Genomic DNA, 45,178 nt, shown 5'->3' with positions numbered 1-45,178 from the left:
GCCGGGGGGGGGTGGTGGGCCCCCTCCCCCCCGTGGGGGGGGCCCGGGCGGGGCGGCCCCGGGGGGGGGGGGGCGGCGGGGGGGGGGGGCCGGGGGGGGGGCCCCCCCCCCCCGGGGGGGGGCCCCCACCGCGTTCCCCACGGTCACGGGCCGGTGGGGCCGGGCCCTGAAGGCATAGGCTCACTGTCATGTCTCCGGTCAAGAAGCGTGCTCGGTCCCGGACCTACGATCCCGGCAGGACCCGTGGTGCCGTGCTGGCGCAGTCCGGGCATGTGCGGGAGGCCGTGAGCGGGCTGAGTGCCGAGCAGCTCGCGCTGCCCACGCGGCTCGGGGACTGGAGCGTGCGGGATCTGGTCGCCCATGTCGGCATGGCCCTGACGGCCGTCGGCCGGCTGCTCGAGGAGCCCGAACCTGCCCGGCAGGACGGCGCCCTGCTCGACTGGCCGTCGGCCATCGGCGCCGACGCCCCAGCCATCGCCGCCCACGCCCGCGAGCTCGCCGAGCGGAACCCCGACCTGGGCGCGTACCTCGACGCCGCCGAGCGGGACTTCACGGCCGCTCTCGCCGCGCACCCCGGCACCCGGCTGCTCGGCACCAGCGCGGGCGCCCTGCCGCTGGCCGACTACGTGGTCACCCGCACCGTCGAGCTCGTCGTCCACACCGACGACCTGAACGCCGCCGTGCCGGGCCTGGACATCCCCTACGACCGCCAGGCGCTGGCCGCCGCCACCCGGCTGCTCGCCGACGCGCTCGCCGCCCGGGCGCCCGGCGGATCGACCGAGGTGCGCATCCCGCCGTTCGCCGTCGTGCAGTGCGTGGAAGGCCCCCGGCACACCCGCGGAACCCCGCCCAACGTCGTCGAGACCGACCCGCTGACCTGGGTCCGGCTGGCCGCCGGCCGGCTGTCCTGGGGGGACGCCGTGGCGGCCGCCCGGGTCAGCGCGAGCGGGGAGCGGGCCGATCTCGGCGGGCTGCTGCCGCTCCTGGCCTGAACGCGCTCACCGCGGCATCCACGGTCCGAATGATGTGCGACACCTCACTCACGTCCGCCCGGGAAAAGTCCGCAGCCCCGTTCCCGCAGTGCCCGGGCCGACGGATGGATCATCGACACACCCCTCTGACCTGCTGAAACGCCGATGGCGCGCAAGAAGCGGCGGGAAAGTGGTCCCGGACCGGCGCGCATCCCCCAATTCGGACCAGTGGTCGACCTCGCCTACACTCGGACGCGTGCCACGTGGTGACGGACGACTCAACCACGACCTGCTCCCCGGCGAGAAGGGCCCCCAGGACGCGTGCGGCGTCTTCGGAGTCTGGGCTCCGGGTGAAGAGGTCGCGAAACTCACGTACTTCGGGCTGTACGCCCTCCAGCATCGGGGCCAGGAATCCGCGGGCATCGCGGTCAGCAACGGCTCCCAGATCCTCGTCTTCAAGGACATGGGACTGGTCTCCCAGGTCTTCGACGAGACCTCCCTCGGCTCCCTCCAGGGTCACATCGCGGTCGGACACGCCCGCTACTCGACCACCGGCGCCTCCGTGTGGGAGAACGCCCAGCCGACGTTCCGCGCCACCGCGCACGGATCGATCGCCCTCGGACACAACGGCAACCTGGTCAACACGGCCCGGCTCGCCGAGCTGGTCGCCGACCTGCCGAAGGACACCAACGGGCGCTCCACCCGTGTCGCGGCCACCAACGACACCGACCTGCTCACGGCCCTGCTGGCCGCCCAGGTCGACGCCGACGGCAAGCCGCTGACCATCGAGGAGGCGGCCCACGCCGTCCTGCCGCAGGTCAAGGGCGCCTTCAGTCTCGTCTTCATGGACGAGCACACCCTCTACGCCGCCCGTGACCCGCAGGGCATCCGCCCGCTGGTCCTGGGCCGCCTGGAGCGCGGCTGGGTCGTCGCCTCGGAGACCGCCGCGCTGGACATCACCGGCGCCAGCTTCGTCCGCGAGATCGAGCCCGGCGAGTTCGTCGCCATCGACGAGAACGGCCTGCGCTCCTCCCGATTCGCGGAAGCGAAGCCCAAGGGTTGTGTCTTCGAGTACGTGTACCTGGCCCGCCCGGACACCGACATCGCGGGCCGGAACGTCTACCTCTCCCGGGTCGAGATGGGCCGCCGCCTGGCGAAGGAGGCCCCTGCCGAGGCCGACCTCGTCATAGCGACCCCGGAGTCCGGCACCCCCGCCGCCATCGGCTACGCGGAGGCCTCCGGCATCCCCTTCGGCAGCGGCCTGGTGAAGAACGCCTACGTCGGCCGGACCTTCATCCAGCCCTCGCAGACCATCCGCCAGCTCGGTATCCGCCTGAAGCTGAACCCGCTGAAGGAAGTCATCAAGGGCAAGCGCCTGGTCGTCGTCGACGACTCGATCGTACGCGGCAACACCCAGCGGGCCCTGGTGCGGATGCTGCGGGAGGCCGGCGCCGCCGAGGTGCACATCCGCATCTCCTCGCCGCCGGTGAAATGGCCCTGCTTCTTCGGCATCGACTTCGCCACCCGGGCCGAGCTCATCGCCAACGGCATGAGCATCGACGAGATCGGCACCTCCCTGGGCGCCGACTCGCTGGCGTACATCTCCATCGACGGCATGATCGAGGCGACCACCATCGCCAAGCCGAACCTGTGCCGTGCCTGCTTCGACGGCGAGTACCCGATGGAACTGCCCGACCCCGAGCTGCTCGGCAAGCAGCTTCTGGAGTCCGAGCTGGCCGCAGGCCCGGCCGCCACGGCCGCGGCCGACGCGATCCGCCGCCCGTAAGCACGCAAGACGACACGAAGGTTCCCAAGGTCATGTCTTCCGAGACCACTGGCGCCAGCTACGCGAGCGCCGGCGTCGACATCGAGGCGGGCGACCGCGCCGTAGAACTCATGAAGGAGTGGGTGAAGAAGACCCGCCGCCCCGAGGTGCTCGGTGGCCTCGGCGGCTTCGCCGGCCTCTTCGACGCCTCCGCCCTCAAGCGCTACGAGCGCCCGCTGCTCGCCTCCGCCACGGACGGCGTCGGCACCAAGGTCGACATCGCCCGCCGGCTCGGCGTGTACGACACCATCGGCCACGACCTGGTCGCCATGGTCATGGACGACATCGTGGTGTGCGGCGCCGAGCCGCTGTTCATGACCGACTACATCTGCGTCGGCAAGGTCCACCCCGAGCGGGTCGCCGCCATCGTCAAGGGCATCGCCGAGGGCTGCGTCCTGGCCGGCTGCGCGCTGATCGGCGGCGAGACCGCCGAGCACCCGGGTCTGCTCGGCGAGGACGACTTCGACGTCGCCGGCGCGGGCACCGGCGTCGTGGAGGCGGACCGGCTGCTCGGCCAAGATCGCATCCGTAAGGGTGACGCGGTGATCGCCATGGCGTCCTCCGGGCTTCACTCCAACGGGTACTCCCTGGTCAGGCATGTGCTGCTGGACCAGGCCGGGCTGCCGCTTGAGGCGCACGTCGAGGACCTCGGCCGCACCCTCGGCGAGGAACTGCTGGAGCCGACCAGGATCTACTCCCTGGACTGCCTGGCCCTGATCCGCACCACCGAGGTGCACGCCTTCAGCCACGTCACCGGCGGCGGACTCGCCGCCAACCTGGCCCGGGTGATCCCGGACGGTCTGCACGCCGTGGTCGACCGCGCCACCTGGACCCCGGCCCCCGTCTTCGACCTGGTCGCGAAGACCGGCGACGTCGAGCGGCTGGAGCTGGAGAAGACCCTCAACATGGGCGTGGGCATGATCGCGATCGTGCCCGAGGAGTCGGTCGACGTGGCCCTCGCCACCCTGGCCGACCGAGGCGTCGACGCCTGGGTGGCCGGCGAGATCACCGACCGCGGCGCGCACCCCACGGGCGCGGCCCTGGTGGGGGACCACGCGTGAGGCGCACCGTGACCGGCACGCTCCGGCCGCCGATGCCCGGTGGGCGTCGGCGGGCGCACGAAACCCGGTCCGGTGCGTGAGCCCCGGACCGGGTGAGGTGCGATGCCTACGGCACGCCGGAGACGGCTGAGCCGCCGCGGGCGCTATGCGCCGCGACGGTGCTGCCGCGAGGAGTTGTCGTCCTCGTCCTCGTCGTCGTCCTCGTACAACTCGGCGTACCGTGAGTACAGGTCGTCGTCGTGCTCATCGTCCTCGAAACGGTCGCCGTTCGGTGACTGATTCGACGTTGATGCGCCCAGCTCCTCGGCCAGGCGTGAGAGGTCCGTCCCACCGCTGTTGTACTTCAGCTGGCGGGCGACCTTCGTCTGCTTGGCCTTGGCCCGGCCGCGCCCCATGGCTCGACCCCCTCAACGACGGGGCTCAACGGCCCCAGAGTCTGACACGCGTTCATGATCCGGAACGGGCTCTCCATGGAGAGACCGGTCCGTAGGGCTTCCACGGTACCTGAGCCCGCGCCCATACGGTACGTCGCCCACCGGACGCGCGTGTGCACAGAACCGTAGAGGAAGCCTGTCCTTGCTGGTCAGTGGCGATTTTAACCACTTATCCGCAGACGACCCGCCGGTGGAAGTGAGAGTTCTCTCCAACCGTCCACCGGCAGGTACCGCACGGACGTGCGATGTCCGCCGTGCCGTCAGCGGGCGTTCCGGGCGTTCCGGGCCTCCGACATCCGCTGCTCGGCGATCCGGTCGGCCGCGGCAGCCGGCGGAATCCCGTCCTCCTTCGCACGTGCGAATATGGCGAGCGTGGTGTCGAAGATCTCCGACGCCTTCGCCTTGCACCGGTCGAAGTCGAAGCCGTTCAGCTCGTCGGCGACCTGGATCACACCGCCGGCGTTCACGACGTAGTCCGGCGCGTAGAGGATCGAGCGGTCGGCGAGGTCCTTCTCGACGCCCGGGTGGGCGAGCTGGTTGTTGGCCGCGCCGCACACCACCTTGGCGGTCAGCACCGGCACGGTGTCGTCGTTCAGGGCGCCGCCGAGGGCGCAGGGGGCGTAGACGTCCAGACCCTCGGTGCGGATCAGCGCGTCGGTGTCGGCCGCCACCTGAACGGCGGGGTGCGTGTCGACGATGCGCTGCACGGCGTCCTGCCGGACGTCCGTGATCACGACCTGGGCGCCCTCCTTGAGCAGGTGCTCGACGAGGTGGTGCCCGACCTTGCCGACGCCCGCGATGCCGACCTTGCGGTCGCGCAGCGACGGATCGCCCCACAGGTGCTGGGCGGAGGCGCGCATGCCCTGGTAGACGCCGAAGGAGGTCAGCACCGAGGAGTCGCCGGCGCCGCCGTTCTCGGGCGAGCGGCCGGTGGTCCACCGGCATTCGCGCGCCACGACGTCCATGTCGGCCACGTACGTGCCGACGTCGCAGGCGGTGACGTAGCGGCCGCCGAGCGAGGCGACGAACCGCCCGTAGGCGAGCAGCAGCTCCTCGGTCTTGATCTGCTCCGGGTCACCGATGATCACGGCCTTGCCGCCGCCGTGGCCCAGGCCGGCCATGGCGTTCTTGTACGACATGCCGCGCGCGAGGTTCAGCGCGTCGGCGACGGCCTGCTCCTCGTTCGCGTACGGGTAGAAGCGCGTGCCGCCGAGCGCGGGGCCCAGGGCGGTGGAGTGGATGGCGATGACGGCCTTGAGGCCGCTGGCGCGGTCCTGACAGAGCACGACTTGCTCATGACCCCCCTGCTCCGAGTGGAACAGGGTGTGCAGGACGCCGTTGGTCACGTCGGTCACGGTGGTGACTCCCGGGTAAGTAGCGGCGAGCGGGGACTGACCCTCCGAGGACCCCCGCGCGTTGTGGTGGCGGGGGCGGCAGGAGGGGTGGTGGGCGGCGGCCGGTGGGCCGCTCAGCAGGAGATTAGACCCTGACCCCGGCTTCCATGACCCTGGTGGTCGGGATCACCCTCCCCCGGAGTACGCCGCCACCCGGGCGTGGGACGATTTGCAGTGGTTTTCCGTCCACCCGGGTGCGGGCCGGGCGGGTTTCGGGTCCGGTCCGGTGGGGAGGGAGCAGGCGTGCCCAAGGTGTCCTCCGTGGTCGTTCCGTACGCGACCTACTTGCGCGTCTACGAGCCGCTGGCCGCCTTCCCGGAGCCGGAGCGCAGCCACTGGGCGCGCTATGCCCGCCGCCCCGACCGCCCCTCCTACCAGGACGAACTGCGCCGTTCCCTGGCCGACCTGCTGCCCACCCCGCCGATGCCGGTTCCGGTGCACGAGAGCCCGGACGCGTTCGTGCTCGACGTCGACGGGGTGGTCTGCGTCTGCCCCTGGCGCACCCGGCTGCGCGGCTGGCAGGCCCTGGGCGACCTCGCCGAGGAGTTCCCGGCCGTCGTGCTGGACGCGGTGCTGCCGCCGCTGGTGCGCCACCAGGCCACCCAGGACTACGAGCGCTGGCTGGCCGACAACCCCGACGCCCGCCCCTGGATCCGCACCGCGACCTGGCAGGTGCCGCTCAACTGGTTCGTGCTGGTCTCCGACGAGGAGCGGGAGTACGTCAAGGGCTCCGGGGACTCCGGCGCCCCCGCCGGCTTCGGGGACGACGTGCCGGTGCTGCGCTACCGGACGCCGATGGTGCAGGCGCGGCGGCGGGTGGCGCGCGGGCTGCGGGCCCTCAAGGACGCCATCGACGAGGGGCCGATGATCGACGGCCTGGTGGACGTCGGACGCTGGCTGGAGGAGTTCCACCCGCGTTCGCTGGTGGAACTCGACTACGGCGGTCTGGTGCACGCGCTGCCGGCCGGTGAGCTGGAGGGCGACCACTCGGCCGCCGATGTGGCCGAGGGGATCGAGGCGCTGCGGCAGGGCGACGGGGCGGTCGCCGGGGAGGCGTACGGACGGCTGGTGGAACGCTGGCGGGCGGTCCGCGACCGGCGGTCCGCGAACTGACGCCCCGCCAGGACCGGCATGAGAAGTGATGCAGATCACGGTCGGACGGGGGCGTGAACCGCGTACCGTCGAGGGCGTTTCCGGGAGCTGACGGGACGTAGGTTCCGATCCGGGCGTTTGCATCAAGGGTGACGGACAGCACTTACCCGACCCTTGCGCCGCTTGCCACTCCTCGTGCCAAAATAGGACAAGGAGTCCGGGGAGGACTCCATCCGTCCAACTGTGCTCCACTGTGGGCGGAATCTCCGCATTGCACTCTTTGGGGGGTCTGGTGACTCCTGTTCGCGCTGTGACTGATCGTCACAGTGGCGTGACTGTCCGCTATGGCATGGTCCATCGGCTTCCGTCGCTGATGAACACCTGGGAGGGCAATTCCATCGGTTTGGCCGACGCGGCTGGACAGATGGTGTAGTTGTAGTGCCGAGGACAAGCCGTTCGTCCTATAACCGACTCGACTCGCGTCCGCCATTTCGGGCAACGCGGGTCAAGGTGCAGAATTTAGAGGAAAGAACCGAGAAGGTTCGGTTCTCCCGAGGAGGCCGCTCATGACCGCTCGCACCCCTGATGCCGAGCCGCTGCTGACCCCGGCTGAGGTCGCCACCATGTTCCGCGTCGACCCGAAGACGGTCACGCGCTGGGCGAAGGCCGGCAAGCTCACGTCGATCCGCACGCTCGGCGGGCACCGCCGCTACCGCGAGGCCGAGGTCCGCGCACTGCTCGCGGGCATTCCGCAGCAGCGCAGCGAGGCCTGAACAACCGAATAACCGGACGAACCGGCTGGTCCCCCTACTGGCCGAGGCGCCCGGAACCACAGCTCCAAGCGACGCGGGTCCTGCCCCAACAGGCCCCACGCCCAAGCCGTCAGAGCTTCGCAGGCAAGTGAACAAGGGTGCGTCGTCGATCGCGCTGGACTCCGCCGGGTCCAGCGCGATCTTTTTTGTGTGCCTTCCGGGGCCCGTGGGGTGGCTCTGTGAGCGGGCTTGTCGGAGTCTGGGGAGGCTCGGCGGATCATCTGTGGAGCAACGTGCAGGGCGGTGCAATTGCACATATTAAATTGACCCTGTGTAGGGCGGGAGTAAATACCGCACTTTCAGAAACTCATTCAGTGACACCCGTCACACGCCGAGGCGCTTGTTGCCGACCCGGTCTCTGCGCTAGTGGAAGCTCCGGTTCCATCGCCCCACGCCCGCAAGGGAGTTCGGGATCCGAGGCGCGTCCCGGCCCGGCTCACGCCGTCGGGGCGCCGCCGTCCTCCACCGGCCCCTCCTGGGCGCCTGAAGCCGTCCGAGGGGCGCCGGCCATCTCCAGGCGCAGCAGGTGCCGACAGACGGCGCAGCGACCGGTGAGATGGCGGTACGACGAGGCCGCCGCGAGATGTGCGCGCAGCAGCGCCCGCGTCTCGTGCCTGGCCGATGCCGCCATACGCCACCTCCGGTGAACCGCGGGGGAGCGGAGCCTGTTCCCTGGGTACCGAGGGAATGTGACGCCGTCAAGACACGGCGGCGGGCCACAGGGCGCCCCAGGGTCCCTCCGGCGTTCCGGAACAGGCCGCGCCGGCGGGGCGTGTGAGCGCACGAGAAGAGGGCCCGCACCCCCTCGGGGGTACGAGCCCTCTTGACAAAGCGGTCCTGACGGGATTTGAACCCGCGGCCTCCACCTTGACAGGGTGGCGAGCACTCCAAACTGCTCCACAGGACCTGGTTTCGCGGCGCCATTCGTGCGTTGCGCCGCGAGAAGAGACTGTACAGGAGCAGGGCCCCGGGGTCGAACTCACTTAGCGTGCAGGAGCCGTCACGGGGCGGCCGCGTCGATCGCCTTCACGATCCGCTTGTCGGAGACCGGGTACGCCGTGCCCAGCGCGTGCGCGAAGTAGCTCACCCGGAGCTCCTCGATCATCCAGCGGATGTCCAGGACCGAGGACGGCACCGGCCGGCCCCGCGGCATCTGCTCCAGCAGCCACGCGTACTCGTCCTGCATCTCATGGACCTTCTCCATGCGCGTGGTGTCCCGCTGGACGCTCGTCGGCATCTGCTGGAGACGACGGTCGGCGGCCACCAGATAGCGCATCAGATCCGGCAGACGCCGTACCCCGGACGCCGTCACGAAACCGGGCTTCACCAGGCCGTCCAGCTGAGCCCGCAGGTCCGCCAGGTTCGGCAGCAGCGCGGGGCTGCGTACCGCCTTCAGGCGACGCTCACAGGCCTGCCAGGCGGCCAGCACCTGCTGCACCTGGCCCACCGTCCGCACGGTCGTGTCCACGATCTCGGCACGCACCTTGTCGTACAGCTTCCGATACGACTCCTCGTCCCAGACCGGCCCGCCGAAGTCCGCGATCAGCCGGTCCGCCGCCGCCGTCGCACAGTCGTCGAACAGCGCCTGGATCGAGCCGTGCGGATTCGCCGAGAGGCCGAGCTTCTGCTGGTTGCTCAGCTTTTCGGACGCGAACTTCGCCGGGTTGACCGGGATGTTGCGCAGGATCAGCCGCCGCGTGCCCCGCCACATCGCCTCGGCCTGCTCGGCCTCGGTGTCGAAGAGCCGCACGGACACCGTGTCGCCGTCGTCGACGAGCGCCGGATAGGCCTTCACCGGCTGGCCGGCCCGGCGCGTCTCGAAGACCCGGGGCAGCGTGCCGATGGACCAGTCGGTCAGGCCCTTGCGCTCCAGGGACTCCCCGCCCTGCCGCTCCGCGGTCGCCGCGGCGGCCTGGGACAACGCCTTGCGCGCCCTCGGCTTCAGCTGCAGCTTCAGCGCCTGGAGGTCCTTGTCCTCCGCCAGCTTGCGGCGCCGCTCGTCGACGATCCGGAACGTGACCTTCAAATGGTCGGGGACCCGGGACCAGTCGAAGTCCTCGGCCTCGAAGGGCACACCGACCATGCGCTTCAGCTCGCGTGCCATCGTGGTCGTCAGCGGCTCCTGCAAGGGCACCGCCGACTCCAGGAACGCCTTCGCGTAGTTCGGCGCCGGCACGTAGTTGCGGCGGATCGGCTTGGGCAGGGAGCGGATCAGCTCGGTGACGACCTCCTCGCGCAGCCCCGGGATCTGCCAGTCGAACCCCTCGTCCGTCACCTGGTTCAGCACCTGCAACGGGATGTGGACGGTGACGCCGTCCGCGTCCGCGCCCGGCTCGAACTGGTACGTCACCCGGAACTTGAGATTCCGCTGCCGCCAGGAGTCCGGATAGTCGGCCTTGGTGACCGCCTCCGCCGACTCCCGGATGAGCATCTCCCGCTCGAAGTCCAGGAAGTCCGGCTGCTCGTGCCGCTTCTGCTTCCACCACGAGTCGAAGTGCGCCCCGGACACCACGTGTTCCGGCACCCGCGTGTCGTAGAAGTCGAACAGCGTCTCGTCGTCCACGACGATGTCCCGGCGCCGGGCCCGGTGCTCCAGCTCCTCCACCTCGCTGAGGAGCTTGCGGTTGTCGGCGAAGAACTTGTGGTGCGTACGCCAGTCGCCCTCGACGAGCGCGTTACGGATGAACAGCTCCCGGCTGAGCTCCGCGTCGATCCGCCCGTAGTTCACCTTCCGCTGGGCGACGATCGGAACGCCGTACAGCGTCACCTTCTCGTACGCCATCACCGCCGCCTGGTCCTTCTCCCAGTGCGGTTCGCTGTATGTTCGCTTCAGCAGATGCCCCGCGAGCGGCTCGACCCACTCCGGCTCGATCCTCGCGTTGACCCGGGCCCACAGCCGGGACGTCTCCACGAGCTCCGCGGACATCACGAAGCGCGGCGGCTTCTTGAACAGCGCCGAGCCGGGGAAGATCGCGAACTTGGCGTTGCGGGCGCCCAGGTACTCGTTCCGGCCGCCGTCCTTGCGCGCGCCGGGCCCGGAGTCCTTGGACTCCTTCACATCCTTCATGCCGATGTGCGACAGCAGACCGGCCAGCAGCGAGACGTGGATCCGGTCGGCGGGCGCGTCCTGGTCGTTGAGCTCGATCCCCATCTGCTTGGCGACCGTGCGCAACTGACTGTAGATGTCCTGCCATTCACGAATACGCAGGAAGTTCAGGAACTCCTGCTTGCACATCCGCCGGAACGACGAGGAGCCCCGCTCCCGCTGCTGCTCGCGGAGATAGCGCCACAGATTGAGGTAGGCGACGAAGTCACTGGTCTCGTCGCGGAAACGGGCGTGCTGCTGATCGGCCTGCGTCTGCTTCTCGACGGGACGCTCACGCGGGTCCTGGATGGACAGCGCGGCCGCGATCACCATGACCTCGCGGACGCAGCCGTTGCGGTCCGCCTCCAGCACCATACGGGCCAGGCGCGGGTCCACCGGCAACTGGGCGAGCTTGCGGCCGGTGTCCGTGAGCCGCTTGCGGGGGTCCTTCTGCGCCGCATCCAGCGCGCCCAGCTCCTGGAGCAGTTGCACGCCGTCACGGATGTTGCGGTGGTCCGGCGGGTCGATGAACGGGAACTTCTCGATGTCACCGAGACCCGCCGCCGTCATCTGGAGGATGACCGAGGCGAGGTTGGTCCGCAGGATCTCCGCGTCCGTGAACTCCGGGCGGGCGACGAAGTCGTCCTCGCTGTAGAGCCGGATGCAGATGCCGTCGGACGTACGCCCGCAGCGGCCCTTGCGCTGGTTGGCGCTCGCCTGCGAGACCGGCTCGATCGGCAGCCGCTGCACCTTGGTGCGGTGGCTGTACCGGGAGATCCGGGCGAAGCCGGGGTCGATGACGTACTTGATGCCGGGAACGGTCAGCGAGGTCTCGGCGACGTTGGTCGCCAGGACGATCCTGCGGCCGGAGTGCGGCTGGAAGACCCGGTGCTGCTCGGCGTGCGAAAGCCGCGCGTACAGCGGCAGCACCTCCGTGCTCCGCCAACCAGCGCCTCCGGCGCGGGCGTCATTCTTCTTGTTGAGCGCGTCGGCGGTGTCGCGGATCTCCCGCTCCCCGGAGAGGAAGACGAGGATGTCCCCCGGCCCCTCGGCCATCAGCTCCTCCACCGCGTCCGTGATCGCGGTGATCTGGTCCCGGTCGGCGTCGTCGGAATCCTCCTCGAGCAACGGCCGGTAGCGCACCTCCACGGGATACGTCCGCCCGCTCACCTCGACGATCGGGGCGTCCCCGAAGTGCCGCGAGAAACGCTCGGGATCGATGGTGGCCGAGGTGATGACGACCTTGAGGTCCGGCCGCCGCGGCAGCAACTGCGCGAGATAGCCCAGCAGGAAGTCGATATTCAGGGACCGCTCGTGCGCCTCGTCGATGATGATCGTGTCGTAGGCCCGCAGCTCACGGTCGGTCTGGATCTCAGCGAGCAGGATGCCGTCCGTCATCAGCTTGACGAACGTGGCACCGGGATCCACCTGGTCGGTGAACCGCACCTTCCAGCCGACGGCCTCACCGAGCGGGGTGTCCAGCTCCTCCGCCACACGCTCGGCGACGGTACGGGCGGCGATCCGGCGCGGCTGGGTGTGCCCGATCATGCCGCGCACACCCCGGCCGAGCTCCATGCAGATCTTCGGGATCTGCGTGGTCTTCCCGGACCCCGTCTCACCGGCGACGATGACGACCTGATGAGCACGGATCGCGTCGGCGATCTCATCCTTCTTCTGGCTGACCGGCAGCTGCTCGGGATAGCTGATCGCCGGCACCCGGGAACGCCGGGCGGACATGCGCTCCTCCGCCTTCCCGACCTCGCCCTCGATCTCGGCGAGAACGGCGGCACGCGCCTCCGGCTTGCGAATCTTGCGCGCACCTTCGAGCCTGCGGCCGAGCCGGTGCGCGTCACGCAGCGACAACTCGTTCAGCCGGGAGGCGAGGGCGCCGAGGGCGGGGGCGGGATGCGTAGACATACGGGACCCAGGATCTCATCCTCAGGAAAATCCTGGCGAACGCTTTTGCCCGCGGCCGCCGGCGGTGACCACATGCACGTGTTCACCCAGAGTGATGAATCACATGCGTTTCCCGGAGCGAACGCCTGTGGCCGCCTAGCGTCTTTGTTCGTGAAACTCGTCGTGCGCGTCAAACTGCTGCCGTCGGCCGAACAAGCCGCCGCGTTGCAGGCGACCCTGGAGGCCTGCAACCAAGCAGCCAACCACGTCTCGGGCATCGCCCACCACACAGGCGTGCGACGCAACCGTGAACTACGAGCCCTCGTATACACCGACGTGAAGAACGGCTGGGGACTCGGCGCCCAAGCCGCACAACACGTGGTGAAGAAGGTCGCGGACGCGTACACCGCCCTCCGGGCCCGGCGGAGGAAGACCACCGCACGTCGCCCCCACGGGACCATCAGCAAACCGATCGGCTTCCGCAACGACGCAGCCCAGACCTACGACGACCGCATGCTCTCCTGGCAACTGGACCAGCGCACCGTCTCCATCTGGACCACGACCGGACGAATGAAACGCCTCGCCTACACAGGCGGCGAAGAACAACTCCAGTTGCTCCAGCACTACCGCCAAGGCGAAACCGACCTGCTCCTCCGCGCCGGCCAGTGGTACCTGGACGCCACGATCGACGTACCCGAAACCCCACAGAACCCGCAACCCCAAGGCTTCATCGGAGTCGACCTCGGCGTCGCCAACATCGCCACCACCTCGACCGGCCACCGACACAGCGGCCGACGTCTCAACCGCACCCGGCACAACGACCGCACGCTACGCACCCGACTCCAGCGGAAAGGCACTCGGTCCGCGAAACGCCGCGCCAAACGACACGCAGGCAAGGAAGCCCGGCGCGCGCGAGACATCAACCACAAGATCAGCAAGCACATCGTGGCGGAGGCGCAACGCACCGGCCGCGGAATCGCCCTGGAAGACCTCGGCGGCATCCGCGAACGGGTACGGCTGAGGAAGCCCCAACGCGTCACGATGAACTCCTGGGCCTTCGGCCAGTTGCACGCTTTCATCACGTACAAGGCACGCCGACTCGGCGTCCCCGTGGTCTGCGTGAACCCGAGCTACACCAGCCAGGAGTGCGCCCGCTGCCACCACATCGACCAACGCAACCGGCCCAGTCAGGCCGTGTTCGCGTGCAGGTCCTGCGGCTTCGTTGAGCACGCGGACCTCAATGCGTCCCACGTCATCGGCCAACGCGGCTGGTGGGTGTGGGTCTGCGGGGCCGAGTCACAGGTCCCTGCCCTCACGCTGATCGCGTAGGGCTGGATGCGCCGTTTCCGTCGAAGCCATCGGCGGGAGCGAGCTGCAAGCCGGGGAGCTCAGCTTCCGGGCAGCGGACGCGGACGCTCGTACGGGCGTGTCGGACGCAGGCCGGGGAGCGTGCTTCGGGCAGCGGACGCGCGCGCTCGTACTTGGCAGGGTGCTTGTACGACGAGTGGGATTCATGACACATACAACAAGGCCCCGATCCATGGATCGGGGCCTTCGCTGTGGCTGGGGCCGGGGTCGAACCGGCGACCTATCGCTTTTCAGGCGATCGCTCGTACCAACTGAGCTACCCAGCCATTGAGGTTTCATGTGAAACCTCAGCGGTCCTGACGGGATTTGAACCCGCGGCCTCCACCTTGACAGGGTGGCGAGCACTCCAAACTGCTCCACAGGACCATGGATGTGTGCGAACCGACGAACGTAAGTGTCGCACACCGTACTGCGTGCCCCCAACGGGATTCGAACCCGTGCTACCGCCTTGAAAGGGCGGCGTCCTAGGCCGCTAGACGATGAGGGCTATCGGCCCGCCTGGGCGCTTCTCAGCGCGTCGGGGACGTGAAAAGCATAGGGGATGGCCGGGGGTATCGCCAAAACCGTTTACGAGCCGGTGGGGGAGGGGGTGGAGGCGGACGGGCCGGACGGGGTGGCGGTGGCGCCCGGCTTGTTCTCCTCGGGCAGGTGGCGGCTGACCTCAGCCGTCGTCTGCCCGAGGCCGCCCAGCTTGATCGCGTCCCAGGCCTGGAGACGGCGGCTGTCCCGGTCGAGGTAGAGGATCGACGCCTCGATCGGGGCCGGGTACTTCCCCTCGACCGCGCGCAGTCCGCTGCCGCCGGTGGACCCCTCCATGCGCAGCCGCGTGCCGTACCTGAGGACTTCCGTTCCCTCGTGGTGGAGGTGGCCGCAGAGCACCAGTGGCACGGTGCCGTCCGTCTCGCGGGCGGCGGAGGGTTCGTGGGCGATGGCGATGTCGGCGGGGGTGCCCTTGGCCCGCTGGTCGCGCAGGGCGGAGGCCAGCCGGGCGCCGGCCAGTTCCTCGGACGCGTCGGCGCCCTGCGCGCCGGAGCGGTCGGGGGTGAACTGGGGGTCGCCGATGCCGGCGAAGCGCAGACCGGCGACGGTCTCGGCGCGCCCGTCGTCGAGGACGTGCACGTTCTTCATCCGCTCCAGGTAGCGCTGGGTGATCTTCGAGTCGTGGTTGCCGCGCACCCAGACGTAGGGGACGCCGAGGTCTTCGATCGGGTCCAGGAAGCCGTTCTCCGCCGCGGAGCCGTGGTCCATCGTGTCGCCCGAGTCGACGATCACGTCCACCTTGTACTGCTCCACCAGCGAGGCGACGATCTTCCAGCTCGCCGGGTTGAGGTGGATGTCGGAGACGTGCAGGACTCGGATGGTCGTCGGGTCCGGCTGGTAGGCGGGGAGCGTGGAGGTGACGTCGTAGAGCTTGGTCACGTTCGTCACCAGGCGCGCCAGTTCCTGCTGGTAGACGTCGAACTCGGTGACGATGCTGCGTGCGTTGCCGACCACGGAGGGCGCCGAGGACAGCAGTCCGGAGAATTTCGGCTCCAGTACGGACTTGGGGTTCCAGGTGGCGTACGCCGTCGCTCCGGACGCGGCGAGCAGGGTCAGGGCGAGACCGCCGGCCGCCAGGGCGCGGCGCGGGCGGCGGTAGACCGCCAGGCCGAGCGCGGTGGCGCCGGCGACGACGGCGACGCAGGACCGCAGGGCCAGGTCGAGGGTGCCGTGTTCGACGTCGTGCGCCACTTCGTGCTGGATGCCGGAGAGGCGTTCCGGGTGGTCGACGAGGGCCTGGGAGCGGGCCGGGTCGAGTTGGTCGACGTTGACGTCGAGGCGGACCGGGGCGATGTGGCTGGCCAGTTCCAGGGAGCCGAGGGGGGAGATGTTGATCTTCGTGCCGCCGCTCAGGGAGGGGCGCAGGGCCATCGTGGTGTTCATGGGGCCGACAGGGGCCCGTACGTTGCCGACGACGAGCAGCCCCAGCCAGGCGCCGACCAGGACGACGGCCACCAGTGCGGCGGCGCGTGCCCAGGGGCGCGGTTCGTGAGCCAGTGACAGGTCGGCGCGCGGGTGCGGCGAGCGGCGGCGGAGGGCGGCGGGCGCGGCCTTCCGTACGGCGGCGTGCGCCGCTTTCCGTGTGGCGTGCGCCGCCCTCCGTATGCCGCGGAGGGAGTGCGGGCGGTTCGGGTCTGCGACGGGGACGCGGGGCATTGGGCGCGTATGCCCATGCCCGACACCCGATATGCCCGTGGGCGGCACGGTCGCGTGGGTGGTACCGGACAATGACCGTGTGCTGGAGATGACGCGCGAGGAGTTCGAGGAACTGGTCGCCGAGGCCCTCGACCGGATTCCGCCGGAGCTGATGCGGCTGATGGACAACGTCGCGGTGTTCGTCGAGGACGAGCCGCCCGCCGACGATCCGGAGTTGCTGGGGTTGTACGAGGGGACCCCGTTGACGGAGCGCGGCGAGTGGTACGCGGGGGTGCTGCCCGACCGCATCACGATCTACCGCGGGCCGACGCTGCGTATGTGCGAGACACGGGAGGACGTGGTCGCGGAGACGGAGGTGACGGTGGTTCACGAGATCGCCCACCACTTCGGGATCGACGACGAACGTCTGCACGCGCTGGGCTACGGCTGACCCTCGCCGGGTGCCGTCGCGTGTCCTCCCGCGGGTGAAGGGAGTTGGGCACGGCGACTTCTTCCTCCCGGAGGTGGCCCGTGCGCCCCTTGTACGTATCCGTCCGTCTCGCCGCGACGGTCGCCGTCGTCACCGCCGCCGCGGGTTGCATGAGCGTGGGGGAGGACGCCGGCGGCGCGGTCAGGCCGTCGCACTCCGCCGGAGCGAAGGGTGGCCGCGTTCCGGGTGGTGGGGACGCGTTCTCCGATGGTGGCGCGGGTCACGCCGGTGGCGGCGGGGACGGCAGGCGTGACCACGGGGGGAAGGGGAAGCCGGGCGCGTCACCGGCCGCGTCGGACTCGCCGTCAGCCGAGCCGGGCGCGTCGGTGGCGCCGGGTGAGGGCGGGGTGCCGCCGAGGGCGGGCGAGCCGACGCCGGTCGAGGTGGTGCCGGTGCCTCCGCAGACGTCCGCCGCGCCCGAGCAGCCGCCTGCCTCGCCGCCTGCTCCGCCGGCCCAGTCGGACCCGCCGGTGACCGAGCCCTCGCCGTCGGCGCACGACGGCACGGGGTCGCAGCTGGAGCAGCGGGAGCGTCCGTACAAGCCGGGTCGGCGGCCGCACTGGCAGAGGGGGTGAGCTGACCTGCGGTGACGCCGCCGGTTCGCCTTCGCCGCGCCGCCGGTTTGCGTTCGGGGGTGCAGGGTGCGTATGGTGGTAGATCGTTTGATCCCATTTGCCCGGCGCCTACGCAGAGCGCGCCGTGTGGCGCGTACTCTCCTTTGCCGTGGCGGACCGCATCGAGGCGGTCGTGGCGCGAAATCACGGAGTTGACGGGCGCGTGCCGACGAGACTCCGGAAGGTTTCGCATTCGCATGTCCATTTCCACCGATCACGTCGTCGTGCCCGAGAACGCCGACGACGCTCCCGAGAACAACGAGGCCCCGGAGAGCACCTTCGCGGACCTCGGGCTGCCCGAGGGCGTCGTCCGCAAGCTCGCGCAGAACGGCGTGACCACGCCTTTCCCGATCCAGGCCGCGACCATCCCGGACGCCCTGGCCGGGAAGGACATCCTGGGCCGGGGCCGCACCGGCTCGGGCAAGACCCTGTCCTTCGGTCTGCCGACCCTGGCCACGCTGGCCGGCGGCCGCACCGAGCGGAAGCGGCCGCGTGCGGTCATCCTCACCCCGACCCGTGAGCTGGCCATGCAGGTGGCCGACGCCCTCCAGCCCTACGGCGACGTCGTGGGCCTGCGGATGAAGGTCGTGTGCGGCGGCACTTCCATGGGCAACCAGATCTACGCCCTGGAGAAGGGCGTCGACATCCTGGTCGCCACGCCGGGCCGGCTGCGGGACCTCATCAACCGCGGCGCCTGCTCCCTGGAGGATGTGCGCATCGCGGTCCTGGACGAGGCCGACCAGATGTCCGACCTGGGCTTCCTGCCCGAGGTCACCGAGCTTCTCGACCAGGTTCCTGCGGGCGGTCAGCGCATGCTGTTCTCCGCGACGATGGAGAACGAGATCAAGACCCTCGTCGACCGTTACCTGGCCGACCCGGTCAGCCACGAGGTCGACGCGGCGCAGGGCGCGGTGACGACCATGTCGCACCACATCCTGATCGTGAAGCCCAAGGACAAGGCGCCGGTCACCGCGGCCATCGCCTCCCGCAAGGGCCGCACCATCATCTTCGTGCGCACCCAGCTGGGCGCCGACCGCGTGGCCGAGCAGCTGCGCGAGGCCGGTGCGAAGGCCGAGGCGCTGCACGGCGGCATGACCCAGGGTGCCCGCACCCGCACGCTGGCGGACTTCAAGGACGGGTACGTCAACGTCCTGGTCGCCACCGACGTCGCCGCTCGCGGCATCCACGTCGACGGCATCGACCTGGTGCTGAACGTCGACCCGGCCGGCGACCACAAGGACTACCTGCACCGGGCCGGCCGTACGGCCCGCGCGGGCCGTACGGGCACGGTGGTTTCGCTGTCCCTGCCGCACCAGCGGCGTCAGATCTTCCGCCTGATGGAGGACGCGGGCGTGGACGCCTCGCGCCACATCATCCAGGGCGGCGCGGCCTTCGACCCGGAGGTCGCCGAGATCACCGGCGCGCGGTCGATGACGGAGGTGCAGGCGGAGTCCGCGGGCACCGCGGCCCAGCTCGCCGAGCGCGAGGTGAACCACCTCGCCAAGCAGCTCGAGCGTGCGCAGCGGCGCGCGGCCGAGCTGCGCGACGAGGCCGACCGGCTGGTGGCCCGGCTCGCCCGCGAGCGCGGCGAGACCGTGACGTCCGAGGGTTCGGACGTGGTGGCCGGGGAGCAGGTGGTGGCCGAGGTGTCGGTGCCGGAGCAGCCGGCGGCCCGGGACGTGGAGCGCATCGACCGGGAAGAGGGCGTCGAGCGCGAGGAGCGTACGGCGGCCCCGTCGTCGTACGACCGGCGTGAGCGGCGTGAGGACCGGGGCGGTTTCCAGCGCGACCGTGACCGTGCGCCCCGTTCCTTCGACCGTCGTGACGACCGTGGTTCGTTCGACCGTCGTGACGACCGTGGCGGTTTCAACCGGGACCGCGACCGTGACCGCGGCGACCGGGGCGGCTTCCGCCGTGACGACCGGGGTGACCGCGGCGACCGCGGTGGCCGTTCCTTCGACCGTGACCGTGACCGCGGCTTCGAGCGCCGTGACAACGACCGCGGCTTCCGCCGTGACGACCGGGGTGACCGGGGCGACCGCGGTGGCCGTTCCTTCGAGCGGCGTGACGACCGGGGCGGTTTCCAGCGCGACCGTGACCGTGCGCCCCGTTCCTTCGACCGTCGTGACGACCGTGGTTCGTTCGACCGCCGTGACGACCGCGGCGGCTTCCGCCGGGACGACCGTCCGGCCCGGCGCGACGAGCGCGGCGGGCACCGCGGCAGCGACCGTCCGTTCAACCGCGACCGCCAGGGCGACCGCCCCGGGTTCCGCTCCGGCGGTCACGAGCGCCCCTACGGCCGCCGTGACGACCACCGCGGCGGCGGTTCCGGTTCCTTCGGCCGCCGCGACGACAAGCCGCGCTGGAAGCGCAACGGCTGACGCGGGCTGAACCCACTCGCGAGGGCCCGTACGACTCCTGTCGTACGGGCCCTCGCGGTTTTTCAACCGCCCCTGCCTGCGAGGTGGTTGTCGACGGCTCCACGGTCCTGGAACGGACCCCGCACGGGTACGCCGGCCACGACGCACCCCGGATACCCGATCGGCGACGGGCGCTCCTCCCGCTATGCTCGGGTAGGCAACATCGCCTGGGCCCTTAGCTCAATTGGCAGAGCAGTGGACTTTTAATCCATTGGTTGTGGGTTCGAGTCCCACAGGGCCTACCGGCGTCCGCGCCATCGGAACCCCCGCTGACCTGGTCAGACGGGGGTTCCGTCGTTCTCGGCGCCTGCTCGGCGGCCCCGTTCGCTCAGTTCCGCCGCAGCACCCGGTTCAGCCCCGTCGCCGCCGTCGTGGCGAGCAGCCATCCGGCGGCGACCAGGGCGACGACGGCCCAGCGCAGGGCGCCGTGCGGGGCGTACGCGGTCTGCTGGCCGAAGTCGACGACGGGGATCAGCACGTCGAGGGTGTAGATGGCCGGCTGGAACCCCGGGGGTGTGCCGTCGCCGGACGGGGTGGGTGGGTGGGCGGCGAAGAGGGCGGTGCCCGCGGCGAAGAGAGCCGCCAGCAGCCAGACCGCGCGTTGAGGACGGTACCCGTAGCCCACGGTGGCGTCCTGCAGCAGGCTCCAGGCGCGGGCCGGGCGGGAGAGAGTGCGGCGGAGCCTGCGCTGGCGGGCGAGGAGGACGGCGCGGGCGTCGGCGTCCCGGCCCTGTTGCCGGTAGTGCGCACCCAGTTGCTCGTAGGGCTGCGGGACGAAGCCGCCGGGGTCGCGGTCGAGCCAGGGCAGGCGGTCGCGGGCGGGGAGGACCGGCTGGACGCCGTCATAGCCGAAGCCGTCGAGGACGAGGGTCCGGGGCCAGGTCGCCGGGTCGTCGCGGAGCACGCCCACCCGGGTGTGGCTGAGGTCGACGATGCCCTCAGGGGCCTCGCCGAAGCTCATCACCAGCTCGGCGGCGGTGGACCGGCGGCAGGTGAGGGCTCGTTTCCCGGCGGGGGCGTCGATGCGCGCGCCCCGGAAACAGAGCCGGGCGCGGACCGTGACGCCGCCGACGGCCACCCGGCCGTGCGCGGTGAACCCGTTGCAGCAATTGAATTCGGCGCCTACCTCGGTCCCGTGAGCCCGTAGCGCGGTGTCCGTGGTGTCCTCGCCGACCGGGGCGGTGAGGTCGGCGCCCTCGAAGAGGATCGAGCCGCCGATCCGCGCGTCGCAGAGGTCGATGGTGCCGCGGGCGACGAAGCCGCCGCGGAAGTTGAGGTTGCCGCCGACACGCAGTCGGTCGGCCTTGAGGGCGTCGCCCCACGGGTTGTCCAGCCGGGCCCGTTTCAGGGTGACGGTGCCGCGCACCGAGCTGTCGCGCAGTTCGAGGCAGCCGTGCACGGTGAGACCGCGCCCGGCCTGGATGTCGCCGCCGACGGTCGCGCAGAGGAGTTGCAGCGCCGGTTCGCCGCGGTTCTGGCCGGTGCCGGTGAGGGTGGCGTCCTCCAGGTGCACGGAGCCGCCGATCGAAGCGCCGTAGAGGTTGATGGGGCCCTCGGAGGTGAAGCCCCGGTCGAGGTGGAGGCCGCCGGCCACGTGGAGTTCGGGTGCCTGCAGGAGGACGCCGGGGCCGCGCAGGCGGGCACCGCGGAAGCCGACGGTGTTCCGGACCTGGGAGCTGCTGAGGCGGACCGGGCCGGTGCAGGTGGTTCCGTCGGCGGAGAAGTCCTCCTGCACCAGGAGGGATTCGGCGTCCAGCGCCGGTCTGCCCACCGGCGCGGTGAGCACGGAGCCGTCCAGGGCGAGTCCGGCGCCGACGGTCGAGGAGCGCAGGGTGACGGTGCCGTCGATCCGGCAGTCGAGGAGCGCGCACTCACGGTCGAACCGGGCCCCGGCCGCGCGGATTCCGGGCAGATCGCAGTCGCGCAGCTCCAGGGCGCCGAAGTGCGCGCCGTCGAGCCGGGGCGCCGCGTCCAGTACGCAGCGGTGGAGTCGTACCGCGCAGGCGATGTCGGCTTCGGTGAGGTCCAGCGTGCCGGTGACGCGGGCGCCGCGCAGCCGGAGCCGGGCCAGGTGCCCGGGGGCCGGCGGCGGGGGCGCGAGCAGCACCCGGCGCAGCACCGCCGCGTCCACCTCGGGCACGTCGTCGCACCACTCGCCGTGCCGGTATGCCTCCCAGATCCGGAGCGCGTGCGGTCCCCAGCCCTGCGGTGCTGCCCCGTCCGGTGGGTGTCCGTCCGTGGTCATGAGCCCCTCCCTCCGCCCTGTACGGCCCTCCCCGGCCGCGGAGCACCGCATGGCTACCCCTGGGGCGGCCGGGCCAAGCAGAGCGGGGAACAAGGGAGTTGAAGGTGGACGGGGAGGGCGGTGCGGTCTACGCTCGGGCAGCCCTCGGTGGGCAGGCGTGGACGGACAGGTGTGCGCGGTCTCCCGAAGGGGCGACCGAGCGGGTCCGTACGCCAGGTTCGTACTCGACCCCGCTCGTTGCTCATGGGAGTCCCCGTGCTCGTTCGCCCTGCTGTGCCCGTGTTGCTCTTCGCCTCGTTGTTCGTCGCCGGATGTTCCGGCAGCGGGTCGTCCGAGGTGTCGGACACGAAGTCCCCTCCTCCGAGCTCCCAGGAGCTGGCCTTCTACAGATGCCTGGAGAAGCAGGGAGTGGTCCTGGAGAAGCGTGACGACGATCTGCTCCGGGTCGACAAGGACCGGAACGATCAGAAGACACAGACGCGCGCCGAGGCGAAGTGCGCGGATCTTCTTCCCGATCCGGTCACCGCGGCGCCGGCGCCGTCCGAGGCCGTGGCCTCGGCGCAGGCGTTCAGCGCCTGTGTCCGGAAGAACGGCTTCCCCGACTACCCGGACCCCGATCCGAAGTCCGGTCAGGTCGATCTGCCGGGCGACCAGGCGGAGGCGTACAGGACGCCCGAGTTCCTCGCCGCGGCCAAGAAGTGCTCGCCGGGTTCGGGCGGCGGCATCGCCGGCGGCTAACCCGCGCGTGGTGGGGCTGCGGGACGATCCCGTCAGTACGCCGACTTCGCCATCCGCCGCCGCTCGCGCTCGGAGAGCCGGCTTCCGGACTCCCGGCGGGCCATCCGCTGGAGCAGCCGCGGGGCCAGCGCGAGCCCGGTGACCGTCCAGAGCGCGAGCACGCCCGCGACGGTGGCGTGCTGCCATGAGCCGGAGACCTCCAGGACTCGAGCGCTGTCGGGCAGCAGCGCGGAACGGACGCCCTGCGCGATCCAGCGCAGCGGGAAGAAGGACGCCAGGTTCTGCAGCCATCCCGGCATGTCGCGCAGCGGCGAGAACGTGCCGGAGACGAGCATCAGGGCCATCATGGGCAGCATGTAGAGGCCGAGCGCTTCCCGCGCGGCGGGCAGCAGGGATCCGACGGCAGCCCCGATCGGCACGACGGCCGTGATGCCGAGGGCCACGACCCAGGCCAGTGTCAGCCAGCGCTGCGGGGTGTCCGGGAGGCCGCCGCCGAGCAGCAGGTGTCCGCCCAGCAGCAACAGCGCGATGGACACGGTGATGTTGACGAGGACGAAGAGGACCTTGCCGGTCAGGTAGGCGGTCATCGCGCCCGGTACGCCGCGCAGTCGCAGCAGTGTGCCGTCCTCACGGTCGCCGAAGAGGAACTGGGGGACGGTCATCAGGCCGAACATGAAGATCGTGGAGCCGATGCCGCCGGCCAGGGAGAGCTGCGTCGTGGCATCGTCGCCGCCCTGCGACCGCCAGTAGGAGACGGCGAGGAACAGCAGCGGCGTCGAGAGGTAGGCGTAGATGTCCTTGCGGCTGCGCAGCATCTGGCGCAGTTCGATGGCGCCGCGCGACAGACCGAGTCGGTAGGGGTTCACGCGGCGGTCTTCTCGTGGCGCCGGGCGGCGGCTGTCACCTCCGGCCCGTCCTCCGTCGTGGTCCGCAGTGCTTTCTCGTCGTTCTCCGCGACCATCCGCAGGTAGGTGTCCTCCAGTGTCGGACGGCGTACCGCCAGATCGGGGATCGGTCCCTGGAACTGCTGGTGCAGCTCCCAGACGACCTTCGACGGGTCCGCGGTGAGCCGTCGTTGGGGGACGCCGTCGGCGTCCGTCCAGGTGACCTCGGAGCGGGTCCTCGCGGCGGCGGCGAGCTCGGGGAGGGTGCCGCAGGCGGTGATGCGGCCGTACTGCAGGATGCCGACGCGGTCGGCGAGCTGCTGGGCCTCGCTCATGTCGTGCGTGGTGAGCAGCATCGTCGTACCGAGGCTGTCGCGCAGCTCGCGGATGAGGTCGTGGAAGTCGCGGCGGGCCTCGGGGTCGAAGCCGGTGGTCGGTTCGTCGAGGAAGAGCAGTTCCGGGCGGCCCACGATGCCCAGGGCGACGTCGAGGCGTCGCCGCTGGCCGCCGGAGAGGGTGCTCACCTGCTGGGCGGACTGTGCGGTGAGGCCCACCAGGCCGAGCAGCTCGGACGGGTCGAAGGGGCCTCCGGCCCCGTCTCCTGCAAGGTCATCGGATTCCCCCTGGATGCCGTCGCACTGAATGCCGTCACACCGCCGGACCGGCGACAGGTCCATGACGCCTGGCATGTTGTTGCCGCGAACATAGTAACTTTCCAGTAGGGAAAGTAAATGCGACTATCGAAACCACGCCGCGACACCGACGCTCGGAGGACCTGATGCACGACACCCCCGCTCCCGGCGTCCCCGACGCGCCGCGGGCCGCCGAGGCCGCCGAGGCCGCCGAGGAGCGGGTGCCACCCGCACTGGACGAGCGCATCCACCATCCCACCCGGCTCGCCGTCATGGCGTTTCTCTCCGGGTGCGCCGAGGCCGAGTTCCGTGCCGTCCGTGAGGGGTGCGGGATCTCGGACTCGGTGCTGAGCAAGGTGGTCGGTGCGCTGGAGGCCGCGGAGTACGTCAAGGTGCGCAAGGGGCACGTGGGCAAGCGCCCGCGTACGTGGCTGCGGCTGAGCCCGGAGGGCCGCCGCGCTCTCCTCGCCCATCTCGCGGCCCTGCGCGACCTGGCCTCCCGGGCGGCGGCCCTGGGCGCGGCGGCCGACGAAACCCCGGCGACGGAGGCGTAGTCCCCGGTACCGGTCGTGAAGGGCGCGGTGACGTCCGGTGCACCTGTGCGGCCTGCTTCAAGCTTGAGGCTGGTTGGTTGTTTCGTTCGAGTGAGTCCGACGGCGGGCCGGGTCCGTGACCGGTCCGGCCGCCTCCGAGGGAGAGTGCGTCCATGCCCCACCCGTACGTCCTGCTGTCCGCCGCCGTCTCGCTCGACGGCTACCTGGACGACACAGGCCCCGAACGCCTGCTGCTCTCCAGCCCCGCCGACTTCGACCGGGTCGACGAGGTGCGGGCGTCGGCCGACGCGATCCTGATCGGCGCAGGCACCCTGCGGGCCGACAACCCGCGGCTGCTGGTGAACTCGCCCGCGCGGCGGGCCGCGCGCCGCGCCGCCGGGAAGCCGGAGTACCCGCTGAAGGTCGCGGTCAGCGCCTCCGGCGAGCTGGACCCCGGGGCGCCCTTCTGGCACACCGGCGGCGAGAAGGTCCTGTGCACGACCGACGAGGGCGCGCTGCGGCTGCGGCGTACGGGACTGGCCGCCGACGTCGTGCCGCTGGGCGCCGAACTCGGCTGGCCCCGGCTGCTGGAGCACCTGCACGACGTGCGCGGGGTGCGCCGGCTCATGGTCGAGGGCGGCGGGACCGTCCACACCCAGCTCCTCCAGCAGCAGCTCGCGGACGAGGTGCAGCTCGTGCTCGCCCCCCTGTTCGTGGGGGACCCGGAGGCACCCCGGCTGTTCGGGCCCGGGACCTACCAGGGCGGGCGGCTGCGGCTGGTGGAGACGCGGACCATCGGGGACGTCGTCCTCGTGCGTTACGAACCCACCGCTCCCGGCGCCGCCGGCCGCGCCGCTCCCGCGGACCGGCACTGGCTCCGGATCGCCTGCGAACTGGCGGCCCAGTGCCCGCCGTCCCCTACCGCGTTCAGCGTGGGCGCCGTGGTGGTCGCCGCCGACGGGACCGAACTCGCCCGCGGGTACTCGCGGGAGGGGGGCGACCCGGTCGTGCACGCGGAGGAGGCGGCGCTGGCCAAGGTCGACCCGGCGGATCCGCGGCTGCCGGACGCCACGGTGTACAGCAGCCTGGAGCCGTGCGCCCGCCGCGCCTCCCGGCCGCGTCCGTGCGCCCGGCTGATTCTGGACGCGGGGGTGCGGCGGGTGGTGACGGCGTGGCGGGAACCCGACACGTTCGTCGAGGGCGCCGACGGAACCGGGGTGCTGGCGGCCGGTGGCGCGGACGTCGTCGTGGTGCCGGAGTTCGAGGAGCCGGCCAGGGATCCCAACCGGCATCTGCTCGGCTGAGAGGCCCTCGTCCCCTGCCTGCGTCCCCCGCCCTCGCCGCCCACCGGAACCGTGTGACGGGAGGTGGGCGAGGAGGTTGGTGCGAGCCGCCTTCCGGATGGCATATACTGGTGTCACAACGACGCGGGGTGGAGCAGCTCGGTAGCTCGCTGGGCTCATAACCCAGAGGTCGCAGGTTCAAATCCTGTCCCCGCTACTGAAGGCTCAGGGCCGGAATCCGATTCATGGATTCCGGCCCTGAGTGTTTTCACGGGTGTGCGGGTGCTCGTCGCAAGCGCTCCGGAAAGTGGGGTCAACTCGCCCGGTTTTCGGTGCTCATGGACCGTAAGGTCGGGCCGGAAGGTTGAGTGATCAAGCCGAACGGCTTGGAATCAGGGGCCCGCGTCTATTAACGTTCGATAACGCAGCACGGTCGTCCCAGCCGTCACAAGAGGCGGCTCCGTGCGCGCACGCCGAATCCCGCAAGGGAACCGGGGAACCACCTACTTGGGGTGAATCGAGCGTAACCGCCGTGTGAGCACGGCTTGTTTACGCGCGTAGGAGACCTTCCCGCTCCGAACCCGTCAGCTAACCCGGTAGGCGATGCGGAAGGAAAGGAGTGCGCCTTCGTGGCGTCCAACCCGCCTGCCCCGGAAGCCCCGTTCGCGCCGAGCCGCCAACACGGCGAGACCTTCGGCTACGACAGCCGACGTGCCGATGAGGGCCCCTGGGAGGAGTGGAACCCGAGCGCGGAGTCCATCCGTCCCGTCCGCGGCCGGCACCGCGTCGCCAAGCAGCGCGGCGGCGGACTCGCCCGCAGCTCCACCGTTCTCGGCGTCGGCGTCATCGCCGCCGTCGGCGCGGGCGGCATGGCCAGCGCCAACAGCGCCAAGCCGCCGGTGTCCATCTCGCTGCCCGACCTGCCCTCCGTGGGCTCCCTGTTCGACGACAACTCCGACGCCGCCCCCGAGGGCTCGGCCACCGCGCTCAGCGGCATCGGCGTGACCGCCGCCGAGACCCAGCAGGGCACCTCGGACGCCGGCGAGGTGCTGCGCAACCGGATCATGGCGCAGGCCGAGCAGCAGCAGGAGCAGAGCGAGGCCAAGGCCCAGGCGGACGCCCAGGCCGCCGCCGCCAAGAAGGCCGCCGACGACGCCGCGAAGGCGCGGAAGACGGCCGAGGCCGAGGCCACCGCCGCCAAGAAGAAGGCGGAGGAGGAGGCCGCGCAGAAGGCCGAGGAGGCGCGACTGGCCGAGCTGGCCAAGCAGTACACGCTGCCCACCTCCTCGTACACGCTCACCTCCACGTTCGGCCAGGCCGGCTCCATGTGGTCCTCCGGCTACCACACCGGCCTCGACTTCGCCGCGCCCACGGGCACCCTGCTCAAGGCGATCCACACCGGCACCGTCACCGAGGCCGGCTGGGCCGGTGCCTACGGCTACCGCACGATCGTCACCCTCGACGACGGCACCGAGCTCTGGTACTGCCACCAGTCGTCGATCAGCGTCAGCGTCGGCCAGCAGGTCAGCACGGGCGACGTGATCGGCCGCGTGGGCGCCACCGGCAACGTCACCGGGCCCCACCTCCACCTGGAGGTCCACCCGGGCGGCCAGTCCACCGGGATCGACCCGATGGCGTGGCTGCGCGACAGGGGCCTCACCCCCTGACGAGCGCGGACCGGTCCCACCGCCGACGAGCCCGTGGGACCTAGCCGTCCTCGACGCCTACACGGCCGCCGGAGGCAACTTCGTCGACACCGCCGACTCGTACTCCGCGTGGGTGGACGGCAACAGGGGCGGCGAGTCCGAGACGATCATCGGCTGGGGGTCCCCCCTGCTCGCAGTGCGCGCGGGCGCAGGGCGCGGCCAAGCACCTGGAGACCGAGCGCGGCCAGAAGGTCCTCACGGCCCTGGACGAGGTGGCGCGGGCCCATGACGCCGAGGTCGCCACGGTGGCCCTGGCCTGGCTCGCCGCACAGCCGACGGTGGCCGCCCCGATCGCCTCGGCGCGGACGGTGGAACAACTCCCGGCACGGCTCGGCGTCGCGGAGCTGCGGCTGACGGAGGAGGAGCTCGGGAAGCTGACGCGGGCGTCGGCGTGACTCCCGTCCCCGGGCCCGGGTCCTACGACGGGGTCCGGTACGGGTTGTACGACGGATACGGCGCCGCCGGACCGTGGGGATACGGCGTCGCCGGGCTGTACGGCCCGTACCCCAGCGGCCGCGGGTGCACCCCGTGGACCCCGTATCCCGGCCAGGGCGGCGCGGCCGGCGGCGTCGTCATCCTGGCCGCGTGGTCCAGTGCGGGCTGTGCCACCTCCCGCCTGCGCCACAGCTCGTGCAGCAGTTCCCGTTCCCGTACGGCGAAGTCGGCCCCGGCCCTGCCCCGGCGCCCGCGGTGCCGCAGGAACGCCAGCGAGGTCGCGTACGCCTCGTACTGGGCGACTGTGCGCGCCGCCTGCCTGCCGAGGTGGCGCCGGGCGTGGTCGCGCGCCAGTCTGCGCGCCCGCATGGAGGCCAGGGCGAACGGTTCGGCCGGGGTGAGCCATCCGGCGGCCGTGTACGCGGGCAGCTCCTCGCGCACGGTCCTCAGCTCGCGCTGCCGGGTCCAGACGACCAGCCAGGTCAGCAGCGCGAACGCGGGCACCATGATGGCGGCGTAGACCGCGAAGAAGCCGTACTCGCCGAAGGTCGCCGAACCGTTCCACAGGGCGTGCATGCCCATCGCGAGCAGCAGCCCGGCCGGCGGCGGCAGCAGGCGCAGCCGGCGGCGGCGGTTCCCGGACATCGCGGCGGCGATGCCGAACCCGATGCCGGTGAGCACGGTGAACAACGGGTGCGCGAACGGCGACATGATGACGCGGACGAAGAAGGTCGCCGCGGTGACGGAGGCGATGCCCCGGTCGCCGGTGAGCTGGTCGGTGCCGAAGGCGTTGCCGAGGTAGAGGATGTTCTCGGTGAACGCGAAGCCGGTCGCGGTCACGCCCGCGATGACGACCCCGTCGACGATGCCGGTGAAGTCGCGTCTGCGGAAGAGGAAGACCAGCAGCACGGCGGCGGCCTTCGCGGACTCCTCCACGACCGGCGCTATCACCGTCGCGCCCAGGGTGTCGGCGCCGTCGGGGTCGGCGGTCGCCGTGGCGATCCAGTGCGTGGCGAAACTGTTCGCGACGATCGCGATCAGGGCCGCCGCGCAGGCGCCCCAGGCGAACGCGAACACCAGGTTCCGCCAGGGGCCCGGCTCCACCCGGTCCAGCCAGCGGAAGGCGGCCGTCAGCAGCGGTACCGGCAGCACCGCGAGCCCGAGCCCGACGAGGAAGCCCTCGGTGCCGGTCTGCCGGCGCACCAGGGCGAGGATGACGAGGCCGGAGAGGGCGAGCAGGGTGACGAGGGCGCCGTACCTGACCCATCGCCGCTGCCACCAGTGCGCGTGCCGGGACGTGCCGCCGGGAGTGCCGGGAGCGCCGGGAGGTGTCGGGTACGGGGGGCAGGTGGCCACGGCATCGGCCCTCACGAGGTCACTGCGGCTGCTGGTCTTCCGGCCGGGGCACGCGGCGGAACAGCAGATCGTTCACCACATGACCCTTCTCCAGTCCCTGGCCCTCGAAACGGGTCAGCGGCCGGAAGCCGGGACGTGGCGCGTAACCGCCGTCGGGTCGGGTGTTCTCGAAGTCCGGGTGGGCCGTCAGCACGTCGAGCATCTGCTCGGCGTACGGCTCCCAGTCCGTCGCGCAGTGCACGATCGCCCCGGGCCTGAGCCGGGTGGCGGCCAGCGTCAGGAACTCCGGCTGGATCAGCCGCCGCTTGTGGTGCCGCTTCTTCGGCCAGGGGTCGGGGAAGTAGACGCGCAGCCCTTCGAGGCTGTCGGGGGTGAGCATCTCGCGCAGCAGGATGATGGCGTCGCCGTTGCCGACGCGGACGTTGCCGAGGCCGTGCCGGTCGGCGAGGCTCAGCAGGTTGCCCTGGCCCGGGGTGTGCACGTCGACGGCGAGGATGTTGGTGTCCGGGTCCTCGGCCGCCATCCGGGCGGTGGCCTCGCCCATCCCGAAGCCGATCTCCAGCACGACCGGGCGGGAGTTACCGAACAGCTCGGCGAGGTCGACCACCCGCTGCCCGTCGATGTCCAGGCCCCAGGTGGACCACAGCCGCTGCAACGCGTCCGCCTGGCCCGCGGTCACCCGGCTCCGGCGCGGCTGGAAGCTGCGGATCCGCCGCTCGAAGTGCGAGCCGGCCGGATCGGCCTTGGGCCCGTCGGGGAAACGCGGCTCCCCCTTGGCCCGGGTGTGCCGCAGGGACGCGCCGGGCGCGTGCCGGGGCAGCTCACCGGGGGCGGGAGCCTGGGGGGTGTTCAGCGAGTCAGTCACAGTGGGAACGATTTTACGGGGGCCCGGCACGGAGCGGCCCCCAAGGCCGACGGGGCCCGGCGCGCCCTTCATGCCGACGCCAGCACGGCCAGGGCCCGCCTCGCCACCTCGCGCCCGATCGGCAGCGAGGCGGTCGCCGCGGGACTGGGCGCGTTGAGCACGTGCACCGCGCGGGTGCCCTCCCTGATCAGGAAGTCGTCCACCAGCGTGCCGTCGCGCAGGACGGCCTGCGCCCGCACCCCGGCCTCGGCCGGCACCAGGTCGTCCTCCCGCACCGCGGGCACCAGCCGGCGCACCGCCCGGGTGAAGGCGGCCTTCGACACCGACCGCCGCAGCTCCCCGGCCCCGTACCGCCAGTGGCGGCGGGCGATCCGCCACGAGCCGGGCCAGCCCAGCGTCCCCGCCAGCTCCCGCGGCCGCACGGTCCCCCATCCGTAGCCCTCGCGGGCCAGCGCCGGCACCGCGTTGGGTCCGATGTGCACACCGCCGTCGACCCCGCGGGTGAGATGCACCCCGAGGAACGGGAACGCCGGATCGGGCACCGGGTACACCAGCCCCCGCACCAGCTCCGGCCGCGCCAGCTCGTAGTACTCCCCGCGGAACGGCACGATCCGCATGCCGGGGTCGTCCCCGGTCATCCGTGCCACCTCGTCGCAGTACAGCCCCGCGCAGTTGACCAGCGCGCGGGCGCGGACGATCTCACCGCGCGCGGTCAGGACGGCCACCCCGAGGTCCGGCCGGCGGTCCACCCGCACCACCCGGGCTCCGTACCGGATCCGCGCGCCGGAGGCCCGCGCCAGTTGCCGCGCCACCTGCGTGAAGTCGCAGATCCCCGTCGTGCCCACGTGGATCGCGGCCAGTCCGCGGACCTCGGGCTCGTACTCCTCGATCTGTGCGGGGCCCAGTTCGCGCACCGGAATGCCGTTCTCCCGGCCGCGCTGCACCAGCGCGTGCAGCCGGGGCAGCTCCTCCCGTCCGGTCGCCACGATCAGCTTGCCGGTCACCTCGTGCGCGATGCCGTACTCCGCGCAGAACTTGACCATCTCGGCGGCACCGCCGGCCGCGTACCGCGCCTTCAGTGAGCCCGGCCGGTAGTAGATCCCGCTGTGGATCACCCCGCTGTTGCGTCCCGTCTGGTGCCGGGCCGGGCCCTGCTCCTTCTCCAGCACGGTCACGCGGGTGCCCGGCGCGGCGCGGGTGATCGCGTACGCCGTCGACAGGCCGACGATGCCACCTCCGATCACCAGCACGTCGCAGTCGTAAGCGATGTCCGGCCGCACCTGCTCCACCTCCCGCCTCGATAGTGCACTGCGCCACTGACAATGCCGTCGAAGCGGGGGGACCGCGCGGCCGGGGTGTCCGGCCGGGCGGGGTCGGGGTCTTTCGTCCGGATCAGGCCGGGGTCGTCTCAGGCCGGGGTCATCAGCAGCGGGCGGGCCCGTTCGCGCAGCTCGACCACGCGTGGCTCGTCGCTGTACGGCTCCAGCCGGTGCAGGAGGTCCTTGACGTACTCCGTGGTGCGCGCGGAGGAGATCCGCCCGGCGACCTCCACGGCCCGCACACCCTGCTCGCAGGCCGCGTCCAGGTTGCCGGACTCCAGTTCGGCGACGGCCGAGACGACCAGCCTGAGGCCGTGCGAGCGGACGAACTCCTCCGTCGGCTTCGACAGGGCCTGCTCGGTGAAGCGGCGGACCTGGCGGGGCGCCTTCAGGTCCCGGTAGCACTCGGCGGCGTCGGCGGCGAACCGGTCGTAGCCGTAGAAGCCGAGCCAGGACGGGTCGTTGTCCCCGTCGCGGGACCGCTCGAGCCAGCCCTCGGCCGCCTTCAGTGCGGCGCCGGCCGCCTGGGCGTCGCCCGCGCGCGCGTGGGCGCGTGCCTCGACGAGCCGGAAGAAGCTCATGGTGCGGGCGGTGGCCAGGCCCCGGTTGCGCTCCAGGGCTGCCTGCGCCAGGTCGACGCCCTCGTCGCCGAAGCCGCGGTAGGTCGCCTGGAGGGACATGGAGGCCAGGACGTAGCCCCCGAGGGGCACGTCGGCGGCGGCACGGGCCAGGCGCAGCGCCTGGATGTAGTAGCGCTGGGCGGCCTCCTGCTGGCCGGTGTCGAAGGCCATCCAGCCCGCGAGCCGGGTCAGTTCGGCCGAGGCGCCGAACAGCGCCCTGCCGACCTCGTCGGAGTACGCGGCGAGCAGCAGGGGCGCAGCCTCCACGCGTAAGCACTCCGGCACCATCGACGAACGCCAGTCGCCGCCTCCGTACTTGGAGTCCCAGCGTCTGGCGTCCTCGGCGGCCTCCCGCAGCTTCCGCACATCGCTGTGGCCGACTTTGACCGGTGCGCCGGAGGCCTCCGCAGGGCCCGTCGCGCGTGCCACCGAGCTGTCGGCCGGGGTTATCAGCCAGCGCGAGGCGGGCGTTGCGTATGCGCTCACTGCGAACGATCCCGCGAGCGACTGCCAGATGCCGCCGGAGCCTGCCCGGCGGCCGGCGAGGTCGAGCCGGTACAGCTCCGTCGCCGACTTCACCGCCTGGCCCACGTCCCTGGGAAAGGCGAGGCCCACCTCGGGTGCGGGATCCGCGTCGGCCAGGCCGATCTCGTGGAGCGGCACCGGACGGCCGAGCTTCTGCCCGATGGCGGCCGCGATGAGGTGCGGCGCCGCACCCTGCGGCACCATCCCCTTCGAAACCCAGCGCGCCACCGAGGTCTTGTCGTAGCGAAGCGTCAACCCGCGCTGTGCGCCGAGGTCGTTGACGCGCCGCGCGAGGCCTGCGTTGCTGATTCCCGCGAGGGCGAGAACGGCGCCGAGCTTTTCGTTCGGCCCGCGTTGCTCCCTGGACATGCGCCACCCCTCGACACAGACGGCTGCCGCGCTGGCATAACCACGCGGCATTCGTAAACCCAGCGTAGTTCGCCGCATCCCAAGCGTTAAGGGGCATTCTTCCGGATGGCGGGATTGTGGCCCGCACGCAAGTGCGGGCCCTGCACGCAGGGTTGCGGCGTGCACCTGTCGTGTGGCCGTGCGCCCGTGCGTGCGCTCTTCTCCGGCCACCGGGGGAGCGGTTCCATGGTCCTGCGTGGGTCGGCCCGCTGTACTGGATCCAGTGGGCTGGGGGACACCGCCGCCTTCATCCCCGCGGGTGGCGGAACGGTCCGGGGGGCGAACTCCGCCTCCCGGACTGCGTGTTGTCTGCGTGATGCGCAGAGCGAGTACGGAGCGTGCGCACACGTGTCCCCATGGCGTGGAATTGGCCGAAAATCGCCCCTGCGGCCCGCCGTCGAATTCCCGTCCCTACCACGGCACTTGAGGGCGTGAAGGGTGTTGCGGGGAGCGCATCAGGGGGCGCATTCGAGTCGCAGCGGCCTTGTGCGGTACGGGGGTTCGCCACCTGCGGGGCAGGCGCCCGGGGGCGCGCACACCGCATCGAAGGCGGCTCCGCCTCCCCTCCGGCGCGCCTCCTTCGTGGCAGCATGGTGACCCGGTTCGTTGCGGTGCACTGGTTGCCCACAGGCGGTGGAGGCTTCGATGCGGTGGTTGGTGGGTTGGAGCAGCACCGCCGCGGGCGACACGGGGCTCGGCTCCGCCGGCGCCGCCGGCCACGACGGCCAGACCCTGCAGCCGGTGGGCTCCCAGCTCCTGTGGGGCGACCCCGACCCGCTGTGGGCGGTCGGCGACTGGCGCCCGGACGAGATCCGCGTGGTGCAGGCCGACGCCCGGACCCGGATCGCGGTGCTCGGCATCTGCGGGGCCTCCGACGAACAGCTGCGGCTCGGCCTGTTCGCCGCGCGCGGGGGCGCGCTCAGGCATCTGACGGCCTGGCCGGGAAGCTACACCGCCGTCGTACAGGTGGGCCGCCGCGTCACCGTCTGCGGCGACCTCGCCGGAGCCCGCCCGGTGTTCCACACCCCGTGGGCCGGCGGCACGGCGTACGCGACGGCCGCGCTGCCGCTGGCCGACCTCGTCGAGGCCAACCTCGACTTCGGGCACCTGGCCGCCCTGCTGGCCGCCCCCGACGTACCGGCCGCGCTGGACGACTCCACGCCCTACGAGGGCGTACGGCGGGTTCCGCCGGGACACACGCTGATCCTGCGTGCGGGGGCGCGCGAGGTCGCGGGCTACGAGCCGGTCGCCTCGCTCGCGGTGGCCGCGCCGCCGGCCGACCCGGACAGCGCCGTCGACGCGGTGCGCGACGCGCTGGTGGAAGCCGTCCGCGCCCGTCTGTCGGCGCCCCGGCACGTACCCGACATCGACCCCGGCCCGGTGCCCGGCATGGGCCCCGCCGAGCGCCGCGCGGCCCGCGGGATGCCGGTGCCGGGCATCGGGGCCGACCTGTCCGGCGGACCGGCCTCGGGCACGCTCGCGCTGCTGGCCGCCGGGCTGCCGGGCCGTCCGGGCACCCTCCTGGGCCACGGCACGGGAGCCGGTGAGCGCCTGCTCGCGGTGACCTTCAACGACCTGACGGCCACCGGGCGCGAGGCCGAGCTGGAACGGGCCGGGACGCTCGCGGCCAACCCGCGCCTGCACCACGTGGTGGTGACCGGCGGCGAGGACGTACTGCCCTACGCCGAACTGGACGGGCCCCTCACCGACGAACCCGGCCCGTCCCTCGTCGCGGCGGCGCGGCACCGCGCCCGGCTCGCGGCGGGCAGCGCGGACCACTTCACCGGCCACGGCGCCCGGCAGGTCCTGGACGCCCACCCCGCGCGCCTGGCCGACCTGCTGATGGACCGCAAGCGCCGCCATCTGGTCAAGCCCGTCGCCGCGCTCGCCAAGGCCGACGGATCGGTCATGGTCCCCGCGCGCGTGTACGGCGCGGCGCGGCGGCTGGCGCGGACGCCCTACCGCGCGGGGCTCGACCTGCTCGCCGAACGGCTGCTGCACCGCCGCTTCGAGGAGCCCGCGGGCACTGTCGGCGCCTCCCTGGCCGCACTCACCTGGGCCAGACCCGGGCCCGCGGCCCGGTGGCTGACCGGAGAGGCACTGGCTGAAGTATCGGTTCGCCTGCAAGGCGCCACCCACCGTTCGGGAGTGGGGCCCGGGCAGCGGCCGGGCGACTACCGCGCGCGTGCCGCCCTCGCCCGGCACGCGGCGGACCTGCGGGTACTGGAGCAGGCGGCCGAGGTCCGCTCCCAGCGGCTGCACACGCCCTTCCTCGACAACCAGGTCGTCCGCGCCTGCCGGGCCCTGCCCGAGGCCCTGCGGGTGCAGCCGGGCGCCCGCGCGGCGATCCTGCGCACGGTCCTCCAGGGCGCCGGAGTGGGCGACCTGCCACCGGGCTGGGGCACTCCCTCGCACGCCTCGGCCACGGCGGCGTCCCACACCGGGCTGCGCGTCGCCGTCAACGACCTGGTGGACCTGTTCGCCACCCCCCTGCTCGCCGAGGCCGGCCTGGTGGAGGCCCGGGTGGTGCGCAAGGCCCTGCGCGCGGCGTCGCAGGGCGAACCGCTGCCGCTGGACGGCCTGGCGGAACTGGTGTCCCTCGAGTTGTGGCTGCGGCGCCTGCTGTCCCGCCGCGGCACCTGCTGGACCGGCACGCCCGCGCGTGCCCGCGCCGTGCCGGCGGGCATCGCGCCGCAGCGGGGCGCGCTGGCCTCCGGCGGCCGGCCGAGCCCTACCGGCAGGTGAACCGGGACTCGGCCCAGTCCGCGAGGGCCACGGTGTCGTAGGTGCTGCGCGGCTCGACGACCAGACGTACGGTCCGGTGGCCGGCGAGGCTCACATGGACGGCGACGGCCGGGTCACCGCCCGCGATCGTCCCCGAGTTCCACAGGCGGACGCCGTCGGCGTACACCGAGAAGGAGACCCGGCCGAGCCCGGCCGTCAGGTCGTCGACACCGACCACGGCGTCGTAGGCGGAGCACTCGAGGTTGAGGTCGAGGGTGACGGACGACCTGCCGTGCACGGTCACCCCGTGCGCGTACCGCCGGCCGGCGACCGACAGGCCGCGGCGCTGCCACACCCAACTGCTCGCGCCGATCCGTATCTCGGGGCGGGTGCCGTCTCCGGTGACGTCGTACTTCAGCTCGTTCCACGGGAAGACCGCGGGCGCGGGAGGGGGAGCCGGCGTGGGGGCGGGAGGCGGAGTGGGAGCAGGAGTGGGTGCGGGCTCCATCGTCGGGGTGGGTGTGGGCGTGGGTGTGGGCGCGGGCGTCGGTGACGGCTTGGGCGCCGGTGTGGGGGCGGCCGAGGGGAGCGGCGTTGCCGCGGCGGGAAGCGCCGGAGGCTTCTTGGCGCTCGGCGTCGGTGCCGGTCTCGGCGGCTCGGGCGTCGGGGCGGGCGCGGGCGGGGAGGGAGTCGTCGGTTCCGGCGGCTGCGGGGCCTCGGCGACCGGGGCGGACGCGGCGGGCCGCGCCTCCGGCTTGCCGACCGGGGTCTCCTGGCCGGCCAGCGCGAGCGCGACCGCGGCGGCGGCGACCACACCGGCCGCGATCCCCGCCTTCACCGACGCGCCCAGCCCCTCCGAGGCCACCGCGCCCCCGCCACCGGAGGAACCCCCGGCCGCGGCACTCGCCGCTCCCGCCGCTCCCGCCGCGCCCGCGCCGCCGGCGACGATGCCGAGCGCCTTGGCGTATCCGGCGGCGCCGAACCAGCCGATGACGGCGACCGGGACCACGGCCGGGATGCCGCCGGCGACCTCGGCGATCTGGGTCGCCGCCAGCCGGCATCCGGCGCACTCCTCCATGTGCTTGCGCAGCCCGCGCTCGGCACGGGTGCGCAGCTTGCCGCGGGCGTAGCCGCCGAGCTGGTCGGCGTACCTGGCACACTCCTCGTCGGCGGTGAGGGAGGCACTGACGTGGGCCTGGAGGTAGGCCTGCCGCAGCCCCTCCCGGGCCCGGCTGGCCAGCACCCGGGTGCCGTTGGCGTCCAGCCCGAAGAGCGTGGCGACCGCGCTCGGCGACTCGTCCTCGACCTCCGTGTGCCACAGCACGGCCTGCCACCGCTCGGGCAGCGAGCGGAAGGCCCGCATGGCCATCGACTGCTCCGCCTCGTGCATCGCGCGCACATCGGCGCCGAGGTCCAGGCCCGCTCCGAAGGACCCGGCGGCTTCGTCCGACAACTCCGTGCCCCGCGCGGCCTGGACGGCGAACACCGCGAAGTCGTCGACGAGTTGCTCGCGCCGGGCGGTCCTGGTCCACTGCGCGGCGACCCGCCGGACGGTGGTGAGCAGATAGGCGCGTACGGCGTGCTCGGGGCCGGAGCCGCCGCGCACCGCCTGGAGCACCCGGACGAACACCTCGGCGGTCAGGTCGTCGGCGGTGTGGGCGTCCCGGCAGCACGTGCGCGCGTACCGGCGCACGGCGTCGGCGTGCCGCCGGTACAGCTCCTCGTACGCGCTGTCGTCGCCTGCCCGCACCCGGCCGATCAGCTCGGCGTCGGACGGCGGCAGGTCCGCCGAGGACACCGGTCCCGCCACGGACGACGCGTCGCCCTCCTCGAACCGCTCGCGCTGCGCCGGTACGCCGCCCTGCGCCCGTGAGCCCTGCGCCGGAGAACCCCCCGGCCCCGCGGGACCCCCCTGCGCCGGGATCCCGCCCTTGGCCCGCCCGGTGCCGCGCGGAGTCCCGGACGTCGGTCCGCCCTGGGCCGGCACCTGCGGGGCGTCCGGCCCGTCCGGTCCGTCCGTCCGCGAACCGCCGTCACCGACGCCGTCGCCACGCCCGTCAACGCTCATCGCGCAAACGCCCCCGTTGTCGGCCGGACCGTCCCGATCACCGGGTCAGACTGCCACAGCGGCCGCCACCGGGCCCCGGCCGCGGGGATCCTCCACTCGTCCGTGGGGATCCGTCGCGTCCCGGCACCGTCCTCACCCGTACGGGAACGTCCGCCGGGCCTGGCTCACACGGGGGACACCGCTCACGCGGGCCGCGAGCGCAGCCCCTCCAGCAGGATCTCCAGCAGCCGGGCCGAGGCGGCGGCCTGCTGCGCCGCGTCCGGCAGCGCGGGCGCCGCCGTCGCGATGACCAGCAGCACGTCCGACACCGACACGTCCGGCCGCAGTTCGCCCGCCGCGCGCGCCCGCTCCACGAGCCGGCCCACGACCTCCAGCAGCGCCGCCGCCCCCGCGTCGTCCCCCGCCGCGCCGGACGCGGACCCCGCCCCGTCGGGCACGAGCCTGAGCTCCCCGGAGCCCGGCTGGACGCGCTGCTGCGGCACCCGGGGGTCGGCACGGTCCTCGGCGACCGAGACCCGCAGCACCTGCGGCGGCAGCAGCCGCCCGGCACCGGACGCCACCGACGTCCGCAGGAAGCGGGAGAGCGCCGACCACGGCTCGTCCTCCTGGCCGAGCGCGGCCCGCGCCTGGTCGGCCAGCCGCGAGGTCTCCTCCTCGGCTATCCGCCGAACCAGGACGTCCTTGCTCGGGAAGCGCCGGTACACCGTGCCGACGCCGACCCGCGCGCGCCGAGCCACGTCCTCCATCGGCGCGCCGTACCCCAGCTCGCCGAAGACCTCGCGGGCCGCCCGCAGCACATGTTCGAGGTTGCGCTGTGCGTCCACGCGCAGCGGCGCCGTCCGGCCCGTCCGGGGCTCGTCCCCGCGCGCGTTGCCCATCGCCCCGCCACCGGGCGCCGCGGCGGACGCGGTGGACCAATGAGTGCCCTGAATGTGCATAAGTGATCCCCCGGTAATGACGTCTCCCCCCGGAGACTCTCCCCGTCCCTGATTCCGGAGCGCGCGGAACGGGATCACGCACGATCGGGCCCGCCCCCGAGACCGGATGGTGCTCGGCGGGCTCGCTCGGAGCGCATCCCCCACACCCCGTCGACACACGAACATAGTTGAGAGGCAGTCAATTCAGAAGGGGCAGGTTCCGCACGGAGCGCCCCCCGATCGGAGTACGAGCCGTATACGTCCGTATTGCGCCCCCTTCCGACCCCCGGCGCACACCTACTGACCTGCGTGCTTTCCTCGCACACCGATAATTCGGCCAACCACGCGCCGCTCCGGCCGACGGTCACACAATTCGCCGGGGCTGTGGACAAACGAGAGAGTCGGGTGCGTCATGGGATGGTGAAGGAACGTGCGCGCATTCTCGTTGTCGGCGGCGGCTACGTCGGGATGTACACGGCCCTGCGCCTGCAGCGGCGGATGAAACAGGAGCTCAGCCGGGGCGAGGCGGAGATCACGGTGGTCACGCCCGATCCCTATATGACGTATCAGCCCTTCCTGCCCGAGGCCGCGGCCGGCGCGATCTCCCCGCGGCACGTCGTCGTCCCGCTGCGCCGCGTGCTCGACCGGTGCCGCATCATCGTCGGCGAGGCCACCTCCATCGACCACGCGCACCGCACCGCGACCCTCACCACCCTCGCCACGGAGGAGACCGGGGGCACCGAGAAGCTGGCGTACGACGAACTCGTCCTCGCCCCGGGTTCCGTCTCGCGCACCCTGCCCATCCCCGGGCTGCTCGACTACGGCATCGGCTTCAAGACCGTCGAAGAGGCCATCGGGCTGCGCAACCACGTCATCGAGCAGATGGACATCGCCTCCTCCACCCGCGACCCCGCGATCCGTGACGCCGCCCTCACCTTCGTCTTCGTCGGCGGCGGGTACGCGGGCGTGGAGGCGCTCGGCGAACTGGAGGACATGGCCCGCTACGCCGCCCGCTACTACCACAACGTCAAGCCCGAGGACATGAAGTGGATCCTCGTCGAGGCCTCGGACCGCATCCTGCCCGAGGTCGGCGAGGAGATGGGCCGCTACACGGTCACCGAACTGCGCCGCCGCAACATCCAGGTCCTCCTGCGCACCCGCCTGGAATCGTGCGCCGACCGGGTCGCCGTCCTCAGTGACGGGCAGCGCTTCCCGACCCGTACGGTCGTGTGGACCGCGGGCGTCAAACCGCACCCGATCCTCGCCGCCAGCGACCTGCCGCTGAACGAGCGCGGGCGCCTGAAGTGCACCGCCCGGCTGACGGTCGAGGGCGTCGAGCACGCCTGGGCCGCGGGCGACGCCGCCGCCGTCCCCGACGTCACCACCGGCGAGCCGGGCAGCCTGACCGCTCCCAACGCCCAGCACGCGGTCCGCCAGGCCAGGGTCCTGGGCGACAACATCAGCCACTTCCTGCGCGGCGAACCCCTGGAGACATACGCGCACAAATACGCCGGCTCGGTCGCCTCGCTGGGACTGCACAAGGGCGTCGCGCAGGTCTACGGGCGCAAACTGAAGGGCTACCCGGCCTGGTTCATGCACCGCGCCTACCACCTGAGCCGGGTGCCCACGGTCAACCGCAAGACCCGGGTGCTCGCCGAATGGATGCTGGCGGGACTCTTCAAACGGGAGATCGTCTCCCTGGGTTCACTCGAACACCCCCGGGCGGAGTTCGAACTCGCTGCCGGTGGAAAGCATCCTCTCGACCCGAACATCAACCCGAAAGGGTCGTCCTGACCGGACCGGGGAACTCCGCCGCACGCCCCGGCGTCCCACGGATGCCGGCGCGGTCGGCCACACCGCCCAACCGGCCCGCGACCGAGGACGGGCAGCCACCCGCCCGGCACGGATGACGCGTTCCCGCCGTCCCGCATCCCCGGGACGGTAAGAATGTGCGGTCACCGCCGCGCGGCCCCTGACCCCCGGCCCGGGCCCGGAGCCGGCCTGAGACGACGACACGAGGCAAGGATTCGTGAACTTCACGCGCTGGAGCGCCCGGCTCCCCGGCATCACCGGAACGCAGCGCCGCGCGGCGGCGCGGCTCGATCTCGCAACCGTCACGGACCGGCGGCCGGACGGCACCGTACCCGCGGCCCGCGCCGAACAACTGACCGACGAGACGGCGCCGGTGCCCGCCGTCGACGAACTTCCCGCACGTGAGGTCCTCGACCGCGTCCCGGCCCTCGTCGCCCTCGTCCACGGCCCCGACCACCGCATCGCCTACGTCAACGACGCCTACACGGCGGCCTTCGGCGTACGCCCGCTCGGCGGACCCGCCCGCGAGGCCCTGCCCGAACTGCATGAGCTGGGCCTGCTCCCGCTCCTGGACCAGGTGCTGCGCAGCGGCAGGCCCCGCACCCTGAAGTCCCGCAAGGCACCCGACGGCCGCTCCTACACGTTCACGTGCACCCCGGTCGCCGAACCGAAGAACGACGCACGCGACGGCCGCGGGGTTCTCGTCTTCGCCACCGACGTCACGGACCACGCCGACGCCGCCGAACGCCTGCGCGCCAGCGAGCGCCGGCAGCGCGAGACCGCCGTCACCCTCCAGCGCTCGCTCCTGCCCCAGGTGCTGGAGCAGCCCGACGACCTGCGCATCGCCGCCACCTACCAGCCGGGCGGCACGGAGGCCGCGGTCGGCGGCGACTGGTACGACGTCATCACCCTCGGCGGCGGCCGCACGGCACTGGTCATCGGCGACGTGATGGGCAGAGGGGTGCGCGCGGCCGCCGTCATGGGCCAACTGCGCACCGCCGTCCGCGCCTACGCCCGCATGGACCTGCCCCCGCACGAGATCCTGCAGCTCCTGGACGGCCTCGCCGCGGACATCGACGCCAACCAGATCGCCACCTGCGTCTACGCCGTCCACGACCCCAACGAGGGCCGCCTGGTGTACGCCTCCGCCGGGCACCTGCCGATCCTGGTCCGCGACGAGAACGGCACCGTGCTGCGCGCCGACGAACCCACCGGCCCGCCGCTCGGCACGGGCGGCTGGGTGCACGCCTCCGGCTCGGTCCCGCTGGGCCCCGGCTCCACGGCGGTCCTCTACACCGACGGACTGGTGGAACGCCGCGACGAGGACCTCGACGAGGGGATCGCCGCGCTGGAACGCGCGCTGGCCGGCGCCACCGGCTCCCCCCAGGTGGTCTGCGACCGGCTGGTCCGCTCGGCCGGTGTGCAGGCCGACCACGACGACGACGTGGCCGTCCTCGTACTCCAGCACCCCGCCCGCACCGGCCCGGACGGCGAACTCTTCCGCAACGCCGCACTGGAGCTGCTCGGCGGAGTGGAAGCGGCACCACGCGCGCGTGCGTTCGCCTCGGGGGTCCTCGCGAGCTGGCGCTTCCCGCCCGATCTGCACGACCTCGGCGTCCTCGCCGCCAGCGAACTGGTCGCCAACTCCCTCCAGCACGGCACCCCGCCCATGCGGCTGCGGCTCCGGCGCACCGACCGCCGCCTCATCGTCGAAGTCACCGACGGCGACGACCACCTTCCCAGGCGACGCCGCGCCGACCCGGGCGACGAGTCGGGCCGCGGCATCGCCATCATCGCCACCATCGCCACCAACTGGGGTGCGCGCAGAACCCCGGGCGGCGGCAAGGCGGTGTGGTGCGAGTTCACCCTGCCGGGGGCGGCGGACCGGCGGGGCCCGCGCTGAGAGGGACCGTCCGCCGGGGCGCGGGGATCCGTGCCCCGGCGGACGGGAGCGGGCTCACGCCTCGGCGCCCACCGGCTCCGCGGGCACCCCGCCCCGGGCGACGACGCGGCTCCGCGCGGCAAACGGATGGTCCTGCACCGCGCTGAGCCCACGGCCCAGCCGCAACGCCAGGACGGTGATCAGGAGCGAGAACCCCAGGAACGTCACCACGTACGGCCCCGGCAGCGAGGCCGCCAGCGGGCCGCCCGCCGCCGGGCCGAGCGCCAGCGCGAGCTGCTTCACCAGGGCGAAAGCCGAGTTGTACTGCCCGGCCATCCCCTCCGGAGCGAGATCCGCCACCAGCGGCGCGACCGTCGGCGACAGCATCGCCTCACCGAGCCCGAACAGGGCGTACGTCGAGACGAACGCGGCCGTGGCCATCGCCCGGCTGCCGTGCCCGAGCCCCGCGTACGCCGCCGCGGCCCACGCCACGGCCCAGATCAGCCCCACGGCCGCGATCACCCGCGACCGCCGCCGGCGCTCCACGAACTTCAGCACGGCGAACTGCGCCACCACGATCAGCAGCGTGTTCGCGGCCAGTGCCGTCCCCAGCGTCGACGTGTCGATGCCGGCGGCCTCCACGCCGTACGCGCTCAGACCCGACTCGAACTGTCCGTAGCAGGCGAAGAACAGCACGAAGCCCAGCACGCAGAGCTGCACCATCGCGCGGTTCCCGACGAGCTGCCGCCAGCCGGTCCCCGCCGCCTTTCCGGCCCCCGCCGGGTCGTCGGCGATCCGCGGCGAGTGCGGCATCCGCACCGTCGCCATCAGCGCGACCAGCAGCAGGAACACCGCCGCCTCGATGCCGAACAGCAACGTGAAGGAGGAGACCCGGGTGGTGTCGACGAGGTGGCCCCCGATCAGGCCACCCACGCCCAGCCCGAGGTTCTGGAGGAAGAACTGCATCGCGAATGCCCGCGACCGCGTCTCCGCCGTCGAGCAGTCCACGATCATCGTCGCCAGCGCCGGCTGCATCACGGCCTGACCCGCGCCGAGCGCGGCCGCCGACAGCAGCACGGCTCCGGCTCCGCCCGCCAGTCCCAGGCTCAGCGCGCCGAGCGCGGCCGTGACCAGGGCGGCGAGCAGGACCGGCAGCGGGCCGCGCCGCACGATCGCCCGGCCGGCGAACGGCAGCACGATCAGCGCGGCCACGGCGAAGACGGCGAGGACGATCCCCGCCGTCATGGCTCCCAGACCCCGCACCTGCGCCACATAGACGTACAGGTAGGGGACGGTGAAGCCGAGCCCGAACGCGCTGAGTGCGTTGCCCACATGGATCCGGCGCATCGCTGCGCCCATCGCCCTGGTCACGTTCACCCTCTCTTGAGCAGGTAGCAAGTAGTGGACAGAAGGTTGCTTGAAGTGGTCAGTAGTTAGAACTGAAGACTTCGAAGCTAAACTTCGAAGCTAAACAGTACACCTGGAAGGACTTCAACGCCAAGCAGTCACGTGCCATACTGCGGACATGGGCGACACCCCCGGCGGCATCGACGGCATCGGCACCGAGCCTGCGCTCGAAGAGCAGATCGCCGCCTACCAGCGCGAGTTCCAGGACCTCGACCCCCAGGTCGAGCAGATCGTCTCCGCGCTGTCCCGGCTCAACCGCCGGATGAACGTGGCCTACGGCCGGCAGACCGCGGCGCTCGGCATAAGCAACGCCGACTGGGAGGTGCTGAAGGCCCTCGTCCTCTCCGGCGCCCCGTACCGTCTGGGCCCGAGCGACCTCGCCAAGCGCCTTGGCCTCACCCCCGCCGCGATGACCCACCGCATCGACCGGATGGTGACCGAGGGCCTGGTCACCCGGGAGCGCGACGAGGCCAACCGCGTCCGGGTCATCGTGGAGCTGACGTCCGAGGGCCGCGAGAAGTGGCTGGAGGTCATGCGGCTGGCCACGGTCTTCGAGGGCGACCTCCTCCAGGACCTGTCCCCGGCCGAGCGCACGGCCCTCGGCGAGGTCCTGACCAGGATCCTCCGCCGCGTGGAGCACGCCCAGCCGGACGCCGGCGGACGGCTCAGCGACCTCGACTGAGAACCTCTGGGAGAACGCCCGGCCAGGACGCTTGACAGTCGCCTGCCGGATCCGTAATGTTCTCCGGGTTGCCGCGGAGCCGTAAGGGTTCCGCGAAGACACCTCCGCCGCACATGCGGCACCCAAACCACCAGCACGATCTCCCGTCCGGGATTGTTTTCGGCGTGCCCGAATTCAATTTCGAATGGGACTCGTCGATCTTGATCCGGCGCCCGCAGGGCCCGATTGGGAAACGTCGAGGGAATCCGCTAAGGTTTGAGACGTCGGAACGGCCCAACAGCCGGGAAGACAAACCCCGCTGACTGGGGGTCAGGTCGAGAAAAGGATCTGATAGAGTCGGAACCGCCGGAAAGGGAAACGCGAGAGCGGGAACCTGGAAAGCACCGAGGAAATCGGATCGGAAAAAGATCTGATAGAGTCGGAAACACCGAAGGGAAGCGCCCGGAGGAAAGCCCGAGAGGGTGAGTACGAAGGAAGCGTCCGTTCCTTGAGAACTCAAC

32 protein-coding genes, 6 tRNA genes, 1 pseudogene and 1 riboswitch are annotated in these 45,178 nt (G+C 72.0%); of the genes and pseudogenes, 19 read left to right on the top strand and 20 right to left on the bottom strand.

All coding sequences use genetic code 11. The features are described from left to right. Positions 1-188: 188 nt before the first annotated feature. The 3 genes from ACF09J_RS03260 (at position 189) to purM (ending at position 3,857) form a co-directional block, all read left to right on the top strand. Positions 189-992, top strand: coding sequence for a sterol carrier family protein (locus ACF09J_RS03260; protein ID WP_392303674.1), 804 nt, complete (start codon positions 189-191; stop codon positions 990-992). 235 nt (positions 993-1,227) lie between these two features. Then, positions 1,228-2,757 (top strand): amidophosphoribosyltransferase, encoded by a 1,530-nt coding sequence (gene purF, locus ACF09J_RS03255; RefSeq protein WP_392303673.1) that lies wholly within the window; start codon positions 1,228-1,230, stop codon positions 2,755-2,757. Between the two features lie 32 nt (positions 2,758-2,789). Continuing rightward, the gene (gene purM, locus ACF09J_RS03250) at positions 2,790-3,857 is read left to right on the top strand and encodes a phosphoribosylformylglycinamidine cyclo-ligase (RefSeq protein ID WP_392303672.1); all 1,068 of its coding nucleotides are present in this window, start codon (positions 2,790-2,792) and stop codon (positions 3,855-3,857) included. A 143-nt stretch (positions 3,858-4,000) separates the two neighbouring features. Here the strand turns inward: purM and ACF09J_RS03245 are convergent, their stop codons facing one another. Continuing rightward, on the bottom strand, positions 4,001-4,252 hold the full coding sequence (locus ACF09J_RS03245) for a DUF3073 domain-containing protein (protein ID WP_361419022.1): 252 nt from the start codon (positions 4,250-4,252) through the stop codon (positions 4,001-4,003). A 299-nt stretch (positions 4,253-4,551) separates the two neighbouring features. Then, entirely contained in the window at positions 4,552-5,646 is a 1,095-nt protein-coding gene (locus tag ACF09J_RS03240) for a Leu/Phe/Val dehydrogenase (RefSeq protein WP_392303671.1), read from the bottom strand. Positions 5,647-5,928: 282 nt separating this feature from the next. On the opposite strand from ACF09J_RS03240, the gene ACF09J_RS03235 reads away from it, so the two are divergent. Both ACF09J_RS03235 and bldC read left to right on the top strand, forming a co-directional pair. Then, positions 5,929-6,798 (top strand): hypothetical protein, encoded by an 870-nt coding sequence (locus ACF09J_RS03235; protein ID WP_392303670.1) that lies wholly within the window; start codon positions 5,929-5,931, stop codon positions 6,796-6,798. A 545-nt stretch (positions 6,799-7,343) separates the two neighbouring features. Beyond that, positions 7,344-7,550 carry a developmental transcriptional regulator BldC gene (bldC, locus tag ACF09J_RS03230; protein WP_003949541.1) on the top strand — a complete coding sequence of 69 codons (207 nt, stop codon included), beginning with the start codon at positions 7,344-7,346 and terminating at the stop codon, positions 7,548-7,550. A 475-nt stretch (positions 7,551-8,025) separates the two neighbouring features. Here the strand turns inward: bldC and ACF09J_RS03225 are convergent, their stop codons facing one another. The 3 genes from ACF09J_RS03225 to hrpA all read right to left on the bottom strand — a co-directional run bounded on the left by ACF09J_RS03225 (position 8,026) and on the right by hrpA (position 12,591). Continuing rightward, a complete protein-coding gene (locus tag ACF09J_RS03225; RefSeq protein ID WP_392303669.1) occupies positions 8,026-8,220 on the bottom strand; it encodes a DUF6274 family protein in 195 nt (64 codons plus the stop codon). A 201-nt stretch (positions 8,221-8,421) separates the two neighbouring features. Further along, positions 8,422-8,496, bottom strand: a tRNA-Asp gene (locus ACF09J_RS03220). Positions 8,497-8,589: 93 nt separating this feature from the next. Beyond that, positions 8,590-12,591: an ATP-dependent RNA helicase HrpA gene (hrpA, locus tag ACF09J_RS03215; RefSeq protein ID WP_392303668.1), complete on the bottom strand. Its 4,002-nt coding sequence runs from the start codon at positions 12,589-12,591 to the stop codon at positions 8,590-8,592. Positions 12,592-12,663: 72 nt separating this feature from the next. On the opposite strand from hrpA, the gene ACF09J_RS03210 reads away from it, so the two are divergent. Beyond that, the gene (locus ACF09J_RS03210; protein ID WP_392303667.1) at positions 12,664-13,899 is read left to right on the top strand and encodes an RNA-guided endonuclease InsQ/TnpB family protein; all 1,236 of its coding nucleotides are present in this window, start codon (positions 12,664-12,666) and stop codon (positions 13,897-13,899) included. A gap of 231 nt (positions 13,900-14,130) precedes the next feature. On the opposite strand, the gene ACF09J_RS03205 is transcribed toward ACF09J_RS03210, so the two are convergent. The 4 genes from ACF09J_RS03205 to ACF09J_RS03190 all read right to left on the bottom strand — a co-directional run bounded on the left by ACF09J_RS03205 (position 14,131) and on the right by ACF09J_RS03190 (position 16,134). Further along, positions 14,131-14,204 (bottom strand) — tRNA-Phe (locus ACF09J_RS03205). 25 nt (positions 14,205-14,229) lie between these two features. After that, positions 14,230-14,304 (bottom strand) — tRNA-Asp (locus tag ACF09J_RS03200). A gap of 48 nt (positions 14,305-14,352) precedes the next feature. Then, a tRNA-Glu gene (locus ACF09J_RS03195) sits at positions 14,353-14,425 on the bottom strand. Between the two features lie 80 nt (positions 14,426-14,505). Then, complete coding sequence (locus tag ACF09J_RS03190) at positions 14,506-16,134, bottom strand: metallophosphoesterase (RefSeq protein ID WP_392303666.1); 1,629 nt, start codon at positions 16,132-16,134, stop codon at positions 14,506-14,508. A gap of 79 nt (positions 16,135-16,213) precedes the next feature. On the opposite strand from ACF09J_RS03190, the gene ACF09J_RS03185 reads away from it, so the two are divergent. Then, positions 16,214-16,564 carry a metallopeptidase family protein gene (locus tag ACF09J_RS03185; RefSeq protein ID WP_392303665.1) on the top strand — a complete coding sequence of 117 codons (351 nt, stop codon included), beginning with the start codon at positions 16,214-16,216 and terminating at the stop codon, positions 16,562-16,564. A gap of 259 nt (positions 16,565-16,823) precedes the next feature. Here ACF09J_RS03185 and ACF09J_RS03180 read toward each other — a convergent pair whose 3' ends face one another. After that, entirely contained in the window at positions 16,824-17,144 is a 321-nt protein-coding gene (locus ACF09J_RS03180; protein ID WP_392303664.1) for a hypothetical protein, read from the bottom strand. Positions 17,145-17,414: 270 nt separating this feature from the next. Between ACF09J_RS03180 and ACF09J_RS03175 the strand changes: the two genes are divergently transcribed. Both ACF09J_RS03175 and ACF09J_RS03170 read left to right on the top strand, forming a co-directional pair. Further along, positions 17,415-19,598 carry a DEAD/DEAH box helicase gene (locus ACF09J_RS03175; RefSeq protein ID WP_392303663.1) on the top strand — a complete coding sequence of 728 codons (2,184 nt, stop codon included), beginning with the start codon at positions 17,415-17,417 and terminating at the stop codon, positions 19,596-19,598. Between the two features lie 208 nt (positions 19,599-19,806). After that, positions 19,807-19,879 (top strand) — tRNA-Lys (locus ACF09J_RS03170). An 86-nt stretch (positions 19,880-19,965) separates the two neighbouring features. On the opposite strand, the gene ACF09J_RS03165 is transcribed toward ACF09J_RS03170, so the two are convergent. Next, on the bottom strand, positions 19,966-21,882 hold the full coding sequence (locus ACF09J_RS03165) for a hypothetical protein (RefSeq protein WP_392303662.1): 1,917 nt from the start codon (positions 21,880-21,882) through the stop codon (positions 19,966-19,968). Positions 21,883-22,218: 336 nt separating this feature from the next. On the opposite strand from ACF09J_RS03165, the gene ACF09J_RS03160 reads away from it, so the two are divergent. Further along, positions 22,219-22,620, top strand: a complete 402-nt coding sequence (locus ACF09J_RS03160) for a hypothetical protein (RefSeq protein ID WP_392303661.1) — start codon at positions 22,219-22,221, stop codon at positions 22,618-22,620. Between the two features lie 32 nt (positions 22,621-22,652). On the opposite strand, the gene ACF09J_RS03155 is transcribed toward ACF09J_RS03160, so the two are convergent. Further along, a complete protein-coding gene (locus ACF09J_RS03155) occupies positions 22,653-23,486 on the bottom strand; it encodes an ABC transporter permease (RefSeq protein WP_392303660.1) in 834 nt (277 codons plus the stop codon). Then, the gene (locus ACF09J_RS03150) at positions 23,483-24,181 is read right to left on the bottom strand and encodes an ATP-binding cassette domain-containing protein (RefSeq protein WP_392303659.1); all 699 of its coding nucleotides are present in this window, start codon (positions 24,179-24,181) and stop codon (positions 23,483-23,485) included. Before ACF09J_RS03150 ends, ACF09J_RS03155 begins: the two co-directional genes overlap by 4 nt. A gap of 101 nt (positions 24,182-24,282) precedes the next feature. Here ACF09J_RS03150 and ACF09J_RS03145 point away from each other — a divergent pair, with 101 nt between their 5' ends. The 5 genes and pseudogenes from ACF09J_RS03145 to ACF09J_RS03125 all read left to right on the top strand — a co-directional run. Next, positions 24,283-24,690 (top strand): transcriptional regulator, encoded by a 408-nt coding sequence (locus ACF09J_RS03145; protein WP_392303658.1) that lies wholly within the window; start codon positions 24,283-24,285, stop codon positions 24,688-24,690. A 152-nt stretch (positions 24,691-24,842) separates the two neighbouring features. After that, positions 24,843-25,973: a dihydrofolate reductase family protein gene (locus ACF09J_RS03140; RefSeq protein WP_392303657.1), complete on the top strand. Its 1,131-nt coding sequence runs from the start codon at positions 24,843-24,845 to the stop codon at positions 25,971-25,973. Positions 25,974-26,095: 122 nt separating this feature from the next. Then, positions 26,096-26,169: transfer RNA gene (locus ACF09J_RS03135), tRNA-Met, on the top strand. Between the two features lie 244 nt (positions 26,170-26,413). Then, positions 26,414-26,570, top strand: a riboswitch (cyclic di-AMP (ydaO/yuaA leader). A gap of 11 nt (positions 26,571-26,581) precedes the next feature. Beyond that, a complete protein-coding gene (locus ACF09J_RS03130) occupies positions 26,582-27,619 on the top strand; it encodes a M23 family metallopeptidase (RefSeq protein ID WP_392303656.1) in 1,038 nt (345 codons plus the stop codon). Between the two features lie 179 nt (positions 27,620-27,798). Then, a pseudogene (locus ACF09J_RS03125) lies at positions 27,799-28,053 on the top strand (aldo/keto reductase); the annotation flags it as partial. A gap of 22 nt (positions 28,054-28,075) precedes the next feature. On the opposite strand, the gene ACF09J_RS03120 reads toward ACF09J_RS03125, so the two are convergent. The 4 genes from ACF09J_RS03120 to ACF09J_RS03105 all read right to left on the bottom strand — a co-directional run bounded on the left by ACF09J_RS03120 (position 28,076) and on the right by ACF09J_RS03105 (position 33,147). After that, positions 28,076-29,449, bottom strand: a complete 1,374-nt coding sequence (locus tag ACF09J_RS03120) for a PrsW family intramembrane metalloprotease (protein ID WP_392303655.1) — start codon at positions 29,447-29,449, stop codon at positions 28,076-28,078. Positions 29,450-29,468: 19 nt separating this feature from the next. Continuing rightward, the gene (gene trmB, locus ACF09J_RS03115; RefSeq protein ID WP_392303654.1) at positions 29,469-30,314 is read right to left on the bottom strand and encodes a tRNA (guanosine(46)-N7)-methyltransferase TrmB; all 846 of its coding nucleotides are present in this window, start codon (positions 30,312-30,314) and stop codon (positions 29,469-29,471) included. Positions 30,315-30,382: 68 nt separating this feature from the next. Continuing rightward, positions 30,383-31,603: an L-2-hydroxyglutarate oxidase gene (lhgO, locus tag ACF09J_RS03110; protein ID WP_392303653.1), complete on the bottom strand. Its 1,221-nt coding sequence runs from the start codon at positions 31,601-31,603 to the stop codon at positions 30,383-30,385. Positions 31,604-31,722: 119 nt separating this feature from the next. After that, positions 31,723-33,147, bottom strand: a complete 1,425-nt coding sequence (locus ACF09J_RS03105; protein WP_392303652.1) for an MFS transporter — start codon at positions 33,145-33,147, stop codon at positions 31,723-31,725. 684 nt (positions 33,148-33,831) lie between these two features. Here ACF09J_RS03105 and ACF09J_RS03100 point away from each other — a divergent pair. Beyond that, positions 33,832-35,931, top strand: a complete 2,100-nt coding sequence (locus ACF09J_RS03100) for an asparagine synthase-related protein (RefSeq protein ID WP_392303651.1) — start codon at positions 33,832-33,834, stop codon at positions 35,929-35,931. On the opposite strand, the gene ACF09J_RS03095 is transcribed toward ACF09J_RS03100, so the two are convergent. Both ACF09J_RS03095 and ACF09J_RS03090 read right to left on the bottom strand, forming a co-directional pair. Further along, the gene (locus ACF09J_RS03095; protein ID WP_392303650.1) at positions 35,918-37,978 is read right to left on the bottom strand and encodes a sigma-70 family RNA polymerase sigma factor; all 2,061 of its coding nucleotides are present in this window, start codon (positions 37,976-37,978) and stop codon (positions 35,918-35,920) included. The two genes, ACF09J_RS03100 and ACF09J_RS03095, sit on opposite strands and share 14 nt — an antisense overlap. A 182-nt stretch (positions 37,979-38,160) precedes the next feature. Then, the gene (locus ACF09J_RS03090; RefSeq protein ID WP_392303649.1) at positions 38,161-38,916 is read right to left on the bottom strand and encodes a TetR/AcrR family transcriptional regulator; all 756 of its coding nucleotides are present in this window, start codon (positions 38,914-38,916) and stop codon (positions 38,161-38,163) included. 396 nt (positions 38,917-39,312) lie between these two features. Here ACF09J_RS03090 and ACF09J_RS03085 point away from each other — a divergent pair, with 396 nt between their 5' ends. Both ACF09J_RS03085 and ACF09J_RS03080 read left to right on the top strand, forming a co-directional pair. Then, complete coding sequence (locus tag ACF09J_RS03085) at positions 39,313-40,689, top strand: NAD(P)/FAD-dependent oxidoreductase (protein ID WP_392303648.1); 1,377 nt, start codon at positions 39,313-39,315, stop codon at positions 40,687-40,689. A gap of 235 nt (positions 40,690-40,924) precedes the next feature. Further along, a complete protein-coding gene (locus ACF09J_RS03080) occupies positions 40,925-42,610 on the top strand; it encodes a SpoIIE family protein phosphatase (protein ID WP_392303647.1) in 1,686 nt (561 codons plus the stop codon). Between the two features lie 54 nt (positions 42,611-42,664). Here the strand turns inward: ACF09J_RS03080 and ACF09J_RS03075 are convergent, their stop codons facing one another. Beyond that, entirely contained in the window at positions 42,665-43,936 is a 1,272-nt protein-coding gene (locus ACF09J_RS03075; protein WP_392304156.1) for an MFS transporter, read from the bottom strand. Positions 43,937-44,114: 178 nt separating this feature from the next. Between ACF09J_RS03075 and ACF09J_RS03070 the strand changes: the two genes are divergently transcribed. Continuing rightward, positions 44,115-44,678, top strand: coding sequence for a MarR family winged helix-turn-helix transcriptional regulator (locus ACF09J_RS03070; RefSeq protein WP_392303646.1), 564 nt, complete (start codon positions 44,115-44,117; stop codon positions 44,676-44,678). Positions 44,679-45,178: the final 500 nt, after the last annotated feature.

This window comes from Streptomyces sp. NPDC014889, from assembly GCF_043081205.1.
Classification (GTDB): Bacteria; Actinomycetota; Actinomycetes; order Streptomycetales; family Streptomycetaceae; genus Streptomyces.
The sequence above is the reverse complement of the archived record's forward strand: the minus strand, read 5'-3'. Positions and strand labels throughout refer to the sequence as shown.

Coding starts and splice junctions, on each gene's coding strand:
- ACF09J_RS03095 (WP_392303650.1), bottom strand. CDS start 37,978: ATGAGCGTTGACGGGCGTGGCGACGGCGTCGGTGACGGCGGTTCGCGG.
- ACF09J_RS03210 (WP_392303667.1), top strand. CDS start 12,664: ATGCACGTGTTCACCCAGAGTGATGAATCACATGCGTTTCCCGGAGCG.
- ACF09J_RS03165 (WP_392303662.1), bottom strand. CDS start 21,882: ATGACCACGGACGGACACCCACCGGACGGGGCAGCACCGCAGGGCTGG.
- ACF09J_RS03140 (WP_392303657.1), top strand. CDS start 24,843: ATGCCCCACCCGTACGTCCTGCTGTCCGCCGCCGTCTCGCTCGACGGC.
- ACF09J_RS03175 (WP_392303663.1), top strand. CDS start 17,415: ATGTCCATTTCCACCGATCACGTCGTCGTGCCCGAGAACGCCGACGAC.
- bldC (WP_003949541.1), top strand. CDS start 7,344: ATGACCGCTCGCACCCCTGATGCCGAGCCGCTGCTGACCCCGGCTGAG.
- ACF09J_RS03100 (WP_392303651.1), top strand. CDS start 33,832: ATGCGGTGGTTGGTGGGTTGGAGCAGCACCGCCGCGGGCGACACGGGG.
- ACF09J_RS03075 (WP_392304156.1), bottom strand. CDS start 43,936: ATGCGCCGGATCCATGTGGGCAACGCACTCAGCGCGTTCGGGCTCGGC.
- ACF09J_RS03090 (WP_392303649.1), bottom strand. CDS start 38,916: ATGCACATTCAGGGCACTCATTGGTCCACCGCGTCCGCCGCGGCGCCC.
- ACF09J_RS03190 (WP_392303666.1), bottom strand. CDS start 16,134: ATGCCCCGCGTCCCCGTCGCAGACCCGAACCGCCCGCACTCCCTCCGC.
- ACF09J_RS03085 (WP_392303648.1), top strand. CDS start 39,313: ATGGTGAAGGAACGTGCGCGCATTCTCGTTGTCGGCGGCGGCTACGTC.
- ACF09J_RS03260 (WP_392303674.1), top strand. CDS start 189: ATGTCTCCGGTCAAGAAGCGTGCTCGGTCCCGGACCTACGATCCCGGC.
- ACF09J_RS03245 (WP_361419022.1), bottom strand. CDS start 4,252: ATGGGGCGCGGCCGGGCCAAGGCCAAGCAGACGAAGGTCGCCCGCCAG.
- hrpA (WP_392303668.1), bottom strand. CDS start 12,591: ATGTCTACGCATCCCGCCCCCGCCCTCGGCGCCCTCGCCTCCCGGCTG.
- ACF09J_RS03105 (WP_392303652.1), bottom strand. CDS start 33,147: ATGTCCAGGGAGCAACGCGGGCCGAACGAAAAGCTCGGCGCCGTTCTC.
- purM (WP_392303672.1), top strand. CDS start 2,790: ATGTCTTCCGAGACCACTGGCGCCAGCTACGCGAGCGCCGGCGTCGAC.
- ACF09J_RS03225 (WP_392303669.1), bottom strand. CDS start 8,220: ATGGCGGCATCGGCCAGGCACGAGACGCGGGCGCTGCTGCGCGCACAT.
- ACF09J_RS03150 (WP_392303659.1), bottom strand. CDS start 24,181: ATGGACCTGTCGCCGGTCCGGCGGTGTGACGGCATTCAGTGCGACGGC.
- ACF09J_RS03070 (WP_392303646.1), top strand. CDS start 44,115: ATGGGCGACACCCCCGGCGGCATCGACGGCATCGGCACCGAGCCTGCG.
- ACF09J_RS03145 (WP_392303658.1), top strand. CDS start 24,283: ATGCACGACACCCCCGCTCCCGGCGTCCCCGACGCGCCGCGGGCCGCC.